Below are 56,235 nucleotides of genomic sequence, written 5' to 3' on the forward strand. Positions count from 1 at the left end.
ATGGTCGACTCCGTGAAGCCGCTGAGCCGGTGAGCTACTCCGGGCTGGGCGTCTACCAGCAGCAACCGCCGAAGCGGCCGAGCCGCGCGCCGCTGTGGATCGCGCTGGCCGTGGTCGCCGTGCTGCTGGTCGGCGGCGGCGTCACCGCGCTGGTGGTGCTGAAGTCCGGTGACGGCCAGGCGGCGCCCACCGCCGCGTCGACCACCTCGACCGAGGCCGAGCCGGACTGGCAGCCGGTGGACGACGAGAAGGCCGGCCTGTCCTACGAGCTGCCGCCGTCCTGGGAGGCGAGCGGCACCGGCTCGTCCGGGCGGGTCAAGCTGAGCACCACGTACGTGTCGCGGCCGTTCCAGTGCCAGGGCCGGAGCATGATCCAGGCGCAGGCGATGGCCGGTTCGCTCGTCCACGACGACCCGGAGCAGGTCGCCGCCGAACTGGTGGACCGGATCGCCGCCGGCGGGTACACGGTGAACGGCGCGCCACCCGAGATCGGCGAGCCGCGCGTCGAGTCCGGCGACGACGGGGTCGTCCGGCTCAGCGTCGAGGTGACGCCCAAGTCCGCCAGCGCCTGCTACGCGCCCAAGGCCACGGTCAGCGCGGTGGCGATGCGCGACGGCTCCGAGGTGGCCGTGTTCGTGCTCAACGTCGCCGAGGGCGGGCCGCACGTGGCCGAGGGACCGTCCGACGAGGACGTGCGGCGCATCCTGGGAAGCGTGCGGCAGTCGTGAACACGCTGGTGCTGTGGGACATCGACCTGACGTTGATCGACGCCAGGGGCCTCGGGCACGAGTGGTACCGGACCGCGTTCCGCGTGACGTCGGGCCTGGACCTCGTGCACGTGCCCAGCTTCCCCGGCCGCACCGAGCGCGCCATCACGCGTGAGCTGCTGACCGCGCACGACCTGGAGCCGACCGAGGAGCTGGTGGCCCGGCTGCACGCGGAGCTGATCGACGTGGCCACGCGGGAACGCGACCTGCTGCCCGCGCGGGGGCACGCGCTCCCGGGCGCCCTGGCGGCGCTGGAGGCGTTGGCGGAGCGCGAGGACGTCGTGCAGTCGCTGGTCACCGGGAACCTCGTGGAGATCGCCCGGCACAAGCTGGCCGCGTTCGGGCTCGACGGACACCTGGACTTCGAGATCGGCGGCTACGGCTCGGTGTCCGAGCACCGGCCCGCGCTGGTGCTGGAGGCGGTGCGGTTGGCCACCGCCAAGCACGCCCGCGAGTTCCGGGCGGTCGTCATCGGCGACACCCCGCACGACGTGGACGCCGCACTGCACCACGGGGCCGTCGCCATCGGCGTGGCGACGGGCCGCAGCAGCGTCGCGGACCTGCGGGAGGCGGGCGCGCACGTCGTGCTGGCGGACCTGTCCGACACGGCGACCGTGCTGGACGCGGTGCTCAACCGCTAGGGCCGGCCCGCCACAGGTGCACTCGCACGTCCGGGGGGAAGCCCTCCAGGCCGAACAGGAGGGTTTCGCCCCGGCTCGACGCGACCGCCACCAGCTCGGCGAGCCGGTCGAACCCGCTGCCCCGCACCGGTGACCGGGTCCACGTGATGCCGTCCGGCGACGACCACACCAGGCCCGCCTCACCCCGTTCCGTCCGGCCGATCGCGATGAACCCGGTCCCCCACGGGTGGACCGCGGTCGGCCACTGCCCGGTCGCGGGCACGACGGCGTCGTCCGGGAGCCGCCCGAGGTCGATGGCGCCGTCGCTCCACCCGCTGTCCCCGTCGCGCCGGTACCGCGCGTACAGGCCGGACGGGCTCTGGCCCAGCACGAACGTCAAGGACCCGGCACGTCCCACGGCGAGTCGGGTGCCGATCGGCAGGCCGTCGCCGACGTACTGCCAGGACTCGCCGTCCGTCGACCGGTACAGCGGTGTGTCCTCCCGGAACACGTCGACGCCGTAAGCGCCGGAGTCGTGCAGGAGGAAGCCGTCGTCCGTCGCGACCACCCGCGGCGTGATGCCGATCACGGTCCGCGCGAGCGTGAGGTCGCCCGCGTACCGGAACTCCTCCCCGTCGGCGGAGTGCCAGAACTCGAAGCCGAAGAAGTCCTCCGGGGTGTGCTCGGCCTCCAGCCCGGCGGCGTAGTCGAACCCGTCGGACCCGACGACCAGCACGCCGTGCGGCCCGGCGGCGATGGCCATGAACGGGTCGTCCAGGTCGCCGTACGGCAGTGGCGTCCGCTGCCACGTCGTGCCGTCCTCGGTGCGCCACACGGCCACCTCGCCCGCAGCGCCGCCCAGGACGTAGGCGGTGGAGCCGTACGCGGCGAACGGCTGGCCGCGCAGGTGGTCGCCGAACCCCTCGGGAGCCTGTTCGGTCCACTTCCGCCCGTCCGGGGACGAGAACAGCGCGGGCTCCGGGTAGTCGCCCGCCACCAACAGCCCGCCGTCCCAGCCGATCGCGGCCCGCACGTAGAGCGAGGCCAGCTCCGCGGGCAGCTCGGACCGGTCCTGCTCCGACCACCGCGGCGGCGCGAAGGACGGCGGCGGCTCGGGGGCGGCGCCACACCCGACCAGCACGGCGAGCAGCGCGCCGACCACCACCCGGGTCAGCACGACGGCTGCCACCGGGAGCCGCCGTCGAGGAGGCAGAACCGGCGCGCCGCGGCGATGCCCGTGGTCCGGAAGGGCTCGCCGCGGTCGTCGAGGACCAACTCGCCCTCGGTGGCGCCGGACGTCCACCTGAGGTGGAGCCGCCACGCGACCTCCTCGTCGTCCGGGGAGAGGGCCGTGATGACGAACTGCTCCGGCTCGACCTCGTCGACCCGGAAGGGGAAGGTCAGCGGCTCGCCCTCGAACACCCTCGGCACCAGTTCGGGGGACGCCGCGGCGAGGTCGAGCTGGAAGAAGCGGGGCACGACGTCGGACTGGCACGCCGAGGGCAGGTACACCCCCGCGCGCGCGGGGGTGCGGCTCAGCACCTCGACCCACGCCGACTGCAGCACCACCGACGTGCGGGTCTGCCCCTGCACCGTGACGACGACCTCGCCGCCCGTGGCGAGCACCGCGTCGACCGGGCGGCGGGTGGTGAACGGCACGGGCGCGTCACCGCGCTCGGGAACCACCCAGCCGGACGTGCAGTCGTCCTTGAGCCGGAGGTCGGTGTCGGCCAGGGGCGCGACCGGTGGGGCCGGTTCCTCCCGGGTCAACCGCCACACCACGGCCACACCCGCCACGACCACCAGCACGACCACCACGAGCAGGGCGACCACGCCGCGGCGGTCGTGCTGGTCGCCGATCCGGACGTGCTCCACCCGGCCGGCCTGCACCACCGCGTCGGCGTGGCCGCTCATCACGTTCCTGGTGTCATCCCCGATGCCCGGATGTTCCCAGCCGGCGGTGGTGGCCGGTACGCCCTTCTGCGGTCCGATCGGGTGGTGTCAGCCCTTGACGACGCCCAGCAGGTGCTGGACCGCGTCGGCGACCGGCACCTCTTCGCGCTCGCCCGTGCGGCGGTCCTTGACCTCGACCAGGCCGTTGGCCAGGCCGCGGCCGACCACCAGGATCGTCGGCACGCCGATCAGCTCGGCGTCGGCGAACTTCACGCCCGGGCTCGCCTTGCGGTCGTCCAGCAGCACCTTCACGCCCGCCGCGGACAGCTCGCCCGCCAGCTTCTCGCCGCCCGCGAGCAGCGCCTCGTCCTTGCCCGCGACGACCACGTGCACGTCGGCGGGCGCGACGTTGCGCGGCCAGATCAGGCCGCGGTCGTCGTGGCTCTGCTCGGCGATCACGGCCACCAGGCGGGACACGCCGATGCCGTAGGAGCCCATGGTGATCCGGATGGGCTTGCTGTCGGGGCCGAGCGCGTCCAGCGCGAACGCGTCCGCGTACTTGCGGCCCAGCTGGAAGATGTGCCCGATCTCGATGCCGCGCGCGGACACCAGCGAGCCCCTGCCGTCCGGCGACGCGTCGCCCTCGCGGACCTCGGCCACGTCGATCGTGCCGTCCGGGGTGAAGTCGCGGCCGCAGACCAGGTCCACCACGTGGTGGTCGGCCTTGTCCGCGCCGGTCACCCACGCCGTGCCGCGCACCACGCGCGGGTCGACCAGGTACCTCACCCCGTTGGCCTGGACCGCCGCCGGGCCGATGTAGCCCTTGACCAGGAAGGAGTTGCGGGCGAAGTCCGCGTCCTCCAGCATCGCGACCTCGGCGGGCTCGACCGCCGCCTCCAGGCGCTTGAGGTCGACCTCGCGGTCGCCGGGCAGGCCGATGGCCAGCAGCGTCCAGTCCTGCTCGCCGGGCTTCCTGGTCTTGACGAGGAAGTTCTTCAGCGTGTCCGCGGCGGTGAAGGTGCGGTCGGTGTTGGCGTTCAGGTAGTCGACCATCGTCTTGATGGTCGGCGTGTTCGGCGTGTGGTGCACCTGCGCCGCGGGGTGGGCCGCCGGGTCCTGCTCGGGGGGCGCGGGCGTGACGACGGCTTCCACGTTCGCCGCGTAGTCCGACTCCGTGCTGCGGACGAAGGTGTCCTCGCCGGTCGGCGCGACCGCCAGGAACTCCTCCGACGCCGAGCCGCCCATCGCGCCCGACGTGGCGGAGACGATGACGTACTCCAGCCCGAGCCGCTCGAAGATGCGGATGTAGGCCTCGCGGTGCCGCTGGTAGGACTGCGCCAGGCCCTCGTCGGCGAGGTCGAAGGAGTAGGAGTCCTTCATCAGGAACTCGCGGCCCCGCAGGATGCCCGCGCGGGGACGCGCCTCGTCCCGGTACTTCGTCTGGATCTGGTAGAGCGTGACCGGGTAGTCCTTGTAGGAGGAGTACTCGCCCTTCACCGTGAGCGCGAACAGCTCCTCGTGCGTGGGGCCGAGCAGGTAGTCGGCGCCCTTGCGGTCCTTGAGGCGGAACAGGTTGGGCCCGTACTCGGTCCACCGGTTCGTCGCCTCGTAGGGCTCCTTCGGCAGCAGCGCGGGGAACTGGATCTCCTGCGCGCCGAAGGCGTCCATCTCGTCGCGCACGACCTGCTCGATGTTGCGCAGCACCCGCAGCCCCAGCGGCAGCCACGAGTAACCGCCCGGCGCGACGCGGCGCACGTAGCCGGCGCGGACCAGCAGCTTGTGGCTGGGTACTTCGGCGTCCGCCGGGTCCTCGCGCAGCGTGCGCAGGAACAGCGACGACATCCTCGTGATCACGGTGGGTGCTCCTCGTGGGCGGGTTGTCCGGGAAAGGGTAGTGAACGTGCCCTGATCAGTTCCAACGGGTTGGGCCGGGGTGAGCGCGGCGGCGATTGTCGGTGGTCGGCGCTAGCGTGCCGGGCCATGACCCTCACCATCGGCATGATCACCATCGACACGACCGACCCGCACCGGCTGGCGGACTTCTGGACCAAGGCGCTGGGCACGTCGGTGCAGCACGACTGGGGCGAGTTCCTGGTCCTCGCGCCGGCGGGCGGCGAGGGCGGGCTCCAGCTGGGGCTGCAACGCGTCGACGACCCGACGCCGGGCAAGAACCGGGTCCACTTCGACTCCCACGTCGAGGACCGCGCGGGTGAGGTGGCCAGGTTGGTCGGGCTCGGCGCGACGGAGATCGGCGAGCACACCGTGCCGGGCCTGACCTGGACCGTCCTGGCGGACCCGGACGGTAACCAGTTCTGCGTCGGCCAGTCGGGCTGACCTCGCTGACCGTCCTTCCGGAGGGGCCGGGGACAGGCGCGCGGGGCAGGTTTCCCGCAGGGGCGACCCGTGGGCGTGGGGTCAGCGGCGGGCAGGTGTGGGATGCGGGCGGGCGACCGGTGCGGGCCGGGGGCGAGTGCGGCGGGTCGGGTGGCGGCGCAGTGGGCGGTGCGGGCGAGAGCAGGTGCTGGTCGGTCGGCGCATAGGCTCGACCCTCGTGTTGGTACTGCTCCCCCCGTCGGAGACCAAGGCCCTCGGTGGCTCCGGCGCGCCCCTCGACCTCGACCTGCTGTCGCACCCGGAGCTCACGCCGGTGCGCGGCAAGCTGGTGGACGCCCTCGTCGACCTCGCCGCCGACGTGCCCGCCAGCCTCGCCGTGCTCGGGCTGTCCGAACGCCAGGCCGGCGAAGTCGAGCGCAACGCCGAGCTGCGCCGCTCCCCCACGCTGCCCGCGCTCGCCAGGTACACCGGGGTGCTGTACGACGCGCTCGGCCTCGACTCGTTGACGAAGGCGGAGAGGGCCAGGGCGTTCGCGCGGCTCTCGGTGGCCTCGGCCCTGTTCGGCGTGGTCGGCGGCGGGGATCCGATTCCCGCCTACCGGTTGTCGGGTGGCAGCGTGCCGCCCTCCGTCGGCCCCCTCGGCGGGCTGTGGCGGCCCGCGCTCGAACCGGTGCTGGCCGCCGCCGACGAGTTCGTCGTCGACCTGCGGTCGAGCCCGTACACCTCGTTGGCCCGCATCCCCCACGCCGCCGTGATCCGCGTGGTCACCGAGGACGGCGCCGGGCGGCGCAACGCGGTCAGCCACTTCAACAAGGCGCACAAGGGCCGGCTCGCGCAGGCGATCGTCAAGTCGCGGTCCGAGCCGAACGACCTCAAAGGCCTGGTCAAGGTCGCCGGCCGGGCCGGGCTGCGGGTGGAGCGCACGGGCCCCGCGACCGCCGACCTGGTCGTCTAGCCGTCAGGCCGAGCGGGCCGGGTGGATCGACCGCACGGCCCCGACCGGACGGCGGGGCGCGGCGCCGCGGTGGCGCGCGGTCGAGTGCGCGGCGACGGCACGCAGGTCGGCGGTCACGCGCGGCAGGTCGCGGTCTTCGGTGTCCGTGCCGCCCGCCAGGCGGGAGCCCAGGTGCGGTTGTCGCCGGTGGTTGCGCTCCAGGCCGTAGACGACCAGCGCCACGACGGCCAGGGCGAAGAGGATCGCAGTCATGGCACTAACTGTGCGATGCACAAGAAGCAGCCACAATTGGCAGCCTTGCCGTTGTGCGTCAAAATGCAGCCAAGTAGGGTGACGGCATGCTCCGCACCGTCGCCGCCGTCCTCATCGACGGCCTCGCACCGTTCGAGTTCGGCGTGATCTGCGAGGTCTTCGGCGTCGACCGCACCGACGACGGCGTGCCGCGGATCGACTTCCGGGTCTGCGGCGAACGCCCCGGCGAACCGGTCACCACGGACGTCGGCGCGTCCGTGGTCCCCGCGCACGGCCTCGACGCGCTGGCCGGCGCCGACCTGGTCGCCGTGGCCGCCGCGAAGATCCGCGACGAGTACCCGCCGGCGCTCCTCGACGCCCTCCGCGACGCCCACGGCCGGGGGGCCACGCTGCTGTCGGTGTGCAGCGGCGCGTTCGTGCTCGGCGCGGCGGGCCTGCTCGACGACCGCCGCTGCACCACCCACTGGCGCCACGCCGCCGACCTGGCCGCGCGCTTCCCCCACGCCAAGGTCGACCCGGACGTGCTGTTCGTGGACGACGGCGACATCGTCAGCAGCGCGGGCACGGCCGCGGGCATCGACGCGTGCCTGCACGTGGTCCGCCGGGAGTTCGGCGCGGGCGTCACGGCGACCATCGCGCGGCGCATGGTCGTCGCACCCCAGCGCGACGGCGGCCAGCGCCAGTTCGTCGAGGTGCCGACGCCGCCGCACGAGGCCGACAGCCTCCAGCCGCTGCTCGCCTGGCTCCAGGACCGGCTCGACCAGGAGCACACCGTCGCGAGCCTGGCCGAGCGGGCGACGATGTCCGAGCGCACGTTCGCCCGCCGCTTCGCCGCCGAGACCGGCACGACGCCGCACCGCTGGCTCACCACCCAGCGCGTGCTGCGCGCCCGCCAGCTCCTGGAGGAGACGCAGCTCACCGTGGAGGACGTGGCCCACCGCTCGGGCTTCGGCACGGCCGCACTCCTGCGGCACCACTTCACGTCCGTGGTGGGAGTCCCGCCAAAGGATTACCGCCGTTCGTTCGCCCACCGCTGATCGCCGTTTGCGTGACCGAAGGTCAGGATTTGTCACCACTCGTGAGGGTGGTGACAGAATGACCGGGTGACCGCCGACACACCTCCCGCCACACCGGGCACCACGTTCTCGGACCCGGTCACCCCGGACCAACTCCGGGTGATCACCGAGGACCTGCGGACCGACGCGCTCGACGCGCCGGGAGCCCTGAAGCGGGTGTGGTCCGGCGTGTGCCTGGCCCGCCTGCTCGGGCTGCGCCTGGCCCTGGCCGACCCCACCTGGCAGCAGCGGCAGGTCAACGCGGAGTCGGTGGAGCACCAGCTGGCCCGCGACCTCGGGACCTCGGCGACGTTCACCGACACCACGCTCACGCTCCCCGGCGCCGCGGCTCCCCGTCCGCTCGCGCCGGGCGAGGTGGACGACGCGGTGGCCGCGCTGGTGGAGTTCAGCGGCACGGCCCGGCAGCGGATGCTGGCCGTCGCGCCGAAGGCCCCGCAGTGGCACGACGAACGGGTGCTGCGGCACGACTCGCTGGTGATCGCCCAGCTCGCCGCGGCCTGGATGGGCGAACGCGGCAGCTACCGCGCCGAGTCTCGCTGAACGACGCGGTCCCGCTGGACGACGGAGCCGCGGTCGGCAGCGGAGTCGAGGCGGGGCCAGTCGAGGCGGGGCCAGTCGAGGCGGGGCCAGTCTCGGCAGGGCGGGTCGAGGCAGGGCGGGTCGAGGCAGGGCGGGTCGAGGCAGGGCCAGTCTCGGTGAAGCGGTAAATGGGTTGCGGCGGTGGGAGCGGGCCCGGCACCCTGTGCCGGTACGCGCAGAGCGCCGGTGGTGGCAGACCACGGCGGAGTCGAGGAGGTGCCAGATGGCGACAGCTGTCCGGGACGTGGCACCGACCCGTCCGCTCGCCCCGCCCGCCTGAGGCGAACCCGCGCGAAAGACCACACCGCGCCGGGTGGGGGCGATCACTCCCACTTCACCTGGAGCACATCCAGTGCGCGAGCACGACCAGTACACCGAGTTCGAATCCGACTTCGACCACGCCGACGACCTCAAGTGGCATGCCAAGAAGGCGAAGAAGGCCCAGGCGCGCACCGACGGCGACGTCGAGCCGGGCCGTCGCGGCCGGCTCACCGAGGAAGCCAAGGACCGCCTCGCCCAGATGCGGGAGGACGCCGTCGCGGCGGACGTCCCGGAGGACGGCGACCGCTGGTCCACCTGGGGCGATGCCGACCAGGGCCCGAAACCGCACCCGCAGTGGCTCGTCACCGACCTGTCCGCGGTCGACCGCGAGCTGGGGATCGTGAAGACCGGCAAGGAAGCGGACGTCTTCCTGCTGGAACGCGCCATGCCCGGCACCGACCGGTCGTGCCTGCTGGCCGCGAAGCGGTACCGCAGCAACGACCACCGGCTGTTCCACCGGGACGCGGGCTACCTCGAGGGCAGGCGCATGCGCCGGTCCCGCGAGATGCGCGCGATGACGAACCGCAGCGCGTTCGGCCGCAACCTCATCGCCGAGCGGTGGGCGGTGGCCGAGTTCGCCGCGCTGGCGAAGCTCTGGCAGATGGGCGCGCCGGTGCCCTACCCGGTGCAGCGCGACGGCACCGAGCTGCTGCTGGAGTTCGTCGGCACGGACGGCGCGGCGGCGCCGAGGCTGGCGCAGCTGCGGCCGGAGCCGGACGAGCTGCTCGACCTGTGGCGGCAGCTGGTGGACGCGCTGGGCGTGATGGCGTCCACCGGGCTGGGTCACGGAGACCTGTCGGCGTTCAACCTGATGGTCCACGACGGGCGGCTGGTCGTGATCGACCTGCCGCAGGTGGTGGACCTGGTGGCGAACCCGCGCGGGCCCGAGTTCCTGGAGCGGGACGTGCGCAACGTGGCCGGCTGGTTCACCGCGCGCGGCCTGCCGCCGGAGCTGGCGGAGCCGCGCGAGCTCACCGGGATGCTGCTGGACCTGGCGGGTCTGCGCTGACCGTCCGGTGCTCGCGGCGGGCTCCGGGCCGACACCGGTCCGGAGCCCGCCGCGAGCACCACCCGCGACGCCCCCGTCCGTCGCACGACGTCACGCGATCGCCTGGTCGGCGTTCGCACCCTGCGGGAAGTCGAAGTCCTCCCGGGCGGTGCTCACCGCGCCGAGCGCCGTTGCTCCGTTCAGTTGGTGGGCGGCACGTCGACCACGACGCGCGGAAATGGAGCCGCACCCCTCGCCACGTGCCCTTTTGCGGATCCCGGTGATCGTCGGCGAGCCGCCCGCGGCCACCCGGCTCCTCACCCGTGTGCGCGAGAACACCGCCGCGATGACGAACACCGCCGCGTGATCAGCTAGACTGAGTGGTGCACCGCCCGGTGGCGCCACTGAGTGCCCCAGGCCGCCAGAGTGGCCGGTGGTGCTTCCCAACCACTATCGGCGCGACCCGCGCGCCGGGCCCGTCCCCGCGATCGCGCCTGCTCAAGCAGAGCAATCCTCGAGACGTGCCGTGTCCCGGAGGTTTGTTTTGCCGACAATGTCCCAAGGCCGTTCCGAGCGCCCGCAGTTCCGCAAGCCCCGCAGTAACAGGCGCCCAGGCCAGGGCAACCGTCGTCCCGCTCCCGCCGCGGAGCTGGCGACCACCATCCCCGACCACGTCGAGAGCACCATGCCCGAGGGCCCGCTGCCCTCGTTCGCGGAGTTGGGCCTGTCCGACGAGCTGCTGCGCGCGCTCGAGCAGGCCGGCATCACCGAGCCGTTTCCGATCCAGGCCGCCACGCTGCCCGACGCCATGGCGGGTCGTGACCTGCTCGGTCGCGGCCAGACCGGCTCCGGCAAGACGTTGGCGTTCGGCCTGGCGCTGCTGTCCCGCCTGACCGGTGGTCGGGCCAAGCCGCTCAAGCCGCGCGCGCTCGTGCTGGTGCCCACCCGCGAGCTGGCGATGCAGGTCGAGGAAGCCCTCAACCCGTTCGCCCGATCGCTGGGCCTGTGGTGCCGCACGGTCGTCGGCGGCACGTCGTTCCCGCGTCAGGTCGACGCGCTGCGCCGCGGCGTCGACCTGCTGATCGCCACCCCCGGCCGGTTGTCCGACCACGTCCGGCAGGGCACGGCCGACCTGTCCGAGGTCATGTTCACCGCGTTGGACGAGGCCGACCAGATGGCGGACATGGGCTTCATGCCGCAGGTCCGGGCGATCCTCGACCTGACCCCGCAGGACGGCCAGCGCCTGCTGTTCTCCGCCACGCTCGACGGCGACGTGGACAAGCTGGTCCGCCAGTACCTGCACGACCCGGTGGTCCACTCGGTCTCGCCGCCCACGGGCAGCGTCACCACGATGGACCACCACCTGCTGTTCGTGTCCGCCGAGGACAAGCAGAACGTGGTCACCGAGGTCGCCGCGCGCGAGGGCCGCACGATCATGTTCGTGCGCACCAAGCACCACGTCGACCGGTTGGCCAAGAAGCTGCGGTCGATGGGCGTGCACGCGGGCGCGTTGCACGGCGGCAAGGCGCAGAGCGCGCGCACGCGCGTCCTGACCCAGTTCCGCGACGGCACCATGCCGGTGCTGATCGCCACCGACGTGGCGGCGCGCGGCATCCACGTGGACGACGTGAGCCTCGTGGTCCACGTCGACCCGCCGGCCGACCCGAAGGACTACCTGCACCGCGCCGGTCGCACGGCGCGCGCGGGCCAGTCCGGCACGGTCGTCACCCTGGTCACGCACGACCAGCGGCGCACCGTGCAGGGCCTGACCGCGCGGGCGGGCGTCCGCCCGACCTCGACCAAGGTCCGTCCCGGTGACGAGGAGCTGGTCCGCATCACGGGCGCTCGCGTGCCGAGCGGCATCCCCGTGGTCGAGCCCGAGGTCCCGGTCCGCGCCCGTCGCGGTGGCGGTGGCGGTCCTCGCCGCAGCGCCGGTGGCGCCGGCAACGGCGGCGGCTTCGGCGGCTTCCGCGGCGGCCGTTCCGAGCGCGACCGCGGTGGCAGCGCGGGTCGCCCGCGCCGGGTGGCGCAGCACTAGTCCGCCGATCTTCGACCACGGCACCTCGTCCTCCGGGCGGGGTGCCGTTGTCGTGCGCGGTCAGGTCATGAGGGTGTCGGCGCGGGCGGTGCGCATGTGCAGCACGTGCCGGCCCTCGCGGCGCGTGGTGACCAGCCGCGCGGCCCGCAGGACGCCGATGTGCTGCGACACCGCGCCCGCCGTGACACCCAGCGCCGCCGCCAGGTCCGTCGTGCTCCTCGGCGCGGCCAGCAACGTGAGCAGGTGGGCGCGGGTCCGGCCGATCAGGGCCGCCAGGTCGTGCGGCGTGCCCCGCTCCTCCCACAGCGTGCCGATGCCGCGCGCCGGGTAGCGCAGCACCCCCTGCCCCACGGGGTCGATCGCGATCCACGCCTTCGGCCAGCAGAACACGCTCGGGCACAGGACGAGACCGCGCTCGGCCAGGTCGACGCGGTGCTCGGGCTTGCGGTGCAGCACCAGTTCGCCGTCGGCCCACGTGACCTCCGGGTGCAGGTCCTGGAACACCGCCTCCACGCCCTTGTCGGCCAGGGTCGCCGCCCGGGCCGCGATGTCGGCTTCGAGCACGGCCGTGATGCGCGTCCAGTGCGGCGCGATGAGGAGGTCGTGGCAGCGCCGGATCACGTCGGCCTCCGGCTGGGCGACGTGGCGCAGCTCGGCGTCCAGGTCCGGCATCCGCACGTCCGGCACGGGCATCAGGTCGGCCGGTTTCGCCGGGCCCTCCAGCCGGGCCAGCAACGTGCCCAGGCCCGGGATGCCGTCGGCCCTCTCCCGCGCCCACCGCACCCACGGCAGGTGCACGGCGTGCGCGCCGGGTGTGCGGAGCCCGTCGACCGCCATCACGGTCTCGAACACCGGGGAGTAGGCGAACCTCACCTTGGCCAGCCCCACCCCGGCGAGCCGCACCCACACCGCCACGACGTCCCCGTTCCACTCGCCGCCATTGTCCCACCGGCGGCAGGGCCGGCCCTACCTCGCACTGCCGGGGCAGCACCAGTGATCTTCGTGGGGCGTCCGGCGACGCTGGTCCCCATGACGAAGACCTGGCACCGGCCCACCCTGTGGTTGGCCGTGGTGATGGCGGTGGGCGCACTGGGGTGCGCGGTCGCGGCGGTGCTCGACGGGCGGTTGTTGCAGGACGTGTCGTTGTGGGCCAAGCCGTTCAAGTTCACGCTGTCGTTGGCGGTCTACTCCGCGACGCTGTCGTGGCTGCTCTCCCTGCCCCACCGGGGGCGGAGGTGGACGTCCGGGTCGGCGACGGTGATCGCGGGGATCATGTTCCTGGAGGTCGGGTTGATCGCCCTGCAGGCGGGCCGGGGCACGTTCACCCACTACAACAGCTCCGACGACCCGTTGAACCGGTTCGTGCAGCTGACCTTCGGGACGTTGATCCCGGCGATGTTCCTGGCCAACGTGGTGCTGGCGCTCGTGCTGTCCTTCCAGCGCTTCGGCCGGCCGGACGTGCGGTGGGCCGTGCGCGGCGGGCTCTACCTGGCCATCCTCGGCATGGCCTCGGGTTACCTGATGGTGGGACCGCGCCGGCCCGTCACGGCGGTCGACGCGGCCGGCCGGGAGGTCGAGCTGGTCGGCGGGCACAGCGTGGGCGTGCCCGACGGCGGCGCCGGCATGCCGATCACGGGCTGGAGCACGACCGGCGGGGACCTGCGCGTGCCGCACTTCGTCGGGATGCACGGGCTCCAGGTGATGATCCTGTCGGCGCTCGGCCTGGCCGCGCTGGGCGTGGCCGAGCACGTCCGCACCCGGCTGGTCGCGGTGGCCGCCCTCGGGTACGCGGGGCTGTTCGCGGTGCTGGTCCGGCAGGCGTTGCAGGGCGAGCCGGTGACGCACCCCGGCGGCACGACCTGGGCAGCGCTCGGCGGGCTGGCGGTGGTCGTGGCCGCCGGGGCAGCACTGGCCCTCAGGCGCGGAACGGCAGCTCGTCCGCCAGCGCGGCGACCGGTCCCGCAACGATGATCGCGGGCGGGCGGATGCCGTGCTCGGCGATGTCCGGGGCCAGGGAAGCCAGCGTCGACCGCACGACCTTCTGCGTGCGGGTGCCGCCCTCCTGGATCACCGACACCGGGGTGTCACCCGGGCGGCCCGCCATGAGGGCCTCCGCGAACGCCGCCGCCCGCTCCACCCCCATGAGGATCACGACCGTGCCGCGCAGCCGCGCCAACGCCGGCCAGTCGACCAGCGACCGCTCGTCGTCCGGCGCGACGTGCCCGGACACGACCACCACCTCGTGCGCGACACCCCGGTGCGTCACCGGCACGTCCGCCAGCGCCGGCACGCCGAACGCGCTGGTCACGCCGGGCACGACGGTGACCGGCACGCCCGCCTCGGCGCACGCGATCAGCTCCTCGAAGCCCCGGCCGAACACGTACGGGTCACCGCCCTTGAGGCGGACCACGAACCGGCCCGCCTTGGCGTGCTCGACCAGCGTGGTGTTGATGAAGTCCTGCGTCGCCGCGCGGCCGTACGGGATCTTCGCCGCGTCCACCACCTCGACGTGCGGCGGCAGCTCGTCCAGCAGCTCGCGCGGCGCGAGCCGGTCGGCCACCACGACGTCCGCCCTGGCCAGCAGCCTGCGCCCGCGCACGGTGATCAGGTCGGGGTCGCCGGGGCCGCCGCCGACCAGCGCCACGCCCGCCGGCTGGTCGTGGTGGTCGGCCAGGGAACCGTCGCGCAACGCCGAGAGCAGGCCGTCGCGCACCCCGGCGGACCGGCGGTGCTCCCCGCCCGCGAGGACGCCGACCAGCAGGCCGTCGTGCTCGCCGACCGCCGGCGTCACCGCGGTGCCCTTCACGGCCACGTCGGCGCGCACGCAGAACACGCGGCGCTCCTCGGCGTCCGCCGTGATCCGCGCGTTCACCTCGGGCGACGACGTGCACGCCAGCACGTACCAGGCGCCGTCGAGGTCGCCGTCGGCGTACTCGCGGGCGTGCCAGACCGCCTCGCCGCCGTCGACGAGGCCCTGGACGGCCGGGGTCACCTCGGGTGAGATCACCTCCACCCGCGCGCCCGCCGCGACCAGCCTGGGCAGCCTGCGCTGCGCGACCGTGCCGCCGCCGACGACGACGACCCGCCGGCCGGTCAGGTCCAGGCCCACGAGGTAGTGCTGTTCACCGTGCATGGGTAGAAGCATCCACACCGGACATGTCATGTCCAACCCGAGTGCTTCACATCATGGGAACGCGGGCGGGCGGCGTCCGGAACGTCACGCCGAACGGGCCCGCGACCGGGAGTGCACCCGGCCGCGGGCCCGTCGCGGGGTGGTTACAGCTGCGCGGTGATCGTCGAGTAGTACGAGGCGATCCGCGCGTACACGCCGGGGTAGCCGGCGAGCGCGCAGCCGCGGCCGAACGAGGTGGCGCCGATCAGCTTGCCACCCGCGACCAGCGGGCCGCCCGAGTCACCCTGGCACGTGTCGGTGCCGCCGTTCGGGTAACCGGCGCACACCATGGCGGTCGCGCTGTAGTTGGAGTAGGCCGTGCGGCAGGTCGCGTCGGACGTCACCGGCACGGTCGCGCCGAGCAGGTACCGCGAGGCCGAACCGCCGGAGGACGTGGTGCCCCAGCCGTAGATCCGGGCGCTCGTGCCCGCCGCGTACAGCGCCGTGTCGGACGGGGTGGCCAGCGGCAGGTAGGTCGAGCTGATGCTGGTGCCCAGGGTCAGCACCGCGACGTCGTAGCCCGAGCTCGCGGTCCGGTAGCTGGGGTGGACCCAGATCGAGCTGACCGTGGCCACCGTGCCCGCCGTGCTCTGCTTGTCGTCGCGGCCGTGCACCACGCGGGTGCTCGACGCGCTCCGGCCGCTGACGCAGTGCGCGGCCGTGACGACCTTGTTCGCCTTGACGAGCGTGCCGCCGCAGAACTGGCCGCCGGTGCTGGTGGCCAGGTACACCACCCACGGGTAGGTGCTGGTGGACACGCGGGAGCCGCCGACGATGAACGGCGACACGCCGGTGTCCGAGGACGTCTCGGCCGAGGCGGGCGCGACGGTCATGACACCGATCGCGGCCACCGCCGTGGCCAGGACGGTGAGCAGGCGACGCAGGGTTTTCGCCATGTCGATCCTTCCGGTGCAGGGGCGCCCGGGTGCGGGCGCTCCCTCCAGCTAGGACCAAGACGACGAAAGCGACAACCGCCTTTAGACGGCTCGTCACCACTTCACAGTTGACGAGTGACGCCTGTCACGCGGATGACATCGGCGCGAATCGGCCCGGCAACCTCCGGTCCGGCGCCCGCCTCGACGAACGCCACCGCCGCGCCGTCCTCGGCCAGCCGCACCGCGCCGTCCGCCACCACCCTCGTGCCCGGCCGCAGCAGGTGCCGCACCTGCGCCACGCACTCGGCGCTGCCCACCACGACCGACGCCCGCCGCAGCTCGGCCTCGGCGCGCGGCGTCCGCTCGTCCGCGTCACCCGGACCCAGCCCCACCAGCGCCAACCGGCCGCGCGGCAGCACCCGCGCGGCGGCGACCGTCACCCCGGCGCCCTTCACCTTCTCGGCCGCGATCTCCACCCGGCCGCCGCCGGAGAGCTCCATCGCGCCGCGCAACGCCGCCGCCTCGGCCACACTCGGGATGCCGATGGCCAGCTCCGCCGGGTTCGGCACCGGGATCACCGCCAGCTCCTCGCCCGGGTAGGCCAGCAGCGGCACGGTGGTCGAGTCGTGCCAGAAGCCCCAGTCCTCCAACGCGTCCGCGATGCCCTGCTCGGCGACCTTGCGGTCCAGCGTGGCGAACGCCCGGATGGCGCGCAGGTCCAGCCCGCGCCTCTCCGCGAGCTGCGCCAACGCCGCCGACACGGCCGCCGCCGACACGCCCGTGCCCGACCCGACGCCCACGACGAGCGTGCGCGGCACCACCCGCACCACGTGGTCCTCGGCGGGGCCCTTGGGCACGCGGTCGTCCACCAGCACGCTCCACTCCGCCCCGCCGTGCGACGCCCGCTCTCCGCGGGCGACGACGACGTTGTCCGGCAGCGCCGGCAGCGGGAAGCCGAGCGGGTTGGCCAGCAGCACGGGCTCGCCCAGCCGGACCGCCTCGCCGCACGCGGCCAGGTCGCCCTCCACCGTGGCGTCCAGCAGCTCCACCAGCTCGTCCAGCGGCGAACCCGCCGACGCCGACGTGGTCACGGCCTGCACGCCGAGCACGTCGGCGACCCGTTCGGCCACGGCGTCCGCGCCGCCGAGCAGCGACACGGCGAACCCGCCGTCCACGCACACCACGCCCGGGTCGGCCCGCTCGTCGCGCAGCAACGGCGCGACCAGCCGCACGGTCGCCTCCGTGCCGAGGAAGAACACCGCCGAACCCAGCCGGGGCCACAGGGCGCGCAGCGCGGGCCCGACCGGGCCGTCCGGCACCACCGCGTCCGGCCCGAGGAACCCGGCCAGCTCCACCGCGGCCCGCCGCCCGCGCTCGCCGGCGGCGAACACACCGATCACGCCTTCTTCACTCCCCACAGCACGGTCACCGGGTCGGTGGCCGACAACGTCCCGCCGGTCAGGCGGGCGGCGGACACCTGGCTGCCCTCGACCTCGTACCCGGCCTCCAGCAACGCGTCCCGGGCGGGCAGCACGCGGTCCAGGTCGGGGGTCGCCACCACGACCCGCCGGGCGCCGGAGCGCACGCACCGCCGCACCACGTCCGCGCCACCACCGCCGACGAACACCGCGTCCGGCCGGGGCAGCTCCCCCGCCTCGCCCAGCTCGGCCTCGACCACGCGCACGTCCACGCCGTGCGCGGAGGCGTTGGCGATGATCCGCACGCACTGCACCGGGTCGCGTTCCACGGCGACGACGGCCGCGCCGAGCCGGGCGCACTCGACGCCGATCGCGCCGGGGCCCGCGCCGACGTCCCACACCAGCACGCCGGGGCGCGGGGCGAGCCGGGCCAGCACCAGCGCCCGCACCTCGGCGACGGCGATCATGCCGTCGCGTTGCGCGAAGTCGCCGTCCGGCAGCGCCCAGCCCTCGCCGGCGGGCGCGAAGCCCTGCTCGGCCAGGCACAGGATCGCGCCGGGCTCGGACCACCGGCGCGCGACCGCGTCCGCAGGGTCCACAGTGGACATTCCGGCGGCCGATCCGACCACCAGGGAGCGCCGCCACCCGGCCAGCCCGCGGGCCAGCTCCGCCGGGTCGGCGCCGGCCACGACGACGGCGGGCTTGGCCCGGCACACGTTCAGCGCGTGCCGGACGCCCAGCGCCCCGGCGTCCACGACGGTCACGTCGTCCCAGGAACGACCGGCGTCCTCGACGAAGCGGTGCAGCGCGACGACGTCCACGTCAGTTCACGCGCTTGTTCTTCTTGGTCCGCGTGCCGGACGGCTTGCGCGGCGTCGTGCTCGCCTGCACGGTGGTCGGCTTGCGCTTCGCGGCGGCGGCCACCACCGGCTTGGGCTTCGGCTTGGCGTCCTGCTCCGCCGACGCCTCCACCGACGTCCCCGTCGACGCCGTGGCCGGCACGTCGACGACCAGTTCCAGCAGCGGCTCGCCGACCGGCTCGGGCTTCGGCCTCGCGGGCGCGGAACGCTTGGTGCGCGCGGTCTCCTGCCAGTCGTGCACCGCCGACCACGCCGCCGCCGACGCCGAGTCGCCGGTCGACTTCACCACCGGCCGGTTCGCCCGCGCGGCCCACTTCGACGCCCGCGGCCTGCGCACCGGCTCGTCGCCCTCGACCACCGGGACGCGGCGGCGCGGCGCGGGCTGCGCGAGCACCCTGCCGACCAGGAACAGCGTGGTGCGGTAGAGCTTGTGCTCCTTGACGCACGCCTCCAGCTCGCCCACCGTCGTCTGCGCGACCGTCTCGTCGGGCAGGGAAACCTTGTACGCCACCACGACCGGCGTGTCGTCGGCGTAGCCGCCCGCGCGCAGCCGCTCCACCAGCAGGCCGGCCCGGGACCCGGACGCGGAGATCGCCATCGTGGTGCCGTGCGCGGCGAACTCCTCGACGTGCTCGGCGGTGTCGGGTCCGACCAGCAGCAACGACTGCGCCACGTCCGACGTGGTCAGCTCGCGGCCGACGGACGCCGCCGCCGCCGACACCTGGGACACGCCCGGCACGACGTCAGTGGTCAAGCCCAGCCGCTGGCACGCGTCCTGCTGGTCGCGCAGACCGCCCCACAGCGACGGGTCGCCCGCGTGCAGCCGCACCACCTTCAGCCTGCCCGCCGACGCGCGCCGGTACACCTCGACCACCTCGGCGTCGGTGACGCGGGAGAAGTCGACCAGCTCGGCGTCGGCGCGGGCGTGCTCGCGCACGCACTCCACCTCGATCACGCTGGGGGCCCACAGCACGACGTCGGCCTCGGCTATCCGCTTCGCGCCGCGCACGGTGATGAGATCGGCGGCGCCGGGACCGGCGCCCACGAAGGAGACCCGACCAGTCATCACAACTGCTCCCCACGACGTGTTCGGCTTGGTGGGCAAGGACCGTACCGCGCGAGCACGATCCACTAACGAGTGGCCTCGAAGCGCACGGACTCGTTCGCGCAGGCCCGCACGAAGCGGGTCACGGCCTCCGGCGCGGACGCCGGGTGGGTGTGCAGGTACGACGCGTGCACCCGGCCGAGCACGAATCCCTCGGCCACCGGGCGCAGGTCGTGGCCGCGCCACTGCCAGGCCGGTTTCGCGCCGTGCGGCACGCTCAGCGCGGTGCGGTGGAACTCGTGGCCGGTGATCCGCGCGCCCGCCCGGGACAGCACGGAGTCCTGCGGCGCGACGGCGTCGCGGTAGCCCAGCGTGAGCCGGGACGTCATCGAGCCGTCCGCGTCGATCACGCCGCACATCGGCGCGCCGTCCAACGAGTTCGCCAAATACAGCAGGCCGCCGCACTCGGCGTGCACCGGCGCGCCGCCGCGGGCCAGGGCGGCGACGGCCTCGCGCAGCTTCCCGTTGGCCGACAGCTCGGCGGCGTGCTGCTCGGGGAAACCGCCGGGCAGCACCAGGCCGGCCGTGCCCTCGGGCAGCGCCTCGTCGCGCAGCGGGTCGACCACGACGACGTCCGCGCCGGCCGCGGCGAGCAGCTCGACCTGCTCGGCGTAGCCGAACGTGAACGCCGCACCGCCCGCGACCGCGACCGTCGGCGTGCCCTCGACCCGCTCGACCTCCGCGTGCGGGTCCCACGTCGGCACGGCCAGGGCGGGCACCTCGGCGGCGAGCCGCCGCACCGCCTCCAGGTCGACGTGCCGCGCGACGGCGTCGGCGATGGCGCCCACGGCGGCGGTGGCGGCCGGGCCGTGCTCGGCGGCGGTGACCAGGCCGAGGTGGCGCGACGGCAGCGCGAACTGGTCGTCGCGCGGCAGCACGCCGAGCACCTCCAGGCCGACCTCGGCGCACGCGCCGCGCAGCACCTGCTCGTGCCGGGCGGAGCCGACCTGGTTGAGCACCACGCCGCCGAGCCGCACGGTCGGGTCGTAGCCCCGGAACCCGTGCAGCAGGGCGGCGAGGCTGCGGCTCTGGCCGCGCGCGTCGACCACGAACAGCACCGGCGCGGACAGCAGCTTGGCGACGTGCGCGGTGGACCCGATGCCCTCGGTGTCCACCCGCCCGTCGAACAGGCCCATCACGCCTTCCACCACGGCCAGGTCGCAGCCCTTCGCGCCGTGCGCGAACAGCGACGCCACCCGGTGCTCGCCCACCATGACCGGGTCGAGGTTGCGGCCCGGCCTGCCGGTGGCCACCGAGTGGTAGCCGGGGTCGATGTAGTCCGGGCCGACCTTGAACGGCGCGACCTTGTCGCCCGCGCGGCGCAGCGCCGCCATCAGGCCGGTGGCCACGGTGGTCTTGCCGCTGCCCGACGCGGGCGCGGCGACCACCAGCCGGTTCACCACTCGATCCCCTTCTGGCCCTTCTGCCCCGCGTCCATCGGGTGCTTGACCTTGGTCATCTCCACCACCAGGTCGGCGGCGGCGACCAGCTTGTCGGGCGCGTGCCGGCCCGTGATGACGACGTGCTGGTGGCCGGGCCGGGCGGCCAGGGCGTCGACCACCTCGTCCACGTCGATCCAGCCCCAGTGCATCGGGTAGGTGAACTCGTCGAGCACGTACAGGCCGTGCTGCCCGGCGGCCAGCCGGCGGGAGATCTCCTGCCAGCCCTCGCGCGCGGCGGCGGCGTGGTCGTCCTCGGTGCCCTGCTTGCGGGTCCAGGACCAGCCCTCGCCCATCTTGTGCCACTCGACGGGGCCGCCCTCGCCGGTCTGCTCGTGCAGGCGGCCGAGCGCGCGGAACGCCGACTCCTCGCCGACCTTCCACTTGGCCGACTTCACGAACTGGAAGACGCCGATGGACCAGCCCTGGTTCCACCCGCGCAGCGCGAGGCCGAAGGCGGCCGTCGACTTGCCCTTCATCTCGCCGGTGTGCAGCACGACCAGGGGGCGGTTGCGGCGCTGGCGGGTGCTGAGGCCGTCGTCCGGGACGACGGACGGTTGTCCTTGAGGCACTTTCGACGCTCCTAAGCGGCTCGGGCGGCGCGCACGACGCCCGCCACCTGGTCTGCGGACAGTTCTTCCAGGCGCACGCACGCCGCGGCCAGCGCGCCCGCCACCCGGGCCGCCAGCCCGAGCCGGACCGGGCCGTGCTCGCAGTCCACGACGACCGACGCCACCCGGTCGGCCGCCAGCAGGCCGGCCGCGCGCAGGGCGTCGCGCATCGGGTCGCCGCCGGCGCCGGTCGCCGTCGCGCGGCCGTCGGTCAGCAGCACCAGCAGCGGTCGGCGGCGCGGGTCGCGGACGCGTTCGGCGTCCAGCACGCGGCGGGCGCGCAGCAGGCCGTCGGCCAACGGGGTCCGGCCGCCGGTGCGCAGGGCGCGCAGCCGGGCCGCCGCCGCGTCCACCGAGTTCGTCGGCGGCAGGGCGACCTGGGCCTCCCGGCCGCGGAAGGTCACCACGCCGACCTTGTCCCGCCGCTGGTAGGCGTCGCGGAGCAGGGAGATCACCGCGCCGGTGACCGCCGACATCCGCTGCCGGGCCGCCATCGAGCCGGACGCGTCGACCACGAACAGCACGAGGTTGCCTTCCTTGCCCTCGCGCACGGAGAGCCGCAGGTCCGCGCCCCGCAGCCGCAGGCCGGGGCCGCTGCGACCCCGGGCGGCCTGGTGCGGCGCGGCGGCGGCGAGCGTGCCGAGGAGGTGCAGGCCGGAACCGTCCACTGTGGACGGGCGGACCACGCGACCGGTGCGGGCACGGGCGCGTGACCGCTTGCCCGGCGCGCCTTCGCCGACGCCCGGCACCTGGAGCAGCCGGGCGCGGAACGCGGGCGCCGGGGTGTGGGAGCGGTCGGCCGAGCCGTTGCCTTGACCGTCCGAAGTGGACTCCGGAGGGGTCGCGGGCAGCTCCGAGCCGGACCCGTCGCCCGGACCACCGGGGTCGGTCGGCGGGCCGTCCGGGTCGGTGTCGGGATCGGTTCCGGGGTCGTCGGGGTCGGTTCCGGGGCCGTCTGGGTCGGGCTCGGGTTCCCGAGCGGCTTCCGCGCCCTGCCGGAGGGCGTCGTCGAGCTGCTCCTCCTCCAGCCCCGGCTCGTCGAACGGGTCACGGCGCTTGCGGTGCGGCAGCGCCAGCCGCACGGCGGCCTCGACATCCTCCTCGGCGACCTCCGCGGCGCCGCGCCAGGCGGCGTGCGCGGTCGCGGTGCGGGCCACCACGAGGTCCGCGCGCATCCCGTCCACCTCGAAGGCGGCGCAGATCCCGGAGATGCGGCGCAGTTCCGCGTCCGGCAGGACCACGTCACCGAGCCGGTCGCGGGCGGCGACGATCCGCCGGGCCAGCTCCCGGTCGGCCTCGGCCCAGCGGGCGGCGAACCCCTCGGGGTCGGCCTCGTAGGCCAACCGCCGCCGCACGACCTCGGTCCGGGTCGGCACGTCCCGCGAGGCGCGGACCGCGACCGTGAGGCCGAAGCGGTCCAGCAGCTGCGGGCGGAGCTCGCCCTCCTCCGGGTTCATGGTGCCCACCAGCAGGAACGACGCGGCGTGCGACACGGACACGCCTTCGCGCTCGACGTGCGCGCGACCCATGGCGGCGGCGTCGAGCAGCAGGTCGACGAGGTGGTCGTGCAGGAGGTTCACCTCGTCCACGTACAGCACGCCCCGGTGCGCCGCGGCCAGCAGACCGGGCTGGTAGGCGCGGACGCCCTCGGTCAACGCGCGCTCCAGGTCGAGCGAGCCGATCAGTCGGTCCTCGGTCGCGCCGACCGGCAGCTCGACCAGCCGGGCCGGTCGCCGTTCCACGCCGGGGCCGTGGTCGTCGCTGCGGTCGTGGTCGTGGCTGCGGCTGCGGTCGTCGCCACGGTCGTGCGGTCCGTCCGGGCAGTCGGTCGGTGTCGCCGGGTCGCAGCCGAAGCGGCAGCCCGGCACCACGTCCAGCTCGGGGAGCAGCGCGGCGAGGGCGCGGACCACGGTCGACTTCGCGGTCCCCTTCTCGCCTCGGACGAGCACCCCGCCGATACCGGGGTGCACGGCGTTGAGCAGCAGAGCCGTGCGGAGGTCGTCGTGGCCGACGACAGCGGAAAAGGGAAAACGCGCGCCCATGCGGCGGTGTCCTTCCTCGGGTGTCCACGCCCGTGTCCGGTCGATGAGTCGGGGGTCGAGTTCCTGACTCCCGGGCTCCTCGGTCCGGTCACAGTGGCGGGACCGTGCCGGATTCACACCGGCTTCCTCGCGCACCCCCTCAAGCCTGGGCATCGTCGCACTTCCCCCGGCGCGCTCCAAGCCCCGGGCGGGCGACCACGATCACATCGGAGATCCGGAGGGCGCCCGAAGCCGGAGCGGGAGGGTGCCGAAGCCGTCGCCGGAGGCCGGCGGAGCCGGCTCCCGGACCGGCCGCCGGTCAACTCCCGGCGCCAGGTCGCCCGTCAGCACGCCCCGGGCGAGCGAGATCACGCCGGCGCGCACCCGCGCCACGTCCAGGCCGCACCGGTCGATCAGGTGGCGCAGGGTGTCGGCGCGCACCTGCGCGAGCAGGGCGTGCGCCAGGTACTCGGCGTCCGCTCCGGGCTTGACCCGGGAGATCAACGCGACGAGGCGTCGGTGCGTGAGCGTGGCGTCCGCGTCGCACGCGATGCTGCGCGTGGACACCCGCTCGAAGGCGCTCACCAGGGGCAGCGCGGCGACCACGTGGTCGAACAGGGTCGCCACGAACGTGATCACCCGCTCGTCCGGCGGCACGTCGCCGGCGACCAACAGCTCCTCCGCCCGCGCCCGCCACGACTCGGAGGTCTCGTCCACGACCGCCCGCACGAGCCCGTCGCGGTCGCCGAAGCGGCGGAACACCGTGCCCTTGCCCACGCCCGCGGCGGTCGCCACGTCGTCCATCGAGAAGCCGTCCGGGCCGCGCTCGGCGATCAGGCGCGCGGCGGTGGCCAGGATCGCGGCGCGGTTGCGCTCGGCGTCCCTCCGCATCGTGGACCTCCTCGACGGGTGCTTGACAAAAGCGGACCGACAGTCCGTATGGTAGCCGACAGGAAGCGGACCGCTGGTCCGCTTGATGTGCGGGAGGCGTTGTGCGAGCGGTGCGGTTCCACGAGTTCGGCCCGGCGGACGTGCTCGGCGTCGAGGAGGTGCCGGACCCGGTCGCCGGGCCGGGCCAGGTCCTGGTCCGGGTCACGGCGATCGGCGTGAACTACGGCGAGACGATCATCCGGTCGGGCACGGGCTCGCGCGTGGTGCCCTGGTACGACCTCGAACCCGGCGCGCTCGGCGGCGAGGTGGTCGGCGTGAGCCCCGACGGCAGGCGGCTGATCGGCTTCGCCCTCGGCGAGGGCTACGCCGAGCTGGCCCTGCTGCCCGAGGACGCGACCGAGGTGCCGGACGGCGTGTCCGACCACGAGGCGCTGGCTCTGTTCCTGCAAGGCACGACTGCGGTGGCCGCCGCGGACGCGGTCCGGCTCACCGCGGGCGAACGGGTGCTGGTCGAGGCGGCGGCGGGCGGTGTCGGCAGCCTGCTCGTGCAGGTCGCGGCACGGGCGGGCGCGACGGTCGTGGCCGCCGCGCGGGGCGAGCGGAAGCTGGCGCTGGCCCGCGAGCTCGGCGCCCACGAGCTCGTGGACTACGGCGAACCGGACTGGCCGACCGGGGTCGAGCCGGTCGACGTGGTGTTCTCCTCGGTCGGCGGCGCGGTGGCGCGGCAGTCGTTCGAGCTGCTGCGCGACCGGGTCGGCAGGCTGGCCGTGTTCGGCTTCGCCAGCGGCGAGCCGCTGGACGTGACCGCGTCCGACGTGTTCCGCAAGGGCGTCGCGGTGCTCGGGTTCGGCAACCCCATGACCCCCGACACGGTGCGGCGGGCGTTCACCTCGGGCCTGCGCCCGGTGCTGGGCGAAGCGCTACCGCTGGCCGACGCCGCCCGCGCGCACGAACTGCTGGAGAGCCGGGCGACCACCGGCAAGGTCGTGCTGGTCCCCTAGCTCGACCTGCACGCTCAACGGCGCGCGGAACGACAGCAGGCCCAGCATCGGCGGCGGTTCCGCCGAGGCCAGGCGCAGCGCCGGGAAGCGCCGCGCGGTCTCCCGCAGCACGACCTCCGCCTCCAGCCTGGCCAGCCCGGCGCCGAGGCAGAAGTGCCTGCCGAAGCCGAACGCGAGGTGCTTGCGGGCCTCGGGCCTGGCCGGGCAGAAGCGCTCGGGCTCCGCGAAGACGTCCGGGTCGGAGCCGCTGCCCGCGAGCATGAGCAGCAGCGGCTCCCCCGCCGGCACGTCCACCCCGGCGAGGGTGACCGGCTCGGCCGTGATCCGCCGCCAGGTGCTCACCGGCGGATCACGGCGCAGCACCTCCTCCACGCACGCGGCGGCCACGCCGGGCTCGGACAGCCGGGACCACAGGCCGTCCTCCCGCAGGACCGCGTGCAAGGCCGCGCACAACAGCTGGGTCGTCGTCTCCTGGCCAGCGATCAGCAGGAAGTAGCAGAGCCCGGCCGCGTCCCGGACCGGCACGCCCTGCGCCCGCAACGCGCCGAACAGGTCGTCGCCCTCCGGGTCGGCGGCCTTGATCCGGGAGGTCAGCCACTGGTGGAACGCGGCGGCGGAACGGGCCAGCTCGTGCTGCCGCTCCACCGCGACGTCACCCCAGAACAGCTCCAACGACGCCGTGCTCCACGCCTTGAGCGCCTCGACGTCCACGTCCCGGATGCCCATGGCCTCCAGGAGCACGATCGCGGGGAGGTCGCGGGCCAACGCCGGGTGCAGGTCGACCCGACCGCCGACCCCGTCCGGTCGGTCGAAGCCGTCGAGGCGGTCCGGTCGGTCGAGGCGGTCCGGTCGGTGGAAGCGGTGGAGGCGGTCGAGGCGGTCCGCGGTCAGCTCCGCGATCCGCGGCCCCAGGGCGGCGACCCGGGCCGGGGTGAGGAACCGGGACACCAGTCGGCGCAGGGCGGCGTGCGTGTCGGTGCCGTTGTTGGCCAGCGTCGGCGGCAGCGAGAACCCGGCGCGGGCCAGCACCCGCAGCACCGGTCCCGGGATCGGGGTGACCGCGGTCAACGCGTTGTCCGGGCGGAAGCGGCGCGGGTCGGCCAGCACCGCGCGCACGTCGTCGTAGCGGCTGACCAGCCACATCCCGGTGCGCTCGTCGCGGTGGACCGGCGCGTTCTCCCGCAACGAGCGCAGGTCGGCAGGCTCCGGCTGGAAGAGGTCCACGCCGGCACCGTAGCCGTCGGATGCGACACTGCCGGCGTGAGCGTGCGCACAGGTGACTCGGTGTTCGACTGGATCGACACGCGTGCCGAGGCCCGCGCGAAAGCCGGTCTCGCCCGCCGGGTCCGGCCGCGGCCGGCGGACTCGACGGACCTCGACCTGGCCTCGAACGACTACCTCGGCCTGGCCCGCGACAAGCGGGTCACCGGCGCCGCGGCGGCGGCCACGCTGCGCTGGGGCGCGGGCTCCACCGGGTCGCGGCTGGTCACCGGCTCGACCGAGCTGCACACCGAACTGGAGTACGAGCTCGCGAACTTCTGCGGCGCGCAGTCCGCGCTGGTGTTCTCCTCGGGCTACGCGGCGAACCTGGGCGCGCTGACCGCGCTGTCCGGTCCCGGCACCGCGATCGTCGCCGACCAGCACATCCACGCCTCCCTGATCGACGGCACCCGGTTGTCCAAAGCGGACGTCGTGGTCGCCGGGCACTGCGACGTCGCACAGGTCACGCACGCCCTCGCCACGCGCGGCAAGCGGCGGGCGCTGGTGGTGACCGACTCGGTGTTCTCCGTCGACGGCGACCTCGCGCCGCTGGCCGGCCTGGCCGCCGCCTGCCGCGAGCACGACGCGGCGCTGATCGTGGACGACGCGCACGGCCTCGGCGTGGTCGGCGACGGCGGACGTGGCGCGGTGCACGCGGCTGGCCTGGCCAAGGCCCCCGACGTGGTGACCACGGTGACGTTGTCCAAGTCGCTCGGCGCGCAGGGCGGCGCGGTCCTCGGGCCGAGCCGGGTGATCAAGCACCTCGTCGACACCGCGCGCACGTTCATCTTCGACACCGGCCTCGCACCGGCCAGCGCGGCGGCGTCACTGGCCGCGCTGAAGGTGCTGCGGGACGAGCCGGAACGACCGGCGCGGGCGTTGGAAGTGGCCCAGGACCTGGCGTTCCGGCTGAAGGAGGCGGGGCTGCGGGTCAGCACGCCGACCGCGGCCGTCGTGTCCGTGCAGGCGCCGTCGCCGGAAGCGGCGTTCGGCTGGGCCGAGGCGTGCCGCGCGCAGGGCGTCGTCGTCGGCTGCTTCCGGCCGCCGTCGGTGCCCGACCAGATCTCCCGGCTCCGCCTGACCGCGCGCGCCGACCTGTCCGAGGGCGAGATCGAGCGCGCCGTGCGGGTGATCACGGAGACCGGCGCATCCGCAGGTGCGGTATCCCGTCCTCGATGAACTCCGCGCCCTGCGGCCGGAAGCCGAACGACGCGTAGAAGTCGGCCACGTAGGTCTGCGCGTCCAGCACGCACTCCACCTGGCCGACCTCGGCCAGCACCGCCTCCATCAGCCGACGGCTGTAGCCGCGACCGCGGGCGGCACGGGCCGTGCAGACCCGGCCGACGCGGAACGTGCCGCCGGGCTCCTCCAGCAGCCGCAGGTAGGCCTGCGGCCCGGACGAGTCGTCGGCCTCCAGCCAGAAGTGGCGGGTGCCCGGTTCGAGGTCGCGGCCGTCCAGGTCCGGGTAGACGCAGTTCTGCTCCACCACGAAGACGTCGGAGCGCAGCTTGAGCACGGCGTAGAGCTGGTCGGGGGTCAGGTCGGCCGACCACTGCCGGCGCAGCGTCGCCGGGTACGGGTGTGAGCGCACCTCACCGTGGTACCACAGGCCCTGGTCGGGTCGGTGCGCCTGGGGTGGGTCCGGGCGGGGTCGGGCCAGGTCGAGCGGTGTCCGGGCGGGGTCGGGGCGTCAGAGCTGCCCCTGGTAGCGGCTCAGGCGCGTGTAGACGCCGGGCTGGCCCGGTCGGGCGCAGCCTCGGCCGTAGGACACCAGGCCCACCAGTTCGCCCGCCACCGTGAGCGGCCCGCCGGAGTCGCCCTCGCAGGCGTCCTTGCCGCCCTCCGGGTAGCCGGCGCACAACATCACGCCCGGCCGGTAGTCGGGCACCTCGGCGGCGCACTCGGCGTCCGCGCGGATCGGCACGTCGACCTCCCGCAGCCGGCGGCTCGGCGCGCTCAGCTCGGCGGTCCGGCCCCAGCCGTAGACCGTGGCCCGGCCCGGCGCGGCGTCCGCGATCCGGATCGGCCGGTACGGCAGCGGCGTCGCGAGGGTGAGGGTGGCCACGTCGTCACCCGCGGACACCCCGGTGAACGCGGGGTGGCGCCAGATCGCGACGACCCGCACCGCGCGGCCCTCGGCGGTGTCGAGGTCGGCCCGGCCGGCCACCGCGGTCAGGTCGGCGGGCCGCCGGTCGCGGACGCCGAGCGCGGTGCGCGAGACCGTGCAGTGCGCGGCGGTGACCACCTTGTCCGGCGCGATCAGCGCGCCGCCGCAGAAGAAGGCGCCGCCGTCGAACAGCGCCACCGCCCACGGCGTCGCGGGCGCGTCCCGGCCGCCGACGATCGCGTCCGCGGGCAGCGCGGACAGGATCAGGACGAGCACGGCGAAGACCGGCGCGCTGATGCGCATGGAGCACCTCTCTACGTCAAGTGGTCGAACGGGCACCGACGGTAGCGGAACGGTCGAAGGGCCGGGATTCGGGTATGAGATCCGGAAAATCTGTTGTTAGAGTGCGTTGGTGCCGGAGATTCAACGGCCAGTGAGGCAGATCACGGTGATCTGTCCGGAACATGAGGGAGGTTTCCATGCACCTGGACTTCACCCAGCTGCCGGCGTTCCTGATCGCCTGCGCGGTGGTCGTGCTGACCCCCGGCGTGGACGCCTTCCTGCTGTTGCGCACGTCGATGAGGTCCGGCACGCGGGCCGGGCTGCTGGCGTTGGCCGGCATCCACACCGCGGCCTTCGCGCAGGTCGGGTTGGTGATCTCGGGCGTGGGCGTGGTGATCGCCCGCTACCCGGCCGTGCTGACGGGGCTGCGCTGGATCGGCGCGGCGTACCTGCTCTACCTGGCCGTGACGATCACCCGAGGCCTGCTGCGGCGCTCCGGTGGCGAGGTGGCGGAGGTCGCGACGCCCCGACCGTTCCGGCAGGGCTTCCTGACCAACATCACCAACCCGAAGATGCTGCTGTTCTCGCTGGCGTTCCTGCCGCAGTTCATCGGCACCGGCGACCCGACGTGGCAGCTCGGGATGCTCGCCGCCGTGTTCCTCGGGCTGGCGGCGCTGTGGGAGCTGACGATCGTGGTGGCGGCGGCGCGGGTGGCCGGCTCGTTGCGACGGCCCGGCGTGACGACGGCGCTGGACGCGGTGTGCGCGGCGGTGTTCCTCACGATGTCGGTCGGACTGGTGCTCTGACCGGGTTCGCGGTTCGGGCGAGGCCGGCGTGCGGACCCCGCGAGGGCCCGCACGCCGCCGGTCAGGCCGCCAGCTGCTCCTCGATCACCTCGGCGTAGGCCGCGATCTTGCTGTAGACGCCCGGCTTGCCCTCCCGGGCACAACCTTCACCCCAAGAGGTGACACCGATCAGCTTGCCGCCGGCCACGAACGGCCCGCCCGAGTCGCCCTGGCAGGTGTCGACGCCGCCGTTGTCGTAGCCGGCGCACGTCATCTCGTCCGGGTCGTACTGGGGGTAGGCGGCGCCGCAGTACTCGTCGCTCGTCACCGGCACGGTCGCGCTCAGCAGGTACCGCGACGCCGAGCCCTGCTCGCTGGTCCGACCCCAACCCAGCACCAAGCCGCTCGTCCCCGCCTCGTACAACACGTCGTCGGAGGCGTGCGCCAGCGGGAGGGGCGTGTAGTCGACCGGCGAGCGCAACGTCAGCACGGCGACGTCCGAACCCTGGTCCGCGGACACGTAGTCCGGGTGGACCCAGATCGAGTCGAGCCGGGCGACCACGCCCTCACCGCTCTTGCGGTCCTCGCGCCCGAGCACGACGCGCGTGTTGCGGGGCGTCCGGGTGGTCGCGCAGTGGGCGGCGGTGACCACCTTGGTCGGCGCGACCAAGGTGCCGCCGCAGAACTGGTTGCCGGCGGCGTCGGTCACGTACACCACCCACGGGTGGTCCGCGATCGACGCCCGGTCACCACCCACCACGCGCTCGTCCACGTCCGCCGTGGCAGTGCCCGCGAAAGCCATCAACATCGTCATCAACAACGCGACGAGCCGCATCGGCCCCTCCTCCTGATCACTGATCAAAGGCATCAGGAGGAGGTTAGCCAGAATGGCCGCCACCGCTGGGCCAAGCGGACTAGTCCGCTCCGGTGAACTTGCTGCGCACCTTGCCCGCCGCGCCCGCCAGCACGTCGCCGACCTCGTTGAACACCTTCATCAGCGGGTCATCCGACTCGGCCGCCGACTCCTTGTAGGACCGGGCCGCCGCCTTGATGTCCTCGGTGAACGAGCTCGTCGGCCGGTCGTCCTCGCGCCGCTGGTAAGTGCCGGTCAGGATGGCGCGGTACTCCTCGCCCGCCGCCCACTTCTGCAGCTCCGCGGCGCGGACCACGGCCATCGGGTGCGTCAGGGGCCACGTGCGGATCAGCTTCAGCACGCTGTCGCGCACGTCCTCGACCTGCTCGTACTCCTTGGCCTGCCGGAGGAACTCGGCCGTGTCGACCTGCGTCAGGTCCATGCCGCCCGCCATCGCCACGTGCACGCGCAGCGCGGCGGCCGGGTCCTGCCCGCACAGCAGACCCGCGCGGTCGCAGGACAGCTCGGTCTTGCGGTACCACTCGCGCAGCGCGGCGATGATCGCGGTGATCGCCCAGTAGCCGCCGGGCATCCAGCCGAGACCGTGCTGCAACTGCATCAGCCGTTGCAGGATCGTCTGGTACAGCGCGTGCCCGGACAGCACGTGCCCCATCTCGTGCCCGATGGCGAACCGCAGCCCCTCGGTGTCCAGCAGCTCGATCAGGCCCGTGGTCAGCACCATGAACGGCTTGTCGATGCCCAGCGTCATGGCGTTGGGCACCGGGTCGCGCTTGACGAACAGCTCCGGCACCGGGTCGACGTCCAGCGTCGCCGCCACTTCCAGCCGGAGCCGGTCCAGCTCCGGGTACTGCTTCGGGCCGACCCTGATGCTCGACGCCAGGTAGCCCAACCTCTCACCGCGTTCCGTGAACGCGCCCGCCACCGCCTGCAACACCGGGCCGATACCCGGCACCGCCCGCAAGACCGCCAACGCCCCCCGGTCGACCGGGTGCTCGTACGCCCGCGGACTGATGCCGGGGAACCGCACACGCGCGCTCGACCGTTCGATCTCCTCGCTGCTCATGGTCCCCACAGTGCCACGGCCCACGCCCCGCCTCTCCCCGATCGGACGAATCGGCGTGCACACTGACCCGGTGAACGCAGACGTGCTCGGCGCCGACTACGAGACCCGCGTGCTGCCCCTCGGCGGCGGTGACACGACCGCGACCCTGGTCCGCCGGCGCGCGCAGCCGGCCATCCGCGGCGCGGTGCTGTACGTGCACGGCTTCGCGGACTACTTCTTCCAGCGGCACGTCGCCGAGCACTTCACCGCGCGCGGCTTCGACTTCTACGCCATCGACCTGCGCGCGTACGGGCGGTCGCTGCGGCCGGGCCAGGTGGCGAACTACGTGACCGACCTGGCGGAGCACTTCGAGGAGATCGACGCGGCGGCGCGGGTGATCCGCGAGGAGGACGGCCACCGGCACCTGGTGGTGATGGGCCATTCGACCGGTGGGCTCATCACGAGCCTGTGGGCGCACGAGCGGCGTTCGGACGACGTGCTGGACGCGTTGGTGCTCAACAGCCCCTGGCTGGACCTGGCCGAGCCGTGGCTGGTGCGGACGGTCGGGACGGCGTTGATCCGGGGTGTCGGCCGGATCGCGCCGAAGCTGGTGCTCAAGCCCGGCCTGGGGCCGGTGTACGGCGAGAGCATCCACCGCGACCACCACGGGGAGTGGGACTTCGACACCACGTGGAAGCCGATCGAGGCGTTCCCGGTGCACGCGGGGTGGTTGCGCGCGATCCGCCGCGGTCACGCCCAACTGCACCGGGGGTTGGACGTGACGGTGCCGGTGCTGGTGCTGCGGTCCGGGCGCAGCCACCTCAACGCGAAGCGGTGGACGCCCGAGGCGATGACGGCGGACACCGTGCTGGACGTGGAGCACATGCGGACGTGGGGGCCGAAGATCGGTCGGCAGGTGCGGATCGTGCCGGTGGAGGGCGGTATGCACGACCTGTTCCTGTCCGCCGAGTCGGTGCGGTTGAGGGCGTTGGCGGAGGTGGACGAGTTCCTGGACGAGATCTGACGGCGGTGGGGTGGGGGATCCAGAAGATCGAAAGAAAGAGCGAAAGAGTCCTCGCCGGACGGGCAGATCAGCAGGATGACGGGGGCTGGGTGGTGATGCGCCGGGTCCGTGGTGAGTCGGGGTTCGTGTCATCCCACCGACCTCCCTACGGGCTACCACACGTATCAAGGGGGCGGCCCTCGGTGAATGCCGCGGGCAGAGGTGAACCGGCCCCCTTGACACGCGCGGTAGGGCGGAGCCAGGTCGGCGGGATGACACGAAGCCCTTCCATGGGAAGGGAGGTGTGGTGGGTGTGTCAGCGGGGATGGGGCTGGCGGAGGTGGTGGATGGCGAGCCTGGCGGTGGTGCCGATGACGGCGTCGGCCGGCGGCAGGGTGAAGGCGGTGCTCGCGCTGCGGGTGAAGATCGCTACGGCGTAGCGGCCGCCGTCCGGGTACTCGACTACGCCGATCTCGTTGCGGGTGGTCGGGAGGGTGCCCGTCTTGCCGGCTACGCGGACGTCGTCGAACGGGAAACCGGAGGCCAGGCGGTGTGGCCAGACCTGGCGGGCCATGATGTGGCGAATCGGGGCGCAGTCGTCGTGCTGCCAGATGTGCCGCAGCAGGGTGGTGAGGTCGCGTGCCGTGCCCCGGTTGGTCTGGTCCGGGTCCAGGGCGCGCAGTCGTGACAGGACGACGGGGTCGGTGAGGGCGGCCGGTGGTTCGGCGGGGGCGGCGTCCTCGGCCATGGTGCGCATGAAGTCGCGGGCCCGGTGGACGACGAGGGTGCGGGTCAGGCCCAGGTCGTGGAGGGTGTGGTTGATCTCGTCCAGGCCGATCAGGTCGACCAGGGCGTCCGCGGCGGCGTTGTCGGAGACGGTGACGGCCAGGTAGGCCAGGTCGCGCAACGACATCGTGACCGGGTCGAGCATGCCGCCGATGCCGGTGGGGCCGGTGCTCCGGTCGTGGCCGAGGGTGATGCGGCGGGTCAGGTCGTGGGCGCTGTGGTGGAGGGCGACGAGCAGCGGGACTTTGAAGACGCTGGCCAGGACCACGGGGACGTCCGCGCCGACGGACAGTTGGCGGTCGGGGTGGTCGAGGTCGATGACGTGCAGCGTGCCGGTGACGCCGGCGTCGGCGAAGGCGGCGCGCACCCGGGCGGCGGTCATGACAGGTACTCCGCGGCCGGGCGGGGGTAGCGGGGCAGGGTGCCCTCGGCGTGGCGCATCCCCTGTGCGGTCAGGACTTCCGTGACGGCGTCGGCGAAAGCGGTGATGGCCGGGGTGTGGCGGCCAAGGGGCCAGGCGGCCGAGGTCCGCCACAGGATCGGGTTGCCGCGCAGCGGCCGCCAGACGGCGTCCGGCGGTGGTGCGACGCCGTCGTGCAGGGCGACCGCGCCGCCGGCCAGGACGAGTCCCAGCGCGAACTCCGGGTTGCCCGCCTGGTGGACGTCCGCGGGTGTGTAGCCGTGCCGGGCGCACGTGGTCAGCACCTCGTCGTGCAACGCGGGCGCGGTGGTGCGGGGGAAGAGCACCAGGGCCAGGCCGTTCAGCTCGGCCAAGCGGACGTCCGGGGCGGCGGTCAGGGCGTGGCCGCGGGGCAAGAGGACACCGAGCGGGCTGGTCAGCACCGGGCCGAGGCTCAACCAGGAAACGTCGAACGGGAAGCGCAGCACGCCCACGTCGAGGCTGCGGTCGGCCAGGGCGCGCAGCTGCTCGGCGGTGCCGATCTCCCGCAGCTTCAGCTCCACCGGGCTCCGGTGGCGGAACGCCGGGAGGAGCGCGGCCACCGCCCGGCCGCCCAGGTCCGGCGGGACGCCCGCGCGCAGTGACCCGGCTACGCCGTGGCGGAAGCGCCCGGCGAGGGCGCGGAGCCGGTCCTCGCCGGCCAGCAGGTCGCGGGCTTCGGCGAGGAGCAGGCGGCCCGCGTCGGTGAGGGCGACGTGCCGGGCGTCGCGGTCGAAGAGGCGGACGCCGAGGTCGCGTTCGAGGCGCTGGATGCTCTGCGACAGCGGCGGCTGGGACATGTGCAGGCGGGTCGCGGCACGACCGAAGTGCAGTTCCTCGGCCACGGCCAGGAAGTACCGCAGGTGCCGCAGGAGGTCCACGAGCTGCGATGATAGTCGTTCGCATATCGCAGTCGTGGTGATATCGGACTTGGACAGGTGGGTCCGGTCGCTGGTGTCGTCGATGGCATGTGCGTGAGCAGACGACAGGTGTTGATCGGTTCGGCGGCCGTCGCGGTGGCGGGCGCGGGGTCGCCGGGGGTGGCGTTCGCGTCGGGGCGCAGCGGCGTGAGCCTGCGCTGGCTGGGAGTCGCCGGGTGGGAGTTGCTGGTCGACGGCCGGCGGGTGCTGATCGACCCGTACCTGAGCCGGCTGCCGGTGTTCGGCGCGGACGGTGAGTTCATCGCCGACCACCCGTTGGCGGTGCGGCGGGAGCTGGTCGACCGGCACCTCGGCGAGCGGCCCGAGCTGGTGCTGGCGACGCACGGGCACTACGACCACCTGTTGGAGATCCCGTACGTGGTGAAGAAGCACGGATCACGGGTGATCGGCACCGAGACCCACAGGCACCTGTTGACGGCGCAGGGAGTGCCCGGGGACGACGTGGTCGTGGCGTCCGGCGGGGAGCACCTGGACTTCCACGGCTTCACCGTCCAGGTGTTCCGGAGCCTGCACAGCCAGTTCGGCTCCTACGGGTACTTCGCGCCGGGCACCCTGACCGCGCCGCCGGAGGCGCCGGCCACGATCAGCGACCTGGTGGAAGGCGGCTCGCTGGGGTACCTGGTCACCGTGGGCGGCTTCTCGGTGCTGTTCCTGTCGGGCACGGCCAACTACGTCGAGCGGGAGATCGCGGGACTGCGGCCGGACGTCCTGGTGCTGGGCATGAGCGGCCACGCGAACGTCGTCGACTACACCGCGCGGGCGCTTCGGGCGACCCGGCCGAGGTTGCTGGTCCCCAGCCACCACGACGACATGGTGACCCAGTTGGACGATCCCGCCCTGCCGCCGCGCGGCAACCCCGCGGCGGCGGCCGAGTTGGCGGAGACGGCACGGCGGATCGGGCTCGCGGCACGGGTGCTCGACCCGGAGATCCTGCGCTGGTACGAGTTGTGACCGGCGGCTAGAGCAGGCCGGCGCGGGCGGCGGCGAGGGCGGCTCGGGCGGAGCGCTCGGCGGTGGCGCGGTCGACCGGCTCGCCGGTGATGAAGATCCGGTAGTACAGCGGGGCGCAGGTGAGGCGGACGAGTTCGACCGGGTCGGTCTGCGGTGGGAGTTCGCCGCGTTCGACGGCGCGCGTGACGACCCGGGCCGCTTCGGTCTGCCGGGCGTCGTAGAAGGCGCGCTTCGCGTCGAGGGCCCGGGAGGACTGGAGGGCGGCGACGACGATCGCGACCGGCACGGGGAGGCGTCCGGGGTCGGTGAAGGCGTCCGCGACCTCGGTGGCGACGGCGATCAGGTCGCCCTCGACCGTGCCCGTGTCGGGGACCGGCCACTCGGTCTCGCGGGTGTGGTCCAGGGCGTCGGCGATGAGCACGTCGACCGTGCCCCACCGGCGGTACACGGTGGTCTTGTGCACGCCGGCGCGTTCGGCGACGTTCTCCACCGCCAGGCCGGAGTAGCCGTGCTCGGTCAGCTCGGCGTGGACGGCTCGGAGGACGGCTTCGCGGACGCGGGCCGAGCGTCCGCCGGGACGTGAGGTCAACTGCGACTCCAGTTGCGTTAGGCGACGTGCTGTGCAACTCTAACGCACCTGGAGTCGCGTTAGGAGCGTCGCTTGATTCCCGATCCCACCGTCCTGCACCCGTTGCCGCACGCCGACCGCGTCGTCCAGCTGAAGCCGTTGGTGACGTCGCCGACGATCGAGGTGGGCGAGTACACGTACTACGACGACCCGGAGCACGCGCTGGAGTTCGAGACGCGCAACGTGCTCTACGGGTACGGCGCCGAGAAGCTGGTCATCGGCAGGTTCTGCGCGCTGGCGGCCGGCACCAGGTTCATCATGGCCGGCGCGAACCACCTCGACGTCGGCGTGTCGACGTTCCCGTTCACGATCTTCGGCGGCACGTGGGCCGAGAAGACGATGGACCTGATCACCGGCATGGAGACGCGCGGCGACACGGTCGTCGGCAACGACGTCTGGTTCGGCTACGGCACGATCGTCATGCCCGGCGTGACGATCGGCGACGGCGCGATCATCGCGACCGGCTCGGTGGTGACGTCGGACGTGCCGCCGTACACCGTGGTGGGCGGCAACCCCGCGAAGCCGCTGAAGCAGCGGTACTCGGACGAGGACGTGGCTCGGCTGCTGCGCGCCAAGTGGTGGGACTGGCCGATCGAGCTGGTGACCGAGCACGTCCGCACGATCATGTCGGGCACGCCGGCCGAGGTCGAGCGCATCGCGGACGGGCGCCACCACCTCGGTGCGGACCACGGCGCCACCACGTCGCATTGCGAACCCCGGTGAACAACCGATCGGTCCAGCGCCACACCGCCTCACGTCACGGGATCATGGACGTCGGGAGGCTCGCCACGGCCGAGGACTTCAACCGGCACTGCGACCTGACCGGCGGCGTCCACCCGTCGGCGGTCGTGGAACCGGCCCGGCACTACCGGTTCCGGCCGTTGGGCGGGGCGTCGGCGGGTGCGATCGGCGCCGCGTTCACCGCCGCCGAGAAGGGCCGGGACCGGGGGCTTCCGCGAGCAACGTGACGCGGAGGCCGGCCGGCTGCCGCGCACCCGGTTCACCGAGGACGACTCGACCAAGACCGGCCGCTACCGCTGGATCCGGATGCGCCTGGCCATGCGCGAGTACCAGCAGCAGGCCGACCAGGCCGCCGACCGCGCCGCCCCGTACCGCGACCTCACCGCCCGCTACCGGATCCCCGAGGACCTGCACGCCAGGTTCGGCGCCGCACCGGACACCGACCCGGACCTGACCCCGCCCGAGTGACGGACCGTCAGACCTTCCGGCCGACCCCGGCGTACGCGGTGATGTAGGCGTCGTCCGAGTCCGGGCGCCACTCGCTCAACGGCACCACCCCCGGCTCCACGACCTCCAGGCCGGTGAAGAAGGCGGCGACCTCCGCGCCCGTCCGGAGCACCAGCGGGCTGTCCGTGCGGCGGTAGATGGCGTTGACCTGCTCGCCGCTCTCCCGGCCTTCCTGCGACACGCCGTCCCAGCTCGCGTGCGACATGGCCACGAAGCTGCCGGGCGCGAGCGCGTCCCGGTACCGGGCGATCGCCTCGGCCGGCTCGTCCGAGTCCGGCACGAAGTGCAGCACGGCGACCATCAGCAGGCCGATGGGCCGGTCGAAGTCGAGCATCGACCGCACCTCGTCGCTGCCCAGCACCGAGTCCGGATCACGCAGGTCCGCCTGGATCGCGACGGCCAGCGGGTTGTCCGCCAGCAACGCCGTGCTGTGCGCCACGGCCACCGGCTCGACGTCCGCGTACACCACCCGGGCCGCCGGGTTGGTCTGCTGGGCGATCTCGTGCACGTTGCCGACCGTCGGGATGCCCGATCCCAGGTCGAGGAACTGGTCGATGCCCTGGGCCAGCAGGTACCGCACCGCGCGCCGCAGGAACGACCGGTTGGCCCGGGCCGCGCCGGACATGCCGGGGAAGATCTGCTCGACCGACTTCGCCGCTTCCCGGTCGACCGCGAAGTTGTGCGACCCGCCGAGGAAGTAGTCGTACATCCGGGCCGCGCTCGGCCGGTCCAGGTCCACCGAAGACGGAACCCAGCTCGCCTGCTCCATGCGCACATCTCCTCGTCAGCCGACCGCGTGATCGTCGCGGTGTCGCATATCGGGCACAACCCCCGAATGGACGCTCGCTCTGGGCGAACACCTACCGGAAACAATCCCGCGCTCATCTTGGTTGAGCCAGTCAGACTCAACTTTGGAGGGATCATGGGCGAGACGTTGGCGCTCCCGGTGTTGCCGCTGGACGACGTGGTCGTGCTGCCGGGCATGGTCGTGCCGATCCGCCTCAGCGGCTCGGAGGCCACCGCCGAGGCCCGCGCCGCGATCGAGGCCGCGACGGCGACGGGCGGTCAGTCGAAGGTCCTGCTGGTGCCCCGGCTGGACGGCAAGTACGCCAAGGTGGGCACGTTGGCCCTGATAGAGCAGGTCGGCAGGCTTTCCGGCGGCGAACGCGCGGCCGTCGTGCGCGGCACCGAGCGGGTCCGCATCGGCACCGGCACGACCGGTCCGGGCGCGGCGCTGTGGGTCGAGGCGACCGTCGCGGACGAACCACCGGTCGACGACCGCACCCACGAGCTGGCCCGCGAGTACCGGGGGCTGGTCACCACGATCCTCCAGCAGCGCGGCGCGTGGCAGGTGGTCGACTCGGTGCAGCAAGTGGACGACCCGTCCGCCCTGGCCGACCTCGCCGGCTACGCCTCCTACCTCAGCGACGAGCAGAAGGTCTGGCTGCTGGAGACCAGCGACGTCACCGAGCGGCTGGAGAAGCTGCTGGAGTGGGGCCGCGAGTACCTGACCGAGCTCGACGTCGCCGAGACCATCCGCAAGGACGTCAAGGAAGGCGTCGAGAAGCAGCAGCGCGAGTTCCTGCTGCGCCGGCAGCTGGCCGCGATCCGCAAGGAGCTGGCCGAGCTCGACGGCAAGCCCGCCACCGAGGAGCAGGACTACCGGGCCCGCGTCGAGGGCGCGGACCTGCCCGAGCACGTCCGCAAGGCCGCCTTGGCCGAGGTGGACAAGCTCGAACGGACCTCCGAGCAGTCACCGGAGGTCGGCTGGATCCGCACCTGGCTCGACACCGTCCTCGAAATGCCCTGGAACGAGCGCACCGAGGACTCCTACGACATCACGGGCGCGCGTGCCGTCCTCGACGCCGACCACGCGGGCCTGGACGACGTCAAGGAACGCATCACCGAGTACCTGGCGGTCCGCCGCCGCCGCGCCGACCGCGGCCTGGGCGTCGTGGGCGGCCGCCGTTCCGGCGCGGTCCTGGCCCTCGTCGGTCCTCCCGGCGTGGGCAAGACCTCCCTCGGCGAGTCCGTGGCCCGCGCCATGGGCCGCGAGTTCGTCCGGGTGGCGCTCGGCGGCGTCCGCGACGAGGCCGAGATCCGCGGGCACCGGCGCACGTACGTCGGCGCGCTGCCGGGCCGGATCGTCCGCGCCATCTCCGAGGCCGGCTCGATGAACCCGGTCGTGCTGCTGGACGAGATCGACAAGGTGGGCGCGGACTACCGGGGCGACCCCACCGCGGCGTTGCTGGAAGTGCTCGACCCGGCCCAGAACCACACCTTCCGCGACCACTACCTGGAGGTCGAGCTCGACCTCTCCGACGTGGTCTTCCTCGCCACCGCCAACGTGCTGGAGTCCATCCCGGGCCCCCTCCTGGACCGCATGGAACTGGTCCGGCTCGACGGCTACACGGAGGACGAGAAGGTCACCATCGCCCGCGACCACCTCCTGCCCCGCCAGGTCGAACGCGCCGGCCTCACCTCGGAGGACGTGACGATCACCGAGCCGACCTTGCGCAAGCTGGCCGGCGAGTACACCCGTGAAGCGGGCGTCCGCCAACTGGAGCGCTCGCTGGCGCGCGTCCTCCGCAAGGTGACCGCACGCGTCGCCCTGGACGAGACCACCCTGCCGGTCACGGTGGACGTCCCGGACCTCCGGACCTACCTGGGTTCCCCCAAGCACACCCCGGAATCGGCCGAGCGCACCGCCGTGCCGGGCGTCGCGACCGGTCTGGCCGTCACCGGGGCGGGCGGCGACGTCCTCTTCGTGGAGGCGTCACTGGCGTCCCCGGGCACCGGCGCCTCCGGCGTCACCCTGACCGGCCAGCTGGGCGACGTGATGAAGGAGTCGGCCCAGATCGCCCTCTCCTACCTGCGCTCCAACGACGAACGAGCCGAAGCGCTCGCCGACCGGGGCGTCCACATCCACGTCCCGGCGGGCGCGGTGCCGAAGGACGGCCCCTCGGCCGGCGTGACCATGACCACGGCCCTGGCCTCACTGCTCTCCGGTCGCCCGGTCCGCTCGGACGTCGCGATGACCGGCGAGGTCTCCCTGACGGGCCGCGTCCTCCCGATCGGCGGCGTCAAGCAGAAGCTGCTCGCCGCCCACCGCGCCGGCATCACCACCGTCCTGCTGCCCCAGCGCAACGAACCCGACCTCGACGACGTCCCGGACTCCGTCCTGGCCGAACTGACCGTCCACCTCGTCGCCGACGTCCGCGAAGCCCTCGACCTCGCCCTCGAACCAGCCACCACCACTACCTCGACCACCACCACCGCAGCCGCCTAGAAACACCCACAACGACCCCGGCACATCCCCACCGAGGCCCGATCTGACATGGGTTCGGGTGCCACGGGCTGGACGAAGCCGGGCAGGCTTGGCGGGCACTTCATCCGCCAGGCCTGCCCGGCTTCGGCCTGCCTGGGGTGCCCGTAAGGGCCTCATGCCACATCGGGCAACGACCGACTCACACCGCCGCCTTGGGCTCCGCCAGGAAGTCGTCCAACACGACCGGCGTCAACCCGTCCAGCTTGCAGCGCTCCAAGAACGCCAGGAAGTCCTCCACGAACGTGTGCCGGAAGTGCATGAGCACGATGTCGCCCGCGTTCAACCGACCACCTGCCTGGAACTGCACGACCCCGTCGTTCACCGCCGCCGTCCACATGACCAGCGCCGTGAACCCGCAGTCCGCCGCCGCCCGCCGCGTCGTCTGGTCGTAGTTGCCGAACGGCGGCCGGAACAGCTTCGGCCGCGCGCCGAGCTGCACCCGGAGCAGGTCCGCGTTGCCGCAGATCTCCCCGCGCTGGAAGTCGTAGGAGGTGCCGGTCAGGTCGGGGTGCGTCGCCGTGTGCGCGTGGACCGTCGCGAGGCCCTCGAACCCCTTGAAGTAGTCGGCGTGGCCGTCGACGTGCTTCGAGTTCAGGAACAACGTCGGCTCGACGCCGCTCTTGCGCATCAACTCGACCGCGGCCGGGTGGCGGACGGCTCCGTCGTCGACGGTGATGAACACGTAGGGCCGGTCGGTGTCGATCCGCCGCACCACCGGCACCATGCCGTCCACCACCGGTGGCACCTGCTGCTGGGGCGTGCCGAAGGCGTAGGGCTGCTGGAACACGGGGATGGTGGTCCCACCCGGGCCGGGCAGGGCCGTCGGCGGCGTGGTGGTCGTCGTCGTCACGGCGGTCGTGGTCGTGGTGCCGGTCGCGGTCGGCGCAGCCTGCCGGGCTTCCGGCTGCGACGAGCACGCGCACACCACCGCGACGACGGCGGCCAGGACCGCCACTCCCCTGGGTCTCATTCCGTGTTCCCCCTCGAACGGGCATCACCCAGCCGGGCGACGCTCACTCGATGGGAGACGCTACGAGAATCCTTCAGGTTGCTCACAGCTCCGGGCGGTTTCCGACATCACCTCGCTGCGCCCGTCCCACGCCGGCGATAGGGTCGTCCGGGTCTGTCCCGCAAGATCACGTGTGGAGACCCGATGAGCCTCGAACGCCCCGTCGCGCCCGACCCCTACGCGCTGCTGCCGCAGGTGGCGTCGTTCACCCTCAGCTCGACCGACGTGTCCGACGGCCAACCGCTGGCGGAGGCGCACGTGTTCGAGGGTGGCAACACCTCGCCGCAGCTGAGCTGGACCGGGTTCCCGGAGGAGACCAAGAGCTTCGTGGTCACCTGCTTCGACCCGGACGCCCCGACGCCCTCGGGTTTCTGGCACTGGGTCGTGGTGAACGTCCCGGCGTCCGTCACCTCGCTCGACACCGGCGCGGGCGCCTCGGACGACGCGCTGCCCGCCGGCGCGTTCCACGTGCGCAGCGACTTCGGCACCCGCGCGTTCGGCGGGGCCGCCCCGCCGCCCGGCGACCAGGTGCACCGGTACTGCTTCGTGGTGCACGCCGTCGACGTCGACGGGCTGGACGTGGACGGCGACGCCTCTCCCGCCGTGGTCAGCTTCAACCTGGCGTTCCACACCCTGGCCCGCGCGATCCTGGTGCCGACCTACGCCCACTGACGCCCGGCGGGAACAAGTGCCCCACGTCGCGGGTTGCAGCACGACGTGAGGCACTTCGACCTGGTCATCATCGGCACCGGTTCCGGCAACTCCATCGTGGACGAGCGGTTCGCCGGCTGGAACATCGCGATCGTCGAGAAGGGCGTGTTCGGCGGCACGTGCCTGAACGTCGGGTGCATCCCCACGAAGATGTTCGTGCACACCGCCGACGTCGCCGCCGCGCCCGCGTCGGGCGCGCGGCTGGGCGTCGACGCCCACCTGGACGGCGTCCGGTGGACCGACGTGCGCGACCGGATCTTCGGCCGCATCGACCCCATCTCCGAGGGTGGCCGGCGCTGGCGGGCCGAGGAGAACGCGAACGTCACCGTCTACGAGGGCACGGCCCGGTTCACCGGTCCGAAGACCCTGGACACGGGCACCGGCGAGGTGATCACCGCGGACCGGTTCGTGCTCGCCGCGGGCAGCCGCCCGGTGGTCCCGGACGTCGCCGACCTCGACTCGGTGGGCTACCACACCAGTGACACGATCATGCGGCTCGACGCCCTGCCCCCTCGCCTCACCATCCTGGGCAGCGGTTTCGTGGCGGCGGAGTTCGCGCACGTGTTCTCGTCGTTCGGCGTGCAGGTGACCTTGATCGCGCGGTCCGACCTGCTCCTGCGGCACGAGGACCGCGAGGTCGCCGCCCGCTTCACCGAGACGGCCGCGCAGAAGTGGGACGTGCGGCTCAAGCGCAAGGCGGTGCGGGCCGAGCGGGTCGACGGCGTGGTCCGGCTGCACCTGGAGGGCCCGGACGGCGCGGAGGTCGTGGAGTCCGAGGAGCTGCTGGTCGCGGTCGGCCGCACGCCCAACTCCGACCTGCTCGACCTGGCCGCGACCGGTGTCGACCTGCACCCCGACGGCCGCGTGGTCGTCGACGAGCACCAGCGCACGTCCGCCGAGGGCGTCTACGCGCTGGGCGACGTCAGCTCGGAGTACCAGCTCAAGCACGTGGCCAACCACGAGGCTCGGGTCGTGCAGCACAACCTGCTGCACCCGGACGAGCCGATCTCCTCGGACCACCGGTTCGTGCCGGCGGCCGTCTTCTCGTCGCCGCAGATCGCCTCGGTCGGGTTGACGGAGGAGCAGGCCGTCGAGCGCGGCGTGCGGTACGTGGCGGCGGCGCAGGCCTACGCGTCGATCGCGTACGGCTGGGCGATGGAGGACACGACGGGGTTCGCGAAGGTGCTGGCCGATCCGGACACGGGCCTGATCCTGGGGGCGCACGTGATCGGCCCGCAGGCGTCGAGCGTGATCCAGCCGGTGATCCAGGCGATGAGCTTCGGCCTGGACGCCCGCACGATGGCGCGCGGGCAGTACTGGATCCACCCGGGGATGCCCGAGGTCATCGAGAACGCGCTGCTCAACCTGCCTCTGACGAACTGAGGCACCCGGCGGCTCCGGGACACGCCCCACTGAACGGACACGTGACGCGTGTGCGCGCATGACGCGCCTTCGTCGGGTGACGCGGAACGCGGGAGACCCGGTCGTACCCCTCGTGCGACCGGGTCTCCGTTCTGTCCGTAACCGACACATCGTGCCGGGAAGACGAGGCGTTATCACCTACACCGTGCGTGGCCGGCCGGCGATCCACCCGAGGGCGGTCAGCACGACCAGCAGCACCACCAGGACCAGCATCGACACGGTCCACGTGCCGGTCACCCCGCGCAGCACCCCGAACGCGAACGGGCCGGCGGCGGAGATCAGGTAGCCGATGCTCTGCGCCATGGCGGAGAGCCGGGCCGTGTCCGCGCCGGTCGACGTGCGCAACGAGATCATCACCAGGGCGAGCGGGAACATGCCCATGCCCACGCCGATCAGCACGACCCACAGCCCGGGGGCCGCGCCCGGGGCCAGGGCGAGACCCAGCACGCCCAGCACCGAGAGCACGCCCAGCACCAGCACCAGCCAGGACTGGCCCGACCAGCGCGCGGCCAGCGGCGGCACGATCAGGCTGACCGGCACGCCCAGCACCATCGTGATGGCCAGCAGCAGCCCGGCCGTCGTCCGGTCGACCCCCGAGTCGACGAGGATCTGCGGCAACCAGCCCATCACCGTGTAGGCCAGCAGCGACTGGAGCCCGAAGAACACCGTGATCACCCAGGCCAGCGGGCTGCGGAACAGCGGCCTGCCCACCCGCGCCGCGCGCACCGCGGGCCGTGCGGACAACCCGTGCCGCGCACCGGCCAGCCACACCAGCAACGCGGCCACCGACAGGAACGCCCACGCGCCGACGGCCAGCCGCCACGACCCGAACGCCGACTCCAGGCCGGGCGTGAACGCCGCGCCCAACGCCGCGCCGGCCGCCAACGCCGCCGTGTAGACGCCGGTCACCAGGCCCACCCGGCCCGGGAACGACTCCTTCACCACCACCGGGATCAGCACGTTGCACACCGCGATGCCCGCGCACGCGATGAACGTGCCGCCGAGCACCGCCGCCGGGCCGTCCACGACCCGCAGCACCAAGCCGACCGTCAGCACCAGCAACGACAGCCCGACCGCCCGGGCCATCCCGAACCGCCGGCCCAGCCAGGGCGCGAGGAACGCGGCGACGCCGAAGCACAGCGTGGGCACGGCGGTCAGCAGGCTCGTCCACGCGGTGGAGACGCCCAGCGACACGCGCACGTCACCCAGCACCGAGGCCAGGCTCGTCACGGCCGGGCGGAGGTTCGCGGCGGCCAGCGCTACGCCGATCGCCAACAGGGTGCTGCCGACCAGGGCAACTTGGCGGTTCCGACGCACCTCACCCGCGCCCGTGCGGCCAGGATGGTCGGCGATCGTCGCATTGGCATCGCCATCGGTGGCAATGTGGGCAGTCGACGGTGACCAGTCTGGCCGGGTCTGCTGGATTGGCACCGGACCACTATTACAGACATGGGATGTTCGGATGAAAGGATGACGCTGTGCCGTTGGCCACTACTCGGCGGGCCGGGCTCGTCGACCAGGTGATCGACCAGATGAGGGGAGCGATCGCCGCCGGTGAATGGCCGGTCGGCCGCCGCATCCCACCCGAACCGGAGCTGGTCACCGCCCTGGGCGTGGGGCGCAACACCGTGCGGGAGGCGGTGCGCGCGTTGTCCCACGCCGGGCTGTTGGAGGTGCGCCAGGGCGACGGCACGTTCGTCCGCGCGACCAGCGAGCTGTCCGGCGCGGTCCGCCGGATGTGCGGCAGCGAGCTGCGCGAGGTCCTCCAGGTGCGCCGGACGCTGGAGGTGGAGGGCGCCCGACTGGCCGCGACCCACCGCACCGACGAAGAGGTCCACAAGCTCGAAGAGCTGCTGGCCGAGCGGGACGGCGCGCTGGCCGCGAAGGACTGGGCCGGGCTGGTGGAGCGGGACACCGCGTTCCACGTGATGCTCGTCCAGTGCTCGCACAACACCCTGCTGGCCGAGCTGTACCAGGGCCTCACGGAGGCGGTCCGGGCCAGCATCACGGCCACCGTGGAAACCGATCACGAGGACGACCACGTGTCGCACGCCGGCCTGCTCGACGCGGTGCGCGACCGGGACGCGGCCCGCGCCGCGGCCGAGGCGGGCGGTTTCCTGGAGGAGTTGCTGGAGCGGCACAAGGACTGACCCACCACCCGGACCCGGCCGCCGCCTGAGCGGTCAAGGCCGCCGAGGCCACCACGCCGGTCCCGCAGGCCGCCGTCGACGACCTGCGGGCACGTCTCTTCGGCGTGCGCCCGACCGACGCCGACCGGTCCGGCCGGTGCCCGGCGAGGGCTGCCGGTAAGGGCTGCTGGTAAGGGCTTTCACGACGGGGCGGAGACCTCCCGCGGCGGCGGATTTCCGCAGGAGGCCCCCTGGTGAGTGGCTTGACCGGGCCGAGACCCACGACCCCCGACGGCCCACTCCGATACTCGTCGGAATCGGGCGCGCCGCAACCGTGGGATGCCCGATCGTTATCTGTTGCGGCACAAGCGTTCTCAAGCGGTCTCCCGCTGCTCCCAGCAGTCGCGCAACGCGGCCAGGGTCGCGGTCACGGCCGGGCGGCGGCCGGCCTGCGTGCGCCACACCGCGAACACCCGGCGCGTCGGCGTCGGCCGGAACGGCACCGCGCGCACCGAGCCCGGCAACGCGCCCCGCCCGAGCCGGGGCAGCAGCGCCACGCCGATCCCCTTCGCCAGCAACGCCAACTGCGTCTCGTACTCGGCGATCCGGTACGCCAGGTCGGGTTCCATGCCCGCGCCGCGGAAGGTGTTCACCAGCCAGTCGTGGCAGATCGTGCCCTCCGGCTGGCAGATCCACCGCTCGCCCGCCAGGTCCTCCGGCGTCACGGACTCCCGCCGCGCCAACGGGTGCGCGACGGGCAGCAGCACGTCGGCCACGTCCTCGCCCAACCGCACCCGGGACACCGGCTCCGGCACGGCCAGCGGCGCGTTGACCCAGTCGTGCGTGACGGCCAGGTCCAGCTCGCCGCGCGCCACCGCCTCCAGGCAGTCCGGCGGGTCGAGCTCGACCAGCCGCACGTCCAGCTGCGGGTGCCGCTCGGCCAGCCGCACCACCGCCGCCGGCAGCAGGCCGCGCGCGGCGGTGGCGAACGCGCCCACCCGCAGCTCGCCGACGGCCGCGCCGCGCTGCTCCTCCAACGCCACCTCGGCGTGCTCGACCAGCGCGAGCACCTGCCCGGCGGTGGCCGACAGCAGGTGGGCCGCGTCGGTCAGGGCGACACCGCGCCCGCGGCGTTCCAGCAGCGTGGTGCGGGTCTCCCGTTCCAGCTTGGCGATCTGCTGCGAGACCGCCGACGGCGTGTAGCCCAACGCCGTGGCCGCCGCGCCGACCGAGCCGTGCTGCGCGACCGCGTGCAGGGCGCGGAGCCGTCCGAGATCCAACATGTAGCGATACTAAACCGAAAGCTTCAGCAGTCGTCGCTAGTGCTAAACGATGTGAGCGCTGAGACTCGGTGCTGTGAAACCACGCCACGTCGCGATCGCGGTGCTCGTCGCCACCATCTGGGGGGTCAACTTCGTCGTCATCAAGGTGGGCCTGCGCGACTTCCCGCCGCTGTTCTTCTCCGCGCTGCGGTTCCTGGCCGCCGCCGTGCCCGCGCTGTGGTTCGTCGGCAGGCCCAAGGTGGCGTGGAAGTGGGTCGTCGCGGTCGCGCTGGCGCTCGGCGTGGCGAAGTTCGGGTTGGTGTTCGTCGGGATGGCGGCCGGGATGCCCGCCGGGCTGTCGTCCCTGGTGTTGCAGAGCCAGGTGTTCTTCACCGTGCTGTTCGCGGCCGTGCTGCTGGAGGAACGGCCGCGACCCGTGCAGCTGGTCGGGATGGGCGTGGCGGCGGCGGGGATCGCGGTGATCGCGATCGACTACGGCGTCGGCAGCCCGATCTCGGCCTTCCTGCTGGTGGTGCTGGGCGCGGTGGCGTGGGGCGTGGCGAACGTCGCCACCCGGTACGCCCGGCCGCCGGACCCGGTCAACTTCATCGTGTGGGTCAGCGCGTTGGCGGTGCTGCCGCTGCTCGGGCTGTCGCTCGTCTTCGAGGGACCGGCGGCGGACCTGGCCGCGCTGCGCGGGATCGGCTGGACCGGGGTCGGCGCGATCCTGTTCATCGCGTGGGTGTCGACGCTGCTCGGCTTCGGCCTGTGGAACCTGCTGCTGCGAACCTACGAAGCGAGCGCCGTGGTGCCGTTCGCGCTGCTGGTGCCCGTGGCGGGGATGCTGTCCGGGTGGCTGCTGCTGGACGAGGCGGTCAGCGCGGTCCGGCTCGGCGCGGCGGCGCTGGTGATCGCCGGCATGGCCGCCACGACGGTGAAACGACGAGCGCCCCGCGTGCCCGCGCCGGTCCTCGTCGGGTCGGGCGCCGGGGCGACACCGCTTTCTTCCGCCCGCATCGGTGATTGACGGCCCGCCGGCGGTCCGCTGGGCTGGAGGACGTGGAGCACCGCGTGCTGTCGGCCAGGACGATCGTGCTCTGGGCGGTCGGGCTCGGTGTCGTGGGAGCGGGGTCCGTCGCGGTCCTGCTGATCACGCTCGGTTCCGGTGAGCCCCGGGACGGCGTGCGGCTGGACGTGGTCCGCACCGCCTCCAGCATCCTGCTCGGCACGGGCGGCGCGGCGGCGCTGCTGCTCACCGCGCGCCGCCAGCGCTACGCCGAGCTCGACCTCGTGCAGAAGGACCACGACGCGACCGAGCGGCGGGTCACCGAGCTGTACGGCAAGGCCGCCGACCAGCTCGGCAGCGACAAGGCGCCGGTGCGCCTGGCCGGGCTGTACGCGCTGGAACGGCTGGCGCAGGGCAACCCCGCGCACCGGCAGACGATCGTGAACCTGGTCTGCGCCTACCTGCGGATGCCGTTCACCCCGCCGCCGGAGGTCCGGGCCAGGACCCGGATCGGGCCGCGCGACGCGCACCGGTTCCAGGAGCTGGAGGTGCGGCAGACCGCCACCGCCCTGCTGGCCGCGCACCTGCGACCGGACCGGCCCGACGTGTTCTGGGCGGGCATCGCGCTCGACCTGTCCAACGCCACGCTGGTCAAGCTCACCCTGACGCACGCGCGGATCGGGTCGGCGTCGTTCGCCGGCACCACATTCGTCGGCGCGGCGACGTTCCGCGGCACCGAGTTCACCGGCGCCGCGGACTTCCGCGACACGTGGTTCCGCGACCAGGCCGACTTCCGGCGGGTGCGGTTCGGCGAGTCGGTGTTCCGGGGCGCGGTGTTCGAGGGCGGCACGGACTTCGGCGTGCACACCGCGGCCAAGCTGGTCGGCGCCCGGACGCGGACCCGTGACGTGCGGCGGAAGTGGCCGGAGGGGTGGGTGGAGCAGGCCGCCGAGCCGGACTGGGCGGTGCTCATCGCCCGGCGGTGAACCCCGATGACCCGAACGGGCGACGTATCCCCGGGCCCGCCGTCGGTACCTTCACTGTGTGGCAACCCGTGAGCGGAGGTGTGACGTGTGTGCCATCTTCCGCATGTCCCTCCGTTCGAACCCGGGCCTCAGCTAGCGAACGTCCACTAGGACCGCACTGATTTCCCACGCACGGATGCGACCGCACGGTCCGCGACGGACCCACGCGGGCAGCGCCGCCCGGCTTGCCGGTCGGGCAGCCACCCGCCGCCGTCGCCGATCCGGTCGTCCGCACGTCTCCGCCCACCGGTGGCACCATCACGCGACTTGTCGGTCGCGCGCACCGCGGTCGGATGCCGTCAGGCGACAGGTGGCGCACCCGCCGGGGGGATGACCGGCAGCCCGGGTGGCACGCCCTCCTCCAGCAACGCCCACACCGCGTCGGTGTCGAGGTGGTCGGCGACCAGGTCGCCGAGCAGGTCGAGCTGAGCGGACCGCCGTCCGGCGAAGTCGACGTCCGGCGCGGGGGTGAATCCTTCCCGGCCCGCGTGGCCGGCGGCCCAGCGCAGGAACGCCCGGCGGAAGCCGTCGTTCTCCAGCAGGCCGTGCCAGTGGGTGCCCGCGACCCGGCCGCGCAGCGCGCCCTCCGGCGTGCCGTCCGGCAGGGTGAGGAGCCCTTCCTCGGCGTTGCGGGTGACCACGCCGTGGTGGATCTCGTAGCCCGTGACGGGCTCGCCGAGCGCGTCGCCGTGCGGCGTGCCCAGCGTCTTGCCCGGCTCGAACCGCACGTCCACGTCCAGCAGCCCCAAGCCCTCGACCACGCCCGCGCGCGACTCCACCGCGTCCTCGATCGTCCGGCCGAGCATCTGGAACCCGCCGCAGACGCCGAGCACCGGCCCGTCGTGCGCGGCGATCGCGTCGGCCAGGCCGGTGGCGCGCAGCCAGCGCAGGTCGTCCACCGTCGCCTTCGACCCGGGCACCACCACGAGGTCCGCGTCGGCCAGCCGGGACGGCTCGGTGACGAACCGCACCGACACACCCGGCTCGCACGCCAGCGCCTCGACGTCCGTGGCGTTGGAGATGCGCGGCAACCGCACCACGGCCACCCGCAGCCACTGGTCGCCGCGCGGCGGCTCGGGCCGGCCGATCACGCCGTCCGCCGCGTAGGACAGGGAGTCCTCCGCGTCCAGCCACAGCTCCTCCCGCCACGGCAGCACGCCGAGCACGGGACGCCCGGTGAGGGCGTGCAGCTGCCTCAGGCCCGGTTCGAGCAACGCCGGGTCGCCGCGGAACTTGTTCACCACGAACCCGCCGACCAGCGCCTGGTCGGCCGGGTCGAGCAGGGCCAGCGTGCCGAACAGGTGCGCGAACACCCCGCCCCGGTCGATGTCGCCGACCACGAGCACCGGCAGGTCCGCCGCCCGCGCCAGGCCCATGTTCGCGATGTCGTTCGCCCTGAGGTTGATCTCGGCGGGCGAGCCCGCGCCCTCGCAGACCACCACCTCGAACTCGTCGCGCAGGCCGTCCAGGGTGGTCAGGACCGTGGCGAACAACTCGGCCTTGCGCTCGCGGTAGGACAGCGCGGACACCTCGCCGACCGCCCGGCCCAGCACCACGACCTGCGAGCTGCGGTCGCCGCCCGGCTTGAGCAGCACCGGGTTGAACCGCACGCTCGGCGCCAGCCCGCACGCGGCGGCCTGCACCGCCTGCGCCCGGCCGATCTCGCCGCCGTCGGACGTCACGACCGAGTTGTTGGACATGTTCTGGGCCTTGAACGGGGCCGTCCTCACCCCTTGCCGGGTGAGCCACCTGCACAGACCCGCCGCCAGCACGCTCTTCCCCGCGTCCGACGTGGTGCCGGCCACCAGCAACGCACTGCGCACAATGTCCCCTCGTGTCGGTCCCGGCTGACATCATCCACCGCATGGTCGACGTCCCCGCCACCGCGGTCCTGGTGCACAGCCCCTACCTCGGGCCCGCGAGCATGCGCCCGCTCGCCGACGCGCTGGCCGAGCGCGGTCACCCCGTGGTGCTGCTCGACCTGCGGGTGAACGTCAACGCCGCCCCCGTCCACCAGCGGTTGCTCGGGGTGTTCGCCGACGCCGTCGAGGACGCCATGGTCGAGGGCGACCTGGTGCTCGTGGGGCACAGCGGCGCCGGTCCGCTGCTGCCCGCGTTCGCCGACGCCCTGGAGACCCCCGTGCGCGGGCTGGTGTTCCTCGACGCCGACCTGCCCACCCCGGGCCGGAGCTGGCGCGACGACGCGCCGGCCGAGCGGATGGCGCACCTGAAGACCATCTCCCGGGACGGCCTGATGCCGCGCTGGGACCTCTGGTTCGCGCCCGAGGCGCTGTCGGCGATGGTGCCGGACGTGCGGCTGCTGGAGGAGATCGTGGCCGAGGCGCCCGAGGTGCCGCTGGCGTTCCTCAAGGAGCCCCGGCCCACCGTGGCGTGGACCGGGCCGTGCTCGTACGTGCGGCTCAGCGGCGCCTACGACACCGCCGCCTCGGCGGCGCGGGAGCGGGGTTGGCCGGTGGTGGAGCTGGACAGCCACCACCTGGGCGCGGTGACGTCGCCCGCCGAGGTGGCGGCGGCCCTGGCGCCGCTGCTCGGCATGCGGTGAGGCGCCCGCTCAGCAGACGGTGAGGATCTCCGCGCCGTCCGCGGTGACCACGATCGTGTGCTCGAACTGGGCGGTCCAGCTCTTGTCGCGGGTGGTGACCGTCCAGCCGTCGTCCCACAGGTCGTGGTCGATGCCGCCGAGGGTGATCATCGGCTCGATGGTGAACGTCATGCCCTCTTCGATCACCGTGGGCACGTGCGGCGCGTCGTAGTGCAGCACGACCAGGCCGCTGTGGAACGTGCGGCCGATGCCGTGGCCGGTGAAGTCGCGGACCACGCCGTAGCCGAAGCGGTTGGCGTAGGACTCGATGACGCGGCCGACCACGTTGAGCTGCCGCCCCGGCTTCACCGCCTTGATGGCGCGCATGGTGGCCTCGTGCGTGCGCTCGACGAGGAGGCGGGCCTCCTCGCTCACGTCGCCGGCGAGGAAGGTGGCGTTCGTGTCGCCGTGCACGCCGCCGATGAACGCGGTGACGTCGACGTTGACGATGTCGCCGTCCTCCACGACGGTCGTGTCGGGGATGCCGTGGCAGATGACCTCGTTGAGCGAGGTGCAGCAGGACTTGGGGAAGCCGCGGTAGCCGAGCGTGGACGGGTACGCGCCGTTGTCGCACAGGAACTCGTGCGCGACCGCGTCGATCTCGTCGGTGGTCACGCCGGGCACGATCACCTTGCCCGCCTCCTGCAACGCCTGCGCCGCCAACCTGCCCGCGACGCGCATCGCCTCGACCACCTCGGGCGGCTGCACCCAGGGATCGGTGTTGCGCTTGGGTTCAGGCCGGTCGACGTACTCGGGCCGCTCGATCCTGGCGGGCACCGGACGGCGGGGGGACAGCACACCTGGCTGGAGGACGGCACGCGCGGACATGCCTCCAGATTACGGCTCAGCGTGATGAGGTATGCGCCACGTGTCCCCTACGCGGTCGCCTCGACCGTTCCGGGCGCGGCGGGCAGCGGTTCGGGCGGCCCGCCCACCCCGGCCGCGGACCGGCACTACCTCAGCCGAGCGCGGCCAGGAAGCGGGCGGTGGCCTCGACCGCCGGGGCGGAGCTGTTGGTGCCCAGGAGCAGGGTCGCGAACGCGATGTCGCCCCGGTAGCCGACGAACCAGCCGTGCGAGTTGGTGCCGTCGCCGAACTGCGCCGTGCCGGTCTTGCCCCGCACGTCCCCGTGCGGCTTGAGCTGCGGCGCGGTGCCGGTCTCGACCACTTCCCGCATCATCGCCCGCAACGGCTCCAGCACGGCGGGCGTCGGCGGGGTCGGGGTGTGGTCCACCTTCGTCTCCCGGCCCTTCAGCAGCGTCGGCACCGGCATCTTGCCCGTCGCCGTCGTCGCCGCCACCAGGGCCATGCCGAAAGGGCTCGCCAGCAGCTTGCCCTGGCCGAAGCCGTCCTCCGCCCGCTCCACCACGTCGGTGGCGGGTGGCACGGAACCGGTGATCGTGGTGATCGCCGGGATGTCGAAGTCGACGCCGAGGCCGAACGAGTCCGCCGCCTCGGTCAGCGCGTCCGGCTCCATCCCGGCCGCGAGCTGCGCGAACGTCGTGTTGCAGGAGAAGGCGAACGCCGAGTGCAGCGGGATCGTGCCCTTGTCGAACTCGTGGTCGTTCGGCACGACCCGGCGACCGTCGACGACCGTCGTGCCGGGGCACGGCAGCGGGGTGTCCGCCGTCGCCTGCCCGGACGACAGCGCCGCCGCCGCCGTCACGATCTTGAACGTCGACCCGGGCGGGTAGCGGCCGGACAGCGCCATCGGGCCCGCCTCGTCGGCCGGTCCGTTCTGCGCGACCGCCAGCACGTCGCCGGTCGACGCCTGCAACGCCACCAGCATCGCCGCCTGCGGCACGGGCTCCAGCGCGTCCTCCGCCGCCACCTGCGCCGAGCGGCTCAACGCGGTCGAGATCGCCTGCGCCGCCTCCGGCGCCTGCTCGTGCAGCGTCTCCACCTCGTCGCCGGCCGCGTTCACCGTGTACACGCGCAGCCCGGCCTTCCCGGCGATCTCCTCCTCCACCGCCTTGCGCACGGCGGGCAGCACCTGCGAGCCGAACGTGCGCGACGGCGCCAGCAGGCTCGTCTGCGTGGTGAACCGCACCCCCGGCAGCTCGTAGATCGCGGGCTTCACGGTCTGGTAGTCGGCGTCGCGCAGCGCTGCCACCTGGTAGACCTGCCCGGCGGGCGCCTTCGACACCCCGTCCACGATCGCCAACTGGGTGATCGCGGGGTCGATGGGCGTCAGCGCCGCGGCCAGCGCGGCGGCCACCGCGTTGAGGTCGCCCGCGTCCTTCGCGTCGAGCAGGACCGACACGACCTGCTCCGGCGCGAGCAGCGGCGTGCCGTCCCGGTCGAGCACGGGCGCCAGCGCGGGCTTCACCTCGGCCACGCCGAGCGACTGCTGCACGGCGAGCTTCGGGTGCACGACCGAAGGCGCCCAGTGCACCTTCCAGTCGTCCTCCTCGCGCCGGAGGTCGAACTTCGTCTGGTAGCTCCACGCGTGGTCGTGCCCGAGGTCCCAGTCGAGCCGCGCGGTCGCGTCGGCGGTGGTCGACTCGCCCGTCGAGCCCACCTGCTCGACCTCGGCGGCCAGGCTCTCCGGCTTGAGCACCTCGCGGACCTTGCCCAGCAGCTCCTTGGCGTCGGCCGGGTCGTCGGTGAGGCCGGCCGCGCCGTCCACGTCGCCCGCGGCGAGCTTGGCCAGGAAGTCGCCCGCCACCTGGTCCGGACCGGGACGGGAGGAGAACAGGCCGCAGCCGCTGACGAGCAGCAGGACCACCCCGGGAAGGACCAAGCGGGACAGGGACGGCTTGCGCGCGATCACGGCGCCGAGTATGCCCGGTGCGATCGACCGCACGCCGCGACGGTCTCAGAACAGCACGGTCGCGTACTGGCCGACCTGGGCGAAGCCGATCTTGCGGTAGGCCGCCTTGGCCACGTCGTTGTAGGAGTTCACGTACAGCGACGCGGTCCGGCCCATGCTCTTGACCAGGCGTTCGGCCACCGCCGCGGTGCCCGCCGCGCCGATGCCGTGCCCGCGGCGGTCCGGCCGCACCCACACGCCCTGGATCTGGCCCACCTGCGCCGACATCGCCCCGATCTCGGCCTTGAACACCACGTCGCCGCCCTCGAACCGGGCGAACGCCCGCCCGGCCGCGATCAGCTCGGCCACCCGCGCCCGGTAGGACACGCCGCCGTCCTCGGCGCACGGGTCGACGCCGACCTCCTCGATGAACATGGCGATCGCGGCGGGCAGGTACCGGTCGAGCTCGTCCGGTCGGACCGGCCGCACCAGCGGGTCCAGCGGGATCGACGGGCTGCCGCCCAGCGCCATCAACGGCTGGTCGGCGCGCACCTCGCGGGCCGGTCCCCAGTCCGGGGACAGCTCCTCCCACAGGCCGAGCACCTGCTCGGAGGGCCCGACCAGCGACGAGCACATGCGGCCGCGACGGCGGGCGCGGTCGGCGAAGCTGCGCAGCGCGGGCGTGTCGCCGCGCAGCGGGATCAGGTTCGGACCGGCGAAGCACAGCGCGTCGACCCGGCCGCCCCGCAGCGACCGGTGGTCGTACGCCCACACCTCGCCGCCGAGCCGCCACGGGTCGAGCCCCGCGACCTCGACCCGTGCGGCGACCATGCAGGACGCCACCGGGTCGGCCGCCAGCACGGCCAGCACCTCGGACAGGTCCCGCTCGTCGAGCAAACGCGCGCCAGCCAACCTCAGCACGCCGTCAAGCCTGCCAGATCGACCCCGTTACCCGCGCGTCCGCCACCCGCTCAGCCGACTGCCGGCCCACGTCCGACGGCGCTCAGCCGACCGTGACGACCGGTTCGCCGCCCTCGACGGTCTCGCCCATCTCCTCGGCGATCCGCATGGCCTCTTCGATCAGGGTCTCCACGATCTGGTGCTCGGGGACGGTCTTGACGACCTTGCCCTTGACGAAGATCTGGCCCTTGCCGTTGCCCGAGGCGACACCGAGGTCGGCCTCACGCGCCTCGCCCGGCCCGTTCACCACGCAGCCCATCACGGCGACCCGGAGCGGCACCTCCATGCCCTCCAGACCGGCCGTGACCTGCTCCGCCAGCGTGTAGACGTCGACCTGGGCGCGGCCGCAGGACGGGCACGACACGATCTCCAGCTTGCGCGGGCGCAGGTTGAGCGACTGGAGGATCTGGTGCCCGACCTTCACCTCCTCCACCGGAGGAGCCGACAGCGACACCCGGATCGTGTCC

At 73.5% G+C, this 56,235-nt stretch carries 57 protein-coding genes and 1 riboswitch (2 of these 58 cut by a window edge); of the genes, 25 read left to right on the plus strand and 32 right to left on the minus strand.

The genetic code is table 11. From position 1 onward, the window contains the following. The 3 genes in view from IOD16_RS29160 to IOD16_RS29170 are tightly spaced (each overlapping or abutting the next) and all read left to right on the plus strand, a layout consistent with a single transcriptional unit that may run on beyond the window. On the plus strand, window positions 1–33 hold the 3' portion of the coding sequence (locus IOD16_RS29160) for a hypothetical protein (protein ID WP_201436903.1). The gene continues 885 nt to the left of window position 1, outside the view; only the last 33 of its 918 coding nucleotides appear in the window; its start codon lies off the left edge, out of view; it ends in the stop codon at window positions 31–33. Beyond that, window positions 30–728 carry a hypothetical protein gene (locus IOD16_RS29165; RefSeq protein WP_201436904.1) on the plus strand — a complete coding sequence of 233 codons (699 nt, stop codon included), beginning with the start codon at window positions 30–32 and terminating at the stop codon, window positions 726–728. Before IOD16_RS29160 ends, IOD16_RS29165 begins: the two co-directional genes overlap by 4 nt. Further along, on the plus strand, window positions 725–1,408 hold the full coding sequence (locus IOD16_RS29170) for an HAD family hydrolase (RefSeq protein ID WP_123746032.1): 684 nt from the start codon (window positions 725–727) through the stop codon (window positions 1,406–1,408). The genes IOD16_RS29165 and IOD16_RS29170 overlap by 4 nt, the downstream gene beginning before the upstream one ends. On the opposite strand, the gene IOD16_RS29175 is transcribed toward IOD16_RS29170, so the two are convergent. The 3 genes from IOD16_RS29175 to IOD16_RS29185 form a co-directional block, all read right to left on the minus strand. Further along, entirely contained in the window at window positions 1,398–2,576 is a 1,179-nt protein-coding gene (locus tag IOD16_RS29175; protein ID WP_123746031.1) for a hypothetical protein, read from the minus strand. The two genes, IOD16_RS29170 and IOD16_RS29175, sit on opposite strands and share 11 nt — an antisense overlap. Further along, window positions 2,558–3,301, minus strand: coding sequence for a hypothetical protein (locus tag IOD16_RS29180; RefSeq protein WP_201436905.1), 744 nt, complete (start codon window positions 3,299–3,301; stop codon window positions 2,558–2,560). The genes IOD16_RS29175 and IOD16_RS29180 overlap by 19 nt, the downstream gene beginning before the upstream one ends. Window positions 3,302–3,388: 87 nt before the next feature. Then, a complete protein-coding gene (locus tag IOD16_RS29185; RefSeq protein ID WP_201436906.1) occupies window positions 3,389–5,134 on the minus strand; it encodes a proline--tRNA ligase in 1,746 nt (581 codons plus the stop codon). A gap of 126 nt (window positions 5,135–5,260) precedes the next feature. Here IOD16_RS29185 and IOD16_RS29190 point away from each other — a divergent pair, with 126 nt between their 5' ends. Then, entirely contained in the window at window positions 5,261–5,614 is a 354-nt protein-coding gene (locus tag IOD16_RS29190) for a VOC family protein (RefSeq protein ID WP_201436907.1), read from the plus strand. 217 nt (window positions 5,615–5,831) lie between these two features. Beyond that, window positions 5,832–6,569, plus strand: coding sequence for a peroxide stress protein YaaA (yaaA, locus tag IOD16_RS29195; RefSeq protein WP_201436908.1), 738 nt, complete (start codon window positions 5,832–5,834; stop codon window positions 6,567–6,569). 3 nt (window positions 6,570–6,572) lie between these two features. Here the strand turns inward: yaaA and IOD16_RS29200 are convergent, their stop codons facing one another. Beyond that, window positions 6,573–6,821 carry a hypothetical protein gene (locus tag IOD16_RS29200; RefSeq protein WP_201436909.1) on the minus strand — a complete coding sequence of 83 codons (249 nt, stop codon included), beginning with the start codon at window positions 6,819–6,821 and terminating at the stop codon, window positions 6,573–6,575. A gap of 86 nt (window positions 6,822–6,907) precedes the next feature. Between IOD16_RS29200 and IOD16_RS29205 the strand changes: the two genes are divergently transcribed. The 3 genes from IOD16_RS29205 to IOD16_RS29215 all read left to right on the plus strand — a co-directional run bounded on the left by IOD16_RS29205 (window position 6,908) and on the right by IOD16_RS29215 (window position 9,806). Then, window positions 6,908–7,858: a helix-turn-helix domain-containing protein gene (locus IOD16_RS29205; RefSeq protein ID WP_201436910.1), complete on the plus strand. Its 951-nt coding sequence runs from the start codon at window positions 6,908–6,910 to the stop codon at window positions 7,856–7,858. A 66-nt stretch (window positions 7,859–7,924) separates the two neighbouring features. Then, window positions 7,925–8,437: a hypothetical protein gene (locus IOD16_RS29210; RefSeq protein WP_123746024.1), complete on the plus strand. Its 513-nt coding sequence runs from the start codon at window positions 7,925–7,927 to the stop codon at window positions 8,435–8,437. Between the two features lie 391 nt (window positions 8,438–8,828). Beyond that, window positions 8,829–9,806, plus strand: coding sequence for a serine protein kinase RIO (locus tag IOD16_RS29215; protein ID WP_201436911.1), 978 nt, complete (start codon window positions 8,829–8,831; stop codon window positions 9,804–9,806). A gap of 90 nt (window positions 9,807–9,896) precedes the next feature. Here the strand turns inward: IOD16_RS29215 and IOD16_RS29220 are convergent, their stop codons facing one another. Then, entirely contained in the window at window positions 9,897–10,094 is a 198-nt protein-coding gene (locus IOD16_RS29220) for a hypothetical protein (RefSeq protein WP_201436912.1), read from the minus strand. Between the two features lie 244 nt (window positions 10,095–10,338). On the opposite strand from IOD16_RS29220, the gene IOD16_RS29225 reads away from it, so the two are divergent. Next, window positions 10,339–11,823: a DEAD/DEAH box helicase gene (locus IOD16_RS29225; protein WP_201436913.1), complete on the plus strand. Its 1,485-nt coding sequence runs from the start codon at window positions 10,339–10,341 to the stop codon at window positions 11,821–11,823. Between the two features lie 60 nt (window positions 11,824–11,883). Here IOD16_RS29225 and IOD16_RS29230 read toward each other — a convergent pair whose 3' ends face one another. Continuing rightward, window positions 11,884–12,738 carry an ArsR/SmtB family transcription factor gene (locus IOD16_RS29230; protein WP_236594452.1) on the minus strand — a complete coding sequence of 285 codons (855 nt, stop codon included), beginning with the start codon at window positions 12,736–12,738 and terminating at the stop codon, window positions 11,884–11,886. Between the two features lie 114 nt (window positions 12,739–12,852). On the opposite strand from IOD16_RS29230, the gene IOD16_RS29235 reads away from it, so the two are divergent. After that, window positions 12,853–13,794, plus strand: a complete 942-nt coding sequence (locus IOD16_RS29235; protein WP_201436914.1) for a hypothetical protein — start codon at window positions 12,853–12,855, stop codon at window positions 13,792–13,794. Here IOD16_RS29235 and cobA read toward each other — a convergent pair. The 9 genes from cobA to IOD16_RS29280 form a co-directional block, all read right to left on the minus strand. Then, window positions 13,739–14,956, minus strand: coding sequence for a uroporphyrinogen-III C-methyltransferase (gene cobA, locus IOD16_RS29240; protein WP_123746020.1), 1,218 nt, complete (start codon window positions 14,954–14,956; stop codon window positions 13,739–13,741). The genes IOD16_RS29235 and cobA overlap by 56 nt on opposite strands. A gap of 143 nt (window positions 14,957–15,099) precedes the next feature. Further along, entirely contained in the window at window positions 15,100–15,891 is a 792-nt protein-coding gene (locus tag IOD16_RS29245; protein ID WP_123746019.1) for a S1 family peptidase, read from the minus strand. A gap of 101 nt (window positions 15,892–15,992) precedes the next feature. Beyond that, window positions 15,993–17,270 carry a cobalamin biosynthesis protein gene (locus IOD16_RS29250; protein WP_201436915.1) on the minus strand — a complete coding sequence of 426 codons (1,278 nt, stop codon included), beginning with the start codon at window positions 17,268–17,270 and terminating at the stop codon, window positions 15,993–15,995. Beyond that, complete coding sequence (locus IOD16_RS29255; RefSeq protein ID WP_201436916.1) at window positions 17,267–18,109, minus strand: bifunctional cobalt-precorrin-7 (C(5))-methyltransferase/cobalt-precorrin-6B (C(15))-methyltransferase; 843 nt, start codon at window positions 18,107–18,109, stop codon at window positions 17,267–17,269. Before IOD16_RS29255 ends, IOD16_RS29250 begins: the two co-directional genes overlap by 4 nt. Window position 18,110: 1 nt before the next feature. Further along, entirely contained in the window at window positions 18,111–19,214 is a 1,104-nt protein-coding gene (locus IOD16_RS29260; protein ID WP_201436917.1) for a cobalt-precorrin-4/precorrin-4 C(11)-methyltransferase, read from the minus strand. Window positions 19,215–19,279: 65 nt separating this feature from the next. Continuing rightward, window positions 19,280–20,653: a cobyrinate a,c-diamide synthase gene (locus IOD16_RS29265; RefSeq protein WP_201436918.1), complete on the minus strand. Its 1,374-nt coding sequence runs from the start codon at window positions 20,651–20,653 to the stop codon at window positions 19,280–19,282. Beyond that, window positions 20,650–21,264 (minus strand): cob(I)yrinic acid a,c-diamide adenosyltransferase, encoded by a 615-nt coding sequence (gene cobO, locus IOD16_RS29270; protein WP_201436919.1) that lies wholly within the window; start codon window positions 21,262–21,264, stop codon window positions 20,650–20,652. Before cobO ends, IOD16_RS29265 begins: the two co-directional genes overlap by 4 nt. 11 nt (window positions 21,265–21,275) lie before the next feature. Next, window positions 21,276–23,345: a putative cobaltochelatase gene (locus tag IOD16_RS29275; protein ID WP_201436920.1), complete on the minus strand. Its 2,070-nt coding sequence runs from the start codon at window positions 23,343–23,345 to the stop codon at window positions 21,276–21,278. 57 nt (window positions 23,346–23,402) lie between these two features. After that, window positions 23,403–23,474, minus strand: a riboswitch (cobalamin riboswitch). A 72-nt stretch (window positions 23,475–23,546) separates the two neighbouring features. Beyond that, complete coding sequence (locus tag IOD16_RS29280) at window positions 23,547–24,215, minus strand: TetR/AcrR family transcriptional regulator (protein ID WP_201436921.1); 669 nt, start codon at window positions 24,213–24,215, stop codon at window positions 23,547–23,549. Between the two features lie 101 nt (window positions 24,216–24,316). Here IOD16_RS29280 and IOD16_RS29285 point away from each other — a divergent pair, with 101 nt between their 5' ends. Further along, on the plus strand, window positions 24,317–25,216 hold the full coding sequence (locus tag IOD16_RS29285) for a quinone oxidoreductase family protein (RefSeq protein ID WP_201436922.1): 900 nt from the start codon (window positions 24,317–24,319) through the stop codon (window positions 25,214–25,216). Here the strand turns inward: IOD16_RS29285 and IOD16_RS29290 are convergent. Beyond that, entirely contained in the window at window positions 25,136–26,440 is a 1,305-nt protein-coding gene (locus IOD16_RS29290; protein WP_201436923.1) for a cytochrome P450, read from the minus strand. The genes IOD16_RS29285 and IOD16_RS29290 overlap by 81 nt on opposite strands. A 36-nt stretch (window positions 26,441–26,476) precedes the next feature. Here IOD16_RS29290 and IOD16_RS29295 point away from each other — a divergent pair, with 36 nt between their 5' ends. Beyond that, window positions 26,477–27,655: an 8-amino-7-oxononanoate synthase gene (locus tag IOD16_RS29295; protein WP_236594453.1), complete on the plus strand. Its 1,179-nt coding sequence runs from the start codon at window positions 26,477–26,479 to the stop codon at window positions 27,653–27,655. Here IOD16_RS29295 and IOD16_RS29300 read toward each other — a convergent pair. Next, window positions 27,609–28,067, minus strand: coding sequence for a GNAT family N-acetyltransferase (locus tag IOD16_RS29300; protein ID WP_123746010.1), 459 nt, complete (start codon window positions 28,065–28,067; stop codon window positions 27,609–27,611). The genes IOD16_RS29295 and IOD16_RS29300 overlap by 47 nt on opposite strands. Window positions 28,068–28,166: 99 nt before the next feature. Beyond that, complete coding sequence (locus IOD16_RS29305; RefSeq protein WP_201436924.1) at window positions 28,167–28,886, minus strand: S1 family peptidase; 720 nt, start codon at window positions 28,884–28,886, stop codon at window positions 28,167–28,169. A gap of 176 nt (window positions 28,887–29,062) precedes the next feature. Between IOD16_RS29305 and IOD16_RS29310 the strand changes: the two genes are divergently transcribed. Beyond that, window positions 29,063–29,671 (plus strand): LysE family translocator, encoded by a 609-nt coding sequence (locus tag IOD16_RS29310; protein ID WP_123746008.1) that lies wholly within the window; start codon window positions 29,063–29,065, stop codon window positions 29,669–29,671. Between the two features lie 61 nt (window positions 29,672–29,732). Here IOD16_RS29310 and IOD16_RS29315 read toward each other — a convergent pair whose 3' ends face one another. After that, window positions 29,733–30,518, minus strand: a complete 786-nt coding sequence (locus tag IOD16_RS29315; RefSeq protein ID WP_236594454.1) for a S1 family peptidase — start codon at window positions 30,516–30,518, stop codon at window positions 29,733–29,735. 46 nt (window positions 30,519–30,564) lie between these two features. After that, window positions 30,565–31,587, minus strand: a complete 1,023-nt coding sequence (locus tag IOD16_RS29320) for a M48 family metallopeptidase (protein ID WP_123746006.1) — start codon at window positions 31,585–31,587, stop codon at window positions 30,565–30,567. 70 nt (window positions 31,588–31,657) lie between these two features. Here IOD16_RS29320 and IOD16_RS29325 point away from each other — a divergent pair, with 70 nt between their 5' ends. Then, window positions 31,658–32,590 carry an alpha/beta hydrolase gene (locus IOD16_RS29325; protein WP_201436925.1) on the plus strand — a complete coding sequence of 311 codons (933 nt, stop codon included), beginning with the start codon at window positions 31,658–31,660 and terminating at the stop codon, window positions 32,588–32,590. 295 nt (window positions 32,591–32,885) lie between these two features. On the opposite strand, the gene IOD16_RS29330 is transcribed toward IOD16_RS29325, so the two are convergent. Both IOD16_RS29330 and IOD16_RS29335 read right to left on the minus strand, forming a co-directional pair. Further along, window positions 32,886–33,737 carry a serine hydrolase gene (locus tag IOD16_RS29330; RefSeq protein ID WP_201436926.1) on the minus strand — a complete coding sequence of 284 codons (852 nt, stop codon included), beginning with the start codon at window positions 33,735–33,737 and terminating at the stop codon, window positions 32,886–32,888. Then, the gene (locus tag IOD16_RS29335) at window positions 33,734–34,675 is read right to left on the minus strand and encodes a LysR family transcriptional regulator (protein WP_201436927.1); all 942 of its coding nucleotides are present in this window, start codon (window positions 34,673–34,675) and stop codon (window positions 33,734–33,736) included. Before IOD16_RS29335 ends, IOD16_RS29330 begins: the two co-directional genes overlap by 4 nt. A gap of 93 nt (window positions 34,676–34,768) precedes the next feature. Here IOD16_RS29335 and IOD16_RS29340 point away from each other — a divergent pair, with 93 nt between their 5' ends. Then, on the plus strand, window positions 34,769–35,686 hold the full coding sequence (locus IOD16_RS29340) for an MBL fold metallo-hydrolase (RefSeq protein ID WP_201436928.1): 918 nt from the start codon (window positions 34,769–34,771) through the stop codon (window positions 35,684–35,686). Between the two features lie 7 nt (window positions 35,687–35,693). On the opposite strand, the gene IOD16_RS29345 is transcribed toward IOD16_RS29340, so the two are convergent. Beyond that, entirely contained in the window at window positions 35,694–36,275 is a 582-nt protein-coding gene (locus IOD16_RS29345; RefSeq protein WP_201436929.1) for a TetR/AcrR family transcriptional regulator, read from the minus strand. 72 nt (window positions 36,276–36,347) lie between these two features. Between IOD16_RS29345 and IOD16_RS29350 the strand changes: the two genes are divergently transcribed. Genes IOD16_RS29350 through IOD16_RS29360 form a run of 3 tightly spaced genes read left to right on the plus strand, consistent with a single transcriptional unit; the run spans window position 36,348 to window position 37,523 of the window. Then, entirely contained in the window at window positions 36,348–37,037 is a 690-nt protein-coding gene (locus tag IOD16_RS29350; RefSeq protein ID WP_201436930.1) for a CatB-related O-acetyltransferase, read from the plus strand. Window positions 37,038–37,081: 44 nt separating this feature from the next. Further along, a complete protein-coding gene (locus IOD16_RS29355) occupies window positions 37,082–37,282 on the plus strand; it encodes a hypothetical protein (protein ID WP_201436931.1) in 201 nt (66 codons plus the stop codon). Then, entirely contained in the window at window positions 37,215–37,523 is a 309-nt protein-coding gene (locus IOD16_RS29360; protein WP_201436932.1) for a hypothetical protein, read from the plus strand. The genes IOD16_RS29355 and IOD16_RS29360 overlap by 68 nt, the downstream gene beginning before the upstream one ends. A gap of 7 nt (window positions 37,524–37,530) precedes the next feature. On the opposite strand, the gene IOD16_RS29365 is transcribed toward IOD16_RS29360, so the two are convergent. Continuing rightward, a complete protein-coding gene (locus IOD16_RS29365; RefSeq protein ID WP_123746004.1) occupies window positions 37,531–38,331 on the minus strand; it encodes an SAM-dependent methyltransferase in 801 nt (266 codons plus the stop codon). 153 nt (window positions 38,332–38,484) lie between these two features. On the opposite strand from IOD16_RS29365, the gene lon reads away from it, so the two are divergent. Next, window positions 38,485–40,851 (plus strand): endopeptidase La, encoded by a 2,367-nt coding sequence (gene lon / locus IOD16_RS29370; RefSeq protein WP_201436933.1) that lies wholly within the window; start codon window positions 38,485–38,487, stop codon window positions 40,849–40,851. Between the two features lie 178 nt (window positions 40,852–41,029). On the opposite strand, the gene IOD16_RS29375 is transcribed toward lon, so the two are convergent. Continuing rightward, window positions 41,030–41,860, minus strand: coding sequence for a polysaccharide deacetylase family protein (locus IOD16_RS29375; RefSeq protein WP_201436934.1), 831 nt, complete (start codon window positions 41,858–41,860; stop codon window positions 41,030–41,032). Window positions 41,861–42,043: 183 nt separating this feature from the next. On the opposite strand from IOD16_RS29375, the gene IOD16_RS29380 reads away from it, so the two are divergent. Both IOD16_RS29380 and IOD16_RS29385 read left to right on the plus strand, forming a co-directional pair. Then, window positions 42,044–42,571: a YbhB/YbcL family Raf kinase inhibitor-like protein gene (locus IOD16_RS29380; protein WP_201436935.1), complete on the plus strand. Its 528-nt coding sequence runs from the start codon at window positions 42,044–42,046 to the stop codon at window positions 42,569–42,571. A 45-nt stretch (window positions 42,572–42,616) separates the two neighbouring features. Beyond that, the gene (locus tag IOD16_RS29385) at window positions 42,617–43,993 is read left to right on the plus strand and encodes a mycothione reductase (protein ID WP_201436936.1); all 1,377 of its coding nucleotides are present in this window, start codon (window positions 42,617–42,619) and stop codon (window positions 43,991–43,993) included. A gap of 177 nt (window positions 43,994–44,170) precedes the next feature. Here the strand turns inward: IOD16_RS29385 and IOD16_RS29390 are convergent, their stop codons facing one another. Further along, complete coding sequence (locus IOD16_RS29390; protein WP_236594455.1) at window positions 44,171–45,349, minus strand: MFS transporter; 1,179 nt, start codon at window positions 45,347–45,349, stop codon at window positions 44,171–44,173. A 161-nt stretch (window positions 45,350–45,510) separates the two neighbouring features. On the opposite strand from IOD16_RS29390, the gene IOD16_RS29395 reads away from it, so the two are divergent. Next, window positions 45,511–46,182, plus strand: coding sequence for a FadR/GntR family transcriptional regulator (locus IOD16_RS29395; protein WP_201436937.1), 672 nt, complete (start codon window positions 45,511–45,513; stop codon window positions 46,180–46,182). A 353-nt stretch (window positions 46,183–46,535) separates the two neighbouring features. Here the strand turns inward: IOD16_RS29395 and IOD16_RS29400 are convergent, their stop codons facing one another. After that, on the minus strand, window positions 46,536–47,444 hold the full coding sequence (locus IOD16_RS29400; protein ID WP_201436938.1) for a LysR family transcriptional regulator: 909 nt from the start codon (window positions 47,442–47,444) through the stop codon (window positions 46,536–46,538). 73 nt (window positions 47,445–47,517) lie between these two features. On the opposite strand from IOD16_RS29400, the gene IOD16_RS29405 reads away from it, so the two are divergent. Further along, window positions 47,518–48,450, plus strand: coding sequence for an EamA family transporter (locus IOD16_RS29405; RefSeq protein WP_201436939.1), 933 nt, complete (start codon window positions 47,518–47,520; stop codon window positions 48,448–48,450). Between the two features lie 32 nt (window positions 48,451–48,482). Then, window positions 48,483–49,415, plus strand: a complete 933-nt coding sequence (locus tag IOD16_RS29410) for a pentapeptide repeat-containing protein (RefSeq protein WP_236594456.1) — start codon at window positions 48,483–48,485, stop codon at window positions 49,413–49,415. A gap of 338 nt (window positions 49,416–49,753) precedes the next feature. Here the strand turns inward: IOD16_RS29410 and IOD16_RS29415 are convergent, their stop codons facing one another. Continuing rightward, window positions 49,754–51,277 (minus strand): cobyric acid synthase, encoded by a 1,524-nt coding sequence (locus IOD16_RS29415; RefSeq protein ID WP_201436940.1) that lies wholly within the window; start codon window positions 51,275–51,277, stop codon window positions 49,754–49,756. A gap of 11 nt (window positions 51,278–51,288) precedes the next feature. On the opposite strand from IOD16_RS29415, the gene IOD16_RS29420 reads away from it, so the two are divergent. Further along, entirely contained in the window at window positions 51,289–52,017 is a 729-nt protein-coding gene (locus IOD16_RS29420) for an alpha/beta fold hydrolase (RefSeq protein WP_236594457.1), read from the plus strand. A gap of 9 nt (window positions 52,018–52,026) precedes the next feature. Here the strand turns inward: IOD16_RS29420 and map are convergent, their stop codons facing one another. The 4 genes from map to ispG all read right to left on the minus strand — a co-directional run. Beyond that, complete coding sequence (map, locus tag IOD16_RS29425; protein ID WP_123745995.1) at window positions 52,027–52,884, minus strand: type I methionyl aminopeptidase; 858 nt, start codon at window positions 52,882–52,884, stop codon at window positions 52,027–52,029. A 130-nt stretch (window positions 52,885–53,014) separates the two neighbouring features. Then, window positions 53,015–54,829, minus strand: a complete 1,815-nt coding sequence (locus tag IOD16_RS29430) for a penicillin-binding transpeptidase domain-containing protein (protein ID WP_201436941.1) — start codon at window positions 54,827–54,829, stop codon at window positions 53,015–53,017. A 45-nt stretch (window positions 54,830–54,874) separates the two neighbouring features. Then, window positions 54,875–55,729 carry a GNAT family N-acetyltransferase gene (locus IOD16_RS29435; RefSeq protein WP_170185246.1) on the minus strand — a complete coding sequence of 285 codons (855 nt, stop codon included), beginning with the start codon at window positions 55,727–55,729 and terminating at the stop codon, window positions 54,875–54,877. 82 nt (window positions 55,730–55,811) lie between these two features. Next, window positions 55,812–56,235, minus strand: the 3' end of a protein-coding gene (gene ispG, locus IOD16_RS29440) for a flavodoxin-dependent (E)-4-hydroxy-3-methylbut-2-enyl-diphosphate synthase (protein WP_123745993.1). 734 nt of this gene lie beyond the right edge of the window; only the last 424 of its 1,158 coding nucleotides appear in the window; its start codon lies beyond the right edge, outside the window; its stop codon occupies window positions 55,812–55,814.

This window comes from Saccharothrix sp. 6-C (assembly GCF_016695385.1).
Lineage (GTDB): Bacteria > Actinomycetota > Actinomycetes > Mycobacteriales > Pseudonocardiaceae > Actinosynnema > Actinosynnema texasense.

Excerpts from the sequence above, each read along its gene's own strand:
- IOD16_RS29375 (WP_201436934.1), bottom strand. The coding sequence starts at position 41,860 with ATGAGACCCAGGGGAGTGGCGGTCCTGGCCGCCGTCGTCGCGGTGGTG.
- IOD16_RS29200 (WP_201436909.1), bottom strand. The coding sequence starts at position 6,821 with ATGACTGCGATCCTCTTCGCCCTGGCCGTCGTGGCGCTGGTCGTCTAC.
- IOD16_RS29330 (WP_201436926.1), bottom strand. The coding sequence starts at position 33,737 with ATGACCGCCGCCCGGGTGCGCGCCGCCTTCGCCGACGCCGGCGTCACC.
- IOD16_RS29315 (WP_236594454.1), bottom strand. The coding sequence starts at position 30,518 with ATGCCTTTGATCAGTGATCAGGAGGAGGGGCCGATGCGGCTCGTCGCG.
- IOD16_RS29400 (WP_201436938.1), bottom strand. The coding sequence starts at position 47,444 with ATGTTGGATCTCGGACGGCTCCGCGCCCTGCACGCGGTCGCGCAGCAC.
- IOD16_RS29280 (WP_201436921.1), bottom strand. The coding sequence starts at position 24,215 with ATGCGGAGGGACGCCGAGCGCAACCGCGCCGCGATCCTGGCCACCGCC.
- IOD16_RS29245 (WP_123746019.1), bottom strand. The coding sequence starts at position 15,891 with ATGGCGAAAACCCTGCGTCGCCTGCTCACCGTCCTGGCCACGGCGGTG.
- IOD16_RS29305 (WP_201436924.1), bottom strand. The coding sequence starts at position 28,886 with ATGCGCATCAGCGCGCCGGTCTTCGCCGTGCTCGTCCTGATCCTGTCC.
- IOD16_RS29355 (WP_201436931.1), top strand. The coding sequence starts at position 37,082 with ATGGACGTCGGGAGGCTCGCCACGGCCGAGGACTTCAACCGGCACTGC.
- IOD16_RS29310 (WP_123746008.1), top strand. The coding sequence starts at position 29,063 with ATGCACCTGGACTTCACCCAGCTGCCGGCGTTCCTGATCGCCTGCGCG.
- IOD16_RS29205 (WP_201436910.1), top strand. The coding sequence starts at position 6,908 with ATGCTCCGCACCGTCGCCGCCGTCCTCATCGACGGCCTCGCACCGTTC.
- IOD16_RS29225 (WP_201436913.1), top strand. The coding sequence starts at position 10,339 with ATGTCCCAAGGCCGTTCCGAGCGCCCGCAGTTCCGCAAGCCCCGCAGT.
- IOD16_RS29380 (WP_201436935.1), top strand. The coding sequence starts at position 42,044 with ATGAGCCTCGAACGCCCCGTCGCGCCCGACCCCTACGCGCTGCTGCCG.
- map (WP_123745995.1), bottom strand. The coding sequence starts at position 52,884 with ATGTCCGCGCGTGCCGTCCTCCAGCCAGGTGTGCTGTCCCCCCGCCGT.
- IOD16_RS29320 (WP_123746006.1), bottom strand. The coding sequence starts at position 31,587 with ATGAGCAGCGAGGAGATCGAACGGTCGAGCGCGCGTGTGCGGTTCCCC.
- cobA (WP_123746020.1), bottom strand. The coding sequence starts at position 14,956 with ATGCACGGTGAACAGCACTACCTCGTGGGCCTGGACCTGACCGGCCGG.
- IOD16_RS29190 (WP_201436907.1), top strand. The coding sequence starts at position 5,261 with ATGACCCTCACCATCGGCATGATCACCATCGACACGACCGACCCGCAC.
- lon (WP_201436933.1), top strand. The coding sequence starts at position 38,485 with ATGGGCGAGACGTTGGCGCTCCCGGTGTTGCCGCTGGACGACGTGGTC.
- IOD16_RS29365 (WP_123746004.1), bottom strand. The coding sequence starts at position 38,331 with ATGGAGCAGGCGAGCTGGGTTCCGTCTTCGGTGGACCTGGACCGGCCG.
- IOD16_RS29260 (WP_201436917.1), bottom strand. The coding sequence starts at position 19,214 with ATGACTGGTCGGGTCTCCTTCGTGGGCGCCGGTCCCGGCGCCGCCGAT.
- IOD16_RS29235 (WP_201436914.1), top strand. The coding sequence starts at position 12,853 with ATGACGAAGACCTGGCACCGGCCCACCCTGTGGTTGGCCGTGGTGATG.
- IOD16_RS29275 (WP_201436920.1), bottom strand. The coding sequence starts at position 23,345 with ATGGGCGCGCGTTTTCCCTTTTCCGCTGTCGTCGGCCACGACGACCTC.
- IOD16_RS29180 (WP_201436905.1), bottom strand. The coding sequence starts at position 3,301 with ATGAGCGGCCACGCCGACGCGGTGGTGCAGGCCGGCCGGGTGGAGCAC.